58 protein-coding genes and 1 pseudogene (1 of these 59 cut by a window edge) are annotated in these 54,175 nt (G+C 68.0%); 31 read left to right on the top strand and 28 right to left on the bottom strand.

Annotated elements, in window-relative coordinates; all coding sequences use genetic code 11:
- Positions 1-603: the 5' portion of an LLM class flavin-dependent oxidoreductase gene (locus tag J0J01_RS13710; RefSeq protein ID WP_296381436.1), read on the bottom strand. It extends 465 nt beyond the left edge of the window; only the first 603 of its 1,068 coding nucleotides appear in the window; it begins with the start codon at positions 601-603; its stop codon lies off the left edge, out of view.
- A gap of 29 nt (positions 604-632) precedes the next feature.
- Between J0J01_RS13710 and J0J01_RS13705 the strand changes: the two genes are divergently transcribed.
- Positions 633-2,054, top strand: a complete 1,422-nt coding sequence (locus J0J01_RS13705) for an MATE family efflux transporter (protein WP_296381435.1) — start codon at positions 633-635, stop codon at positions 2,052-2,054.
- 1 nt (position 2,055) lies between these two features.
- On the opposite strand, the gene J0J01_RS13700 is transcribed toward J0J01_RS13705, so the two are convergent.
- The 3 genes from J0J01_RS13700 to J0J01_RS13690 form a co-directional block, all read right to left on the bottom strand.
- Entirely contained in the window at positions 2,056-3,060 is a 1,005-nt protein-coding gene (locus J0J01_RS13700) for a phosphotransferase (RefSeq protein ID WP_296381434.1), read from the bottom strand.
- A 10-nt stretch (positions 3,061-3,070) separates the two neighbouring features.
- Positions 3,071-3,253 carry a hypothetical protein gene (locus tag J0J01_RS13695; RefSeq protein WP_296381432.1) on the bottom strand — a complete coding sequence of 61 codons (183 nt, stop codon included), beginning with the start codon at positions 3,251-3,253 and terminating at the stop codon, positions 3,071-3,073.
- A 67-nt stretch (positions 3,254-3,320) separates the two neighbouring features.
- Positions 3,321-3,680 carry a GNAT family N-acetyltransferase gene (locus J0J01_RS13690; protein WP_296381430.1) on the bottom strand — a complete coding sequence of 120 codons (360 nt, stop codon included), beginning with the start codon at positions 3,678-3,680 and terminating at the stop codon, positions 3,321-3,323.
- Positions 3,681-3,865: 185 nt separating this feature from the next.
- Here J0J01_RS13690 and J0J01_RS13685 point away from each other — a divergent pair, with 185 nt between their 5' ends.
- Both J0J01_RS13685 and J0J01_RS13680 read left to right on the top strand, forming a co-directional pair.
- Complete coding sequence (locus J0J01_RS13685) at positions 3,866-4,498, top strand: TetR/AcrR family transcriptional regulator (protein WP_296381428.1); 633 nt, start codon at positions 3,866-3,868, stop codon at positions 4,496-4,498.
- 98 nt (positions 4,499-4,596) lie between these two features.
- Positions 4,597-5,061: a DUF2852 domain-containing protein gene (locus J0J01_RS13680; protein ID WP_296381427.1), complete on the top strand. Its 465-nt coding sequence runs from the start codon at positions 4,597-4,599 to the stop codon at positions 5,059-5,061.
- 65 nt (positions 5,062-5,126) lie between these two features.
- On the opposite strand, the gene J0J01_RS13675 is transcribed toward J0J01_RS13680, so the two are convergent.
- From J0J01_RS13675 to J0J01_RS13655, 5 genes are all read right to left on the bottom strand, one after another.
- Positions 5,127-5,468 carry a DUF1937 family protein gene (locus tag J0J01_RS13675; protein ID WP_296381426.1) on the bottom strand — a complete coding sequence of 114 codons (342 nt, stop codon included), beginning with the start codon at positions 5,466-5,468 and terminating at the stop codon, positions 5,127-5,129.
- Between the two features lie 19 nt (positions 5,469-5,487).
- Complete coding sequence (locus tag J0J01_RS13670; RefSeq protein WP_296381424.1) at positions 5,488-6,186, bottom strand: hypothetical protein; 699 nt, start codon at positions 6,184-6,186, stop codon at positions 5,488-5,490.
- A 191-nt stretch (positions 6,187-6,377) separates the two neighbouring features.
- Positions 6,378-7,364, bottom strand: coding sequence for a tripartite tricarboxylate transporter substrate binding protein (locus J0J01_RS13665; protein WP_296381422.1), 987 nt, complete (start codon positions 7,362-7,364; stop codon positions 6,378-6,380).
- 33 nt (positions 7,365-7,397) lie between these two features.
- Positions 7,398-8,378 carry a tripartite tricarboxylate transporter substrate binding protein gene (locus J0J01_RS13660; protein WP_296381420.1) on the bottom strand — a complete coding sequence of 327 codons (981 nt, stop codon included), beginning with the start codon at positions 8,376-8,378 and terminating at the stop codon, positions 7,398-7,400.
- Between the two features lie 51 nt (positions 8,379-8,429).
- On the bottom strand, positions 8,430-9,623 hold the full coding sequence (locus J0J01_RS13655; RefSeq protein ID WP_296381418.1) for a CoA transferase: 1,194 nt from the start codon (positions 9,621-9,623) through the stop codon (positions 8,430-8,432).
- A 163-nt stretch (positions 9,624-9,786) separates the two neighbouring features.
- Between J0J01_RS13655 and J0J01_RS13650 the strand changes: the two genes are divergently transcribed.
- The 7 genes from J0J01_RS13650 (at position 9,787) to J0J01_RS13620 (ending at position 16,218) form a co-directional block, all read left to right on the top strand.
- Entirely contained in the window at positions 9,787-10,131 is a 345-nt protein-coding gene (locus tag J0J01_RS13650) for a hypothetical protein (RefSeq protein WP_296381416.1), read from the top strand.
- 134 nt (positions 10,132-10,265) lie between these two features.
- Positions 10,266-10,568 carry a hypothetical protein gene (locus tag J0J01_RS13645; protein ID WP_296381415.1) on the top strand — a complete coding sequence of 101 codons (303 nt, stop codon included), beginning with the start codon at positions 10,266-10,268 and terminating at the stop codon, positions 10,566-10,568.
- 117 nt (positions 10,569-10,685) lie between these two features.
- A complete protein-coding gene (locus tag J0J01_RS13640) occupies positions 10,686-11,045 on the top strand; it encodes a hypothetical protein (RefSeq protein WP_296381413.1) in 360 nt (119 codons plus the stop codon).
- A gap of 181 nt (positions 11,046-11,226) precedes the next feature.
- On the top strand, positions 11,227-11,547 hold the full coding sequence (locus J0J01_RS13635; protein ID WP_296381411.1) for a hypothetical protein: 321 nt from the start codon (positions 11,227-11,229) through the stop codon (positions 11,545-11,547).
- Positions 11,548-11,793: 246 nt separating this feature from the next.
- The gene (gene leuA, locus J0J01_RS13630) at positions 11,794-13,464 is read left to right on the top strand and encodes a 2-isopropylmalate synthase (protein WP_296381738.1); all 1,671 of its coding nucleotides are present in this window, start codon (positions 11,794-11,796) and stop codon (positions 13,462-13,464) included.
- A 194-nt stretch (positions 13,465-13,658) separates the two neighbouring features.
- Complete coding sequence (locus J0J01_RS13625; RefSeq protein ID WP_296381409.1) at positions 13,659-15,005, top strand: metallopeptidase TldD-related protein; 1,347 nt, start codon at positions 13,659-13,661, stop codon at positions 15,003-15,005.
- A gap of 13 nt (positions 15,006-15,018) precedes the next feature.
- On the top strand, positions 15,019-16,218 hold the full coding sequence (locus tag J0J01_RS13620) for a lytic murein transglycosylase (RefSeq protein WP_296381408.1): 1,200 nt from the start codon (positions 15,019-15,021) through the stop codon (positions 16,216-16,218).
- Between the two features lie 18 nt (positions 16,219-16,236).
- On the opposite strand, the gene J0J01_RS13615 is transcribed toward J0J01_RS13620, so the two are convergent.
- Both J0J01_RS13615 and J0J01_RS13610 read right to left on the bottom strand, forming a co-directional pair.
- Positions 16,237-16,839 (bottom strand): hypothetical protein, encoded by a 603-nt coding sequence (locus tag J0J01_RS13615; RefSeq protein ID WP_296381406.1) that lies wholly within the window; start codon positions 16,837-16,839, stop codon positions 16,237-16,239.
- A 183-nt stretch (positions 16,840-17,022) separates the two neighbouring features.
- Positions 17,023-17,958, bottom strand: coding sequence for a diacylglycerol kinase family protein (locus J0J01_RS13610; RefSeq protein WP_296381405.1), 936 nt, complete (start codon positions 17,956-17,958; stop codon positions 17,023-17,025).
- A gap of 108 nt (positions 17,959-18,066) precedes the next feature.
- On the opposite strand from J0J01_RS13610, the gene J0J01_RS13605 reads away from it, so the two are divergent.
- The 6 genes from J0J01_RS13605 to J0J01_RS13580 are packed head-to-tail and all read left to right on the top strand — an operon-like array spanning position 18,067 to position 22,764.
- The gene (locus J0J01_RS13605) at positions 18,067-18,882 is read left to right on the top strand and encodes a UDP-2,3-diacylglucosamine diphosphatase (RefSeq protein ID WP_296381403.1); all 816 of its coding nucleotides are present in this window, start codon (positions 18,067-18,069) and stop codon (positions 18,880-18,882) included.
- A 7-nt stretch (positions 18,883-18,889) separates the two neighbouring features.
- Positions 18,890-19,945, top strand: coding sequence for a glycosyltransferase family 1 protein (locus J0J01_RS13600; protein ID WP_296381401.1), 1,056 nt, complete (start codon positions 18,890-18,892; stop codon positions 19,943-19,945).
- 6 nt (positions 19,946-19,951) lie between these two features.
- Complete coding sequence (locus J0J01_RS13595; protein WP_296381399.1) at positions 19,952-20,719, top strand: glycosyltransferase family 2 protein; 768 nt, start codon at positions 19,952-19,954, stop codon at positions 20,717-20,719.
- A 25-nt stretch (positions 20,720-20,744) separates the two neighbouring features.
- Positions 20,745-21,395, top strand: coding sequence for a hypothetical protein (locus J0J01_RS13590; RefSeq protein WP_296381397.1), 651 nt, complete (start codon positions 20,745-20,747; stop codon positions 21,393-21,395).
- A gap of 49 nt (positions 21,396-21,444) precedes the next feature.
- Positions 21,445-21,837: a VOC family protein gene (locus tag J0J01_RS13585; protein WP_296381395.1), complete on the top strand. Its 393-nt coding sequence runs from the start codon at positions 21,445-21,447 to the stop codon at positions 21,835-21,837.
- Positions 21,838-21,864: 27 nt separating this feature from the next.
- Entirely contained in the window at positions 21,865-22,764 is a 900-nt protein-coding gene (locus J0J01_RS13580) for a DMT family transporter (RefSeq protein WP_296381393.1), read from the top strand.
- Here the strand turns inward: J0J01_RS13580 and J0J01_RS13575 are convergent.
- Genes J0J01_RS13575 through xseA form a run of 3 tightly spaced genes read right to left on the bottom strand, consistent with a single transcriptional unit; the run spans position 22,752 to position 25,874 of the window.
- Entirely contained in the window at positions 22,752-23,600 is an 849-nt protein-coding gene (locus J0J01_RS13575; RefSeq protein WP_296381391.1) for a fumarylacetoacetate hydrolase family protein, read from the bottom strand. The two genes, J0J01_RS13580 and J0J01_RS13575, sit on opposite strands and share 13 nt — an antisense overlap.
- Positions 23,600-24,337, bottom strand: coding sequence for a ribonuclease activity regulator RraA (locus tag J0J01_RS13570; RefSeq protein ID WP_296381389.1), 738 nt, complete (start codon positions 24,335-24,337; stop codon positions 23,600-23,602). The genes J0J01_RS13575 and J0J01_RS13570 overlap by 1 nt, the downstream gene beginning before the upstream one ends.
- Positions 24,338-24,347: 10 nt before the next feature.
- Entirely contained in the window at positions 24,348-25,874 is a 1,527-nt protein-coding gene (gene xseA, locus J0J01_RS13565) for an exodeoxyribonuclease VII large subunit (RefSeq protein WP_296381387.1), read from the bottom strand.
- A 58-nt stretch (positions 25,875-25,932) separates the two neighbouring features.
- On the opposite strand from xseA, the gene purD reads away from it, so the two are divergent.
- Together purD and J0J01_RS13555 are read left to right on the top strand one after the other, a co-directional pair.
- A complete protein-coding gene (gene purD / locus J0J01_RS13560; protein ID WP_296381385.1) occupies positions 25,933-27,210 on the top strand; it encodes a phosphoribosylamine--glycine ligase in 1,278 nt (425 codons plus the stop codon).
- 32 nt (positions 27,211-27,242) lie between these two features.
- Positions 27,243-28,370, top strand: coding sequence for an MBL fold metallo-hydrolase (locus J0J01_RS13555; RefSeq protein ID WP_296381383.1), 1,128 nt, complete (start codon positions 27,243-27,245; stop codon positions 28,368-28,370).
- Positions 28,371-28,828: 458 nt separating this feature from the next.
- Here J0J01_RS13555 and J0J01_RS13550 read toward each other — a convergent pair whose 3' ends face one another.
- On the bottom strand, positions 28,829-29,275 hold the full coding sequence (locus tag J0J01_RS13550; RefSeq protein ID WP_296381381.1) for a GNAT family N-acetyltransferase: 447 nt from the start codon (positions 29,273-29,275) through the stop codon (positions 28,829-28,831).
- 78 nt (positions 29,276-29,353) lie between these two features.
- Here J0J01_RS13550 and J0J01_RS13545 point away from each other — a divergent pair, with 78 nt between their 5' ends.
- Genes J0J01_RS13545 through pncA form a run of 5 tightly spaced genes read left to right on the top strand, consistent with a single transcriptional unit; the run spans position 29,354 to position 35,046 of the window.
- Positions 29,354-31,711, top strand: coding sequence for an Orn/Lys/Arg decarboxylase N-terminal domain-containing protein (locus J0J01_RS13545; protein WP_296381379.1), 2,358 nt, complete (start codon positions 29,354-29,356; stop codon positions 31,709-31,711).
- A 10-nt stretch (positions 31,712-31,721) separates the two neighbouring features.
- The gene (locus J0J01_RS13540) at positions 31,722-32,285 is read left to right on the top strand and encodes a GNAT family N-acetyltransferase (RefSeq protein WP_296381376.1); all 564 of its coding nucleotides are present in this window, start codon (positions 31,722-31,724) and stop codon (positions 32,283-32,285) included.
- Positions 32,286-32,295: 10 nt separating this feature from the next.
- Positions 32,296-33,306 (top strand): tRNA preQ1(34) S-adenosylmethionine ribosyltransferase-isomerase QueA, encoded by a 1,011-nt coding sequence (queA, locus tag J0J01_RS13535; protein ID WP_296381374.1) that lies wholly within the window; start codon positions 32,296-32,298, stop codon positions 33,304-33,306.
- Between the two features lie 13 nt (positions 33,307-33,319).
- On the top strand, positions 33,320-34,456 hold the full coding sequence (tgt, locus tag J0J01_RS13530) for a tRNA guanosine(34) transglycosylase Tgt (protein WP_296381372.1): 1,137 nt from the start codon (positions 33,320-33,322) through the stop codon (positions 34,454-34,456).
- On the top strand, positions 34,438-35,046 hold the full coding sequence (pncA, locus tag J0J01_RS13525; protein WP_296381370.1) for a bifunctional nicotinamidase/pyrazinamidase: 609 nt from the start codon (positions 34,438-34,440) through the stop codon (positions 35,044-35,046). The genes tgt and pncA overlap by 19 nt, the downstream gene beginning before the upstream one ends.
- 4 nt (positions 35,047-35,050) lie before the next feature.
- On the opposite strand, the gene J0J01_RS13520 is transcribed toward pncA, so the two are convergent.
- From J0J01_RS13520 to J0J01_RS13505, 4 genes are all read right to left on the bottom strand, one after another.
- Entirely contained in the window at positions 35,051-36,121 is a 1,071-nt protein-coding gene (locus J0J01_RS13520; protein WP_296381369.1) for a DUF4892 domain-containing protein, read from the bottom strand.
- Positions 36,121-37,323 (bottom strand): 3-oxoadipyl-CoA thiolase, encoded by a 1,203-nt coding sequence (pcaF, locus tag J0J01_RS13515; protein ID WP_296381367.1) that lies wholly within the window; start codon positions 37,321-37,323, stop codon positions 36,121-36,123. The genes J0J01_RS13520 and pcaF overlap by 1 nt, the downstream gene beginning before the upstream one ends.
- 84 nt (positions 37,324-37,407) lie before the next feature.
- Complete coding sequence (locus tag J0J01_RS13510; RefSeq protein WP_296381366.1) at positions 37,408-38,067, bottom strand: class I SAM-dependent methyltransferase; 660 nt, start codon at positions 38,065-38,067, stop codon at positions 37,408-37,410.
- A gap of 3 nt (positions 38,068-38,070) precedes the next feature.
- A complete protein-coding gene (locus tag J0J01_RS13505; RefSeq protein ID WP_296381365.1) occupies positions 38,071-39,276 on the bottom strand; it encodes a DUF3419 family protein in 1,206 nt (401 codons plus the stop codon).
- Positions 39,277-39,377: 101 nt separating this feature from the next.
- Here J0J01_RS13505 and J0J01_RS13500 point away from each other — a divergent pair, with 101 nt between their 5' ends.
- The 4 genes from J0J01_RS13500 to J0J01_RS13485 are packed head-to-tail and all read left to right on the top strand — an operon-like array spanning position 39,378 to position 42,614.
- Positions 39,378-39,941 (top strand): methylated-DNA--[protein]-cysteine S-methyltransferase, encoded by a 564-nt coding sequence (locus J0J01_RS13500; protein ID WP_296381364.1) that lies wholly within the window; start codon positions 39,378-39,380, stop codon positions 39,939-39,941.
- Complete coding sequence (locus tag J0J01_RS13495; protein WP_296381363.1) at positions 39,934-40,566, top strand: DNA-3-methyladenine glycosylase; 633 nt, start codon at positions 39,934-39,936, stop codon at positions 40,564-40,566. Before J0J01_RS13500 ends, J0J01_RS13495 begins: the two co-directional genes overlap by 8 nt.
- Entirely contained in the window at positions 40,566-41,177 is a 612-nt protein-coding gene (locus J0J01_RS13490; RefSeq protein WP_296381362.1) for a glutathione S-transferase family protein, read from the top strand. The genes J0J01_RS13495 and J0J01_RS13490 overlap by 1 nt, the downstream gene beginning before the upstream one ends.
- A 42-nt stretch (positions 41,178-41,219) precedes the next feature.
- Positions 41,220-42,614 carry a malonyl-CoA decarboxylase family protein gene (locus tag J0J01_RS13485; protein ID WP_296381361.1) on the top strand — a complete coding sequence of 465 codons (1,395 nt, stop codon included), beginning with the start codon at positions 41,220-41,222 and terminating at the stop codon, positions 42,612-42,614.
- A 1-nt stretch (position 42,615) separates the two neighbouring features.
- Here J0J01_RS13485 and J0J01_RS13480 read toward each other — a convergent pair.
- From J0J01_RS13480 to J0J01_RS13465, 4 genes and pseudogenes are all read right to left on the bottom strand, one after another.
- Positions 42,616-43,590: pseudogene (locus J0J01_RS13480) on the bottom strand (patatin-like phospholipase family protein); the annotation flags it as partial.
- A gap of 152 nt (positions 43,591-43,742) precedes the next feature.
- On the bottom strand, positions 43,743-44,672 hold the full coding sequence (locus J0J01_RS13475; RefSeq protein ID WP_296381735.1) for an SMP-30/gluconolactonase/LRE family protein: 930 nt from the start codon (positions 44,670-44,672) through the stop codon (positions 43,743-43,745).
- Between the two features lie 29 nt (positions 44,673-44,701).
- Positions 44,702-45,484: an enoyl-CoA hydratase-related protein gene (locus J0J01_RS13470; protein ID WP_296381360.1), complete on the bottom strand. Its 783-nt coding sequence runs from the start codon at positions 45,482-45,484 to the stop codon at positions 44,702-44,704.
- A gap of 4 nt (positions 45,485-45,488) precedes the next feature.
- Positions 45,489-46,286 carry an enoyl-CoA hydratase-related protein gene (locus J0J01_RS13465; RefSeq protein WP_296381359.1) on the bottom strand — a complete coding sequence of 266 codons (798 nt, stop codon included), beginning with the start codon at positions 46,284-46,286 and terminating at the stop codon, positions 45,489-45,491.
- Positions 46,287-46,369: 83 nt separating this feature from the next.
- Here J0J01_RS13465 and J0J01_RS13460 point away from each other — a divergent pair, with 83 nt between their 5' ends.
- Positions 46,370-46,816, top strand: coding sequence for a flavodoxin domain-containing protein (locus tag J0J01_RS13460; protein WP_296381358.1), 447 nt, complete (start codon positions 46,370-46,372; stop codon positions 46,814-46,816).
- 182 nt (positions 46,817-46,998) lie between these two features.
- On the opposite strand, the gene J0J01_RS13455 is transcribed toward J0J01_RS13460, so the two are convergent.
- Together J0J01_RS13455 and J0J01_RS13450 are read right to left on the bottom strand one after the other, a co-directional pair.
- Positions 46,999-48,138 (bottom strand): helix-turn-helix transcriptional regulator, encoded by a 1,140-nt coding sequence (locus J0J01_RS13455; protein ID WP_296381356.1) that lies wholly within the window; start codon positions 48,136-48,138, stop codon positions 46,999-47,001.
- An 8-nt stretch (positions 48,139-48,146) separates the two neighbouring features.
- Positions 48,147-49,283 carry a helix-turn-helix transcriptional regulator gene (locus J0J01_RS13450; RefSeq protein ID WP_296381354.1) on the bottom strand — a complete coding sequence of 379 codons (1,137 nt, stop codon included), beginning with the start codon at positions 49,281-49,283 and terminating at the stop codon, positions 48,147-48,149.
- A 37-nt stretch (positions 49,284-49,320) separates the two neighbouring features.
- On the opposite strand from J0J01_RS13450, the gene J0J01_RS13445 reads away from it, so the two are divergent.
- Positions 49,321-49,482: a hypothetical protein gene (locus tag J0J01_RS13445; RefSeq protein WP_296381352.1), complete on the top strand. Its 162-nt coding sequence runs from the start codon at positions 49,321-49,323 to the stop codon at positions 49,480-49,482.
- Positions 49,483-49,493: 11 nt separating this feature from the next.
- Here the strand turns inward: J0J01_RS13445 and J0J01_RS13440 are convergent, their stop codons facing one another.
- The 3 genes from J0J01_RS13440 to J0J01_RS13430 form a co-directional block, all read right to left on the bottom strand.
- Positions 49,494-50,210, bottom strand: a complete 717-nt coding sequence (locus J0J01_RS13440; RefSeq protein ID WP_296381350.1) for a hypothetical protein — start codon at positions 50,208-50,210, stop codon at positions 49,494-49,496.
- Positions 50,203-51,006 (bottom strand): hypothetical protein, encoded by an 804-nt coding sequence (locus J0J01_RS13435; protein ID WP_296381349.1) that lies wholly within the window; start codon positions 51,004-51,006, stop codon positions 50,203-50,205. Before J0J01_RS13435 ends, J0J01_RS13440 begins: the two co-directional genes overlap by 8 nt.
- A gap of 145 nt (positions 51,007-51,151) precedes the next feature.
- A complete protein-coding gene (locus J0J01_RS13430; protein WP_296381348.1) occupies positions 51,152-52,408 on the bottom strand; it encodes a hypothetical protein in 1,257 nt (418 codons plus the stop codon).
- A 133-nt stretch (positions 52,409-52,541) separates the two neighbouring features.
- Here J0J01_RS13430 and J0J01_RS13425 point away from each other — a divergent pair, with 133 nt between their 5' ends.
- Together J0J01_RS13425 and J0J01_RS13420 are read left to right on the top strand one after the other, a co-directional pair.
- Positions 52,542-53,336: a hypothetical protein gene (locus J0J01_RS13425; protein WP_296381346.1), complete on the top strand. Its 795-nt coding sequence runs from the start codon at positions 52,542-52,544 to the stop codon at positions 53,334-53,336.
- A 5-nt stretch (positions 53,337-53,341) separates the two neighbouring features.
- Entirely contained in the window at positions 53,342-54,031 is a 690-nt protein-coding gene (locus J0J01_RS13420) for a hypothetical protein (protein WP_296381344.1), read from the top strand.
- Positions 54,032-54,175 lie beyond the last annotated feature (144 nt).

Genomic DNA, 54,175 nt, shown 5'->3' with positions numbered 1-54,175 from the left:
GCCCCATTGCAGGCGCTCGACGTCGGCGCCCAATGTGAACATCACGCGCTCGGCATGCAGCGCCGACATCGCGATCACCTTGGGGCCACTCGCCGCCACTTCCATCGGCACCTTGGCCCCCTCCGCGATCCAGGCGATGCGGCTGGCGGGCGGCGCGTCGTGCAGGTGCAGCTCCGACATCGGCGGCGCGAAGTCGACGGGAATGTCGATCTCCTCGAACGGCACTGACTCGCCGCGCAGATAGGCCTGGAGCTGCTTGAGGTAGCGCTCGAATTGCCTGAGCCGCGCCGGCGCGCGGCCGAGATGGGCCAACGCTGAATCGCCGCGGCCGATGCCGAGCACGGCGCGGCCGCCCGAGACGCGGTTGACCGAGGTGATCGCGGTCGCCGTCGCGGCGGCGTGGCGCGTCACCGAGTTGGTGACGCCCGTGCCGAGGCCGATTCTTTTCGTGGCGACCGCCGCGAGCGCCAGCGCGACATAGGGATCGCCCGACAGGTTCTGCGAATCGACCACCAGCAGGCCATCCCAGCCGGCCGCCTCGACCTCCTGCGCCATCCGTTGCGCACCACGCGCAGACGCGACCTGCGTGGTCCAAAGTTGCATGCAGAGTCCTCCCGGCCCATATCGTCGGCGTGGCACTCCCCAAAAACAAGCTCTTCGAGGGGCCGATCCTGCGTTCGCTGCTCGCGCTCGCGGTCCCGATCGTTGCGGCGAACGCGCTGCAGTCGGCCTATCAGCTGATCGACGCCTTCTGGGTCGGGCGGCTGGGCGGCGCGGCGGTCGCCGCGGTGTCGGTGAGTTTCCCGGCGATGTTCCTGACCTTCGCGATCGGCGGCGGCCTGTCGATGGCGGGCTCGACCCTGATCGCCCAGTATGTCGGCGCGCGCAACCCGCGCATGGTCGGCCATGTCGCCGGCCAGACCCTGCTGATGGTGGCGCTCGCCTCCATCGTGCTGGGGGCCATCGGCTTCTTCGGCGCGCCGGCGCTGCTGCGGCTGATGGGCGTGGCGCCCGACGTCTATCCCGGCGCGCTCGCCTTCATGCGCGTGTCGTTCGCCGGGACGATCTTCACCTTCACCTATTTCGTCTTCCAGTCGATCATGCGCGGCATCGGCCGGCCGAACCTGCCGGTCTATATCGCGCTCGGCACGGTGTTCCTGAACTTCGTGCTCGATCCGCTGCTCATCTTCGGCTGGGGGCCGGTGCCGGGTTTCGGCGTGATGGGCGCGGCGATGACCACCTTCGTCTCGCAGGCGATCGCCGCCGGCATCGGCATGGCGGTGCTGCACCTCGGCCTGCACGGCATCCATGTCCAGCGCCGCGACTTCATCCCCGACCTCACCTATGTGAAGCGCGCCTTCTTCCTGGGCTTCCCGGCCTCGATCGAGATGTCGGCGCGCGCCGGCGCGCTGATGGTGATGAGCTTCCTGATCACCAGCTTCGGCACCCTGGCGCTCGCCGCCTACGGCGTCAGCTCCAACGTGCTGCAGGTCGTCATGATCCCGGCGATGGGACTGTCGATGGCGATCTCGACCCTGGTCGGCCAGAACATCGGCGCCGGCAACATCGAGCGCGCGGCGGCGATCGGCCGGCTGGGCGGGCTGATCGGCTTCGTGGGCCTGGCGGCCTTCGGCCTGCTGGTCTTCCTGTTCCCGCGCACCATCGTCGCCTTCTTCGTGCCGAACGACGCGGCGGTGATCGAGGCCGGTGCGGAATTCCTGCGCATCGGCGCGCCGGCCTGGGGCTTCCTCGGCCTGCAGTTCGCGCTCACTGGCGTGCTGCGCGCCTCGGGCAACATGGTGGTGACCATGGTGCTGACCCTGGTGTCGCAATGGGTGCTGCAGTTCCCGATCGCCTATGTGCTGTCCAAGCACACCGCGCTCGACGTGCACGGTATCTGGTGGGCCTTCCCGATCACCAACGTCACGATCGCGCTGATCACGCTCTGCGTCTACGTCCAGGGCGACTGGAAGAAGAAGCGCCTGCTCGACGAGGAGGAGGTGCTGACCACCAAGGTCAGCGACGAGATCCTGACCGGCGAGCAGCGGCGTTAGACTAGAGGCGCACGCTGAGACCGCTGATCCGTTCGAACTCCCGCACCAGCCGCTTCACCGTGTGCGGCGCATTCCAGGGATTGCCGGCCGGCGGCCGCTCTCCGGCCGCGAAGATCAGCGCCGACAGGATGCGGATCGCCTCGTAGTACGGCAGGTTGCGCGTCGCAAGTGGTGCCGCCGCGCGGTAGAGGCTCATGTAGCGGCGCATCATCAGGCGCCGCGCCAGGTTCGTCGCGCCGCGCGCCCAGACGGGGATGCCGAGATCGACGTAGAATGCGATCGTGCGCAGGGCCGCCACGTCATAGGCCGGCTCGCCGATGACGACGTTGGCCCAATCGATCACCCCCGACAGCCGGTGGCCGTCCATCATGATGTTGAGCGGATGAAAATCGGCATGGCAGATCACCTCCGCCTGCACCGGCGCCGGGAAATGGCCGACCAGCCAGTCGGCGGCGGGCCGCAGCGCCGCGAGCCCGTCGCGCACGATGCGACGGTGCAGGCGCTCCACGTCGGCCTGCACGCCCATCACCGCCGGATCGACGCCCAGCGCCCGCGCGCTCTCCCGCACGGCTTCGCCGCTCACCCGATGGAGACGGACATGGAGCTCGGCGAGCTGGCGCGGCATCGCCAGGAACGCCAGCGGGCCGGCCTTGGCCAGGGCCGACCACATCGTCTCGCCGGGCAGACGCTCCATGACCAGGAACGGCAGGCCGAGCGGCGCCAGGTCGGTCTCGTGCAGCAGCACGCGCGGCGCGGGAAAATCCGCCTGCACCAGCGCCGCATGGACGGCGGCCTCGCGCAGCACGCGCGGCCCCTGATCGCTGCGCGTCATGACCCGCAGGATCAGCGGCCTCTCCCACGCGGCCGGCGCGCCGCTCAGCCGGAACGCCAGGATGGTCGTGTCGAAGCCGCCGCTCAGCGGCTTCGGCGCCTCGGCGAAGTCGACCCCCGTCCCCAGCCGCTCGCGCAGATGGCCGAGCAGGCGGTCGGAGAGCGTCGGTTCCATGGGCGCGACACTACAACGGATCGGAGGCCAGGCGTCCGAACAGCCGCGTGTCGTGGAAGACGTCGTGGAAATAGCCCTTCTGCCGCTGCACGCCCTCGAGCTGGAAGCGCGAATACTTGGTGAAGGAATTGAATCGGATGGCGCCGACGAAGGCGGCCGAGCGCGCGACGACGACGTTGGTGGAGCGTGTCACCTCTGGTCATCCTCGGCCAATTCGCGCAGCCGCAGGCGGGCTGTCGAAAGCTCAGGGAAGGCGTCCATCAATAGCGCATGGTGATCTTGTCGCTCGCTGTCGTCACCACCTTGAAGTCCAGCCGCTCGTAGAGCCGGCGCGCCGGGTTGTTGCTCAGCACCTCGAGGGTGAGGTCCTTGCGCTTGCGCTCGGCGCGCTCCTTCATCCAGGTGAGGAAGCTGGTGCCGAGGCCGCGGTTGCGCACCGCCGCCAGCACGAAGAGCTGCTTGAGCTGCACCGCGTGGCGCGTCTCCTCGACCTGCAGCCAGCCTGCGTCGGCGCCCTGCTGGCACAGGATCGACGTGCCGGAATCGCCGACCGCCTGCTCGACGAGCTTGCGCTGCGCCGCCTCGTTCCAGGGGCCGAAGGCTTCGGTCAGAGGCTTCATGGAATCGCGGTAGATCGGCCAACAGAAGTCGATGTCGGACCGGGCGGCAGGGCGAAGGTCGAAGGCAAGCGGCATGGGCCGCATCGGGCCACAAGGCTCGGCGCGACGCAACGCATCACGTCATGCCCCACGCCGTGGTGACGCTCGCTATTGCCGCCCGCCGCTTTAATGTAAACTCCCTTAACATGAGTTGGAAACGGCGCGCCCGCGAGGGTGCGTACCATCACGGCAATCTGCGCGAGGCGCTGATCCAGGCCGCCCGGGAGCTGATCAAGGAGAAGGGCCCGGCGGGCTTCACCTTCGCCGATGCCGCGCGCTCGGCCGGCGTGTCGCCGGCGGCGCCCTATCGCCACTTCCGCGATCGCGAGGCGCTGCTGGCCGACGTCGCGCGCGAGGGCTTCGGCCGCTTCGAGGCGATGCTGTCGACCGGCTGGAACGGCGGCAAGCCCGACCCGATCACCGCGTTCCACAATGTCGGCCGCGCCTATCTCGCCTTCGCCCGCGCCGAGCCCGCCTACTACGCGGCGATGTTCGAATCGGGCCTGCCGCCCGATCTCAACGCGGATTTGCGCGCGGCGGGCGACAAGGCCTTCGCGGTGCTGCGCACCGCGGCCGATGGGCTGGTGGCGCTGCTGCCGGCCGGCAGACGACCGCCGGCGATGATGATGAGCCTGCATGTCTGGTCGATGGCGCACGGCATCGCCTCGCTGTTCGGCCGTGGCGATTCCGGCCGCCGCGCCCTGCCGATGTCGGCCGAGGAGCTGCTCGAATCGGAGATGCTCATCTACCTGCAGGGCCTGGGTTTTCCCCAAAAGTAACGAAAAAGCAGGGGCCGCCCTTGACTCCCTGAGGCCGAATAGCCAATGTAAATGTCGTTAACATTAACATCGTTAACGACCGCCTAAGGAGAGGCCTCATGCACGCGGTGATGGACAGATTGGACGACCTGCCGAAGCCGGCACTGATCGCTTTGGTGGTGATCGGCTTCATCGTGTTCTGGCCGGTCGGGCTGGCTCTGCTTGTCTACATGATATGGAGTGGACGCATGTTCTGCGGAAGGCATGGCCGCTACGGCCGCTGGTACAATCCCGAGGAGCGCGAGGCCGTGCGCGAGGAATGGCGCGCCCGGCGCGAGGAATGGAGGGCGTGGAAGCGCCGCATGCGCGGCGCCCGCAATTCGTCGGGTAACGTCGCCTTCGACGAATATCGCGAGGAGACGCTGCGCAAGCTCGACGAGGAGCAGCGCGAGTTCCGCGACTACCTCGACCGGCTGCGCTCGGCCAAGGACCGCGCCGAGTTCGACCAGTTCATGAACGAACGCCGCAACCGCCCGCCGGCCCCGCCGTCACCCAGCGAGCCCCCGCCCCCGCCGGCCGCGTAAGCACCTCGCTCTCTACGAAGCACCGCCCGCGATGGTCGCCGTCGCGGGCGATGTCGTTTTGGGAATCACGGCGGCGGTACTTCGGAAAGCGCCCGATAGACCGGCTTGCCTGCCGCCTCGAACAGGTCCACCTCGTCATCGGCACCGCGCGAGGGGCCGCCGATCCGCAGGCAGGTATCGCATCGCTCGACCAGCGCCAACGACACCGGCGCCATCAGTTCCTCGTAGGCAGCCGCCGTGTTGCCAGCAGCCTCGATCATCGGCAGGGCCATGTTGACGCCGATCACCGGCACATGGCCGGCGCGATGCAATGCCACCGCGGCCTCGTTCAGAACGCGCAGATTGGCGGTCTGCTGCTCGAGGCTCGCACCACCAGCCCGGTACGGCCCGGCAATCATGATCCACATCTTTGCCCCTCGTATCGCACTAATAGTCCAGCTTCATCGGCAGCCGATGGTCGACCGCCTGCTTCGCAAGGCCGCTCATCACGGCGAGCGCGTGGCGGGCGCAGACCTCGAGCGAGGTGCCGGGCGGGCGGCGGCGGGTCAGTGCCACCAGCTCGCCGGCATCGAGCTTCCAGGTCGCGGCGTTGAGCTCGTCGAGCTGGCGGGCGAGCGTCGCCGCCGAGCCGACGATGATGCGGCGGCCGTCGACATCCTCGCCCTCGAAGGTGAAGTCGAAGGCGAGCGGCAGCCACAATTCGACATTGCGTACGAGATGGGAGTAGCGCGAGCGGAAGCCCTCGGCATTGCTGCGCACCAGCGCCGGATCGTCGTCCCATTCCTCCGGCAGGGTGCCGGGCCGGCGCAGCGCCGGCTGCTCGGCATAGGCCGCCCACAGCACCAGCGAGCCGAAGCCGTCCCAGCCCGGCCGGCCGGTGAACCACGGCGCCTCGTCCGCCTCGGGCCAGTCGATGGGCCCGGCAAGATGCGGCTGCAGGGCGCGGCCCAGGCCCTCGCGCCAGGCGAGCACTGCGTTGCGGATGCGCTCGCGATCCGTCCTCGGATCGCCCGCACCCGCCGGGCTGCGCGTTCCCCTGCCGCGCGACGCGATGCCGTCTGCGATGCTCTGCCAATCCCCTGCGTAGTACCGTGTCAGTGAGCCGACGTAGACGTCCAATGCCATCGAGCCGCGGTCCCCAGAATCCTGTTTCGCGGGATCGGAAGGTTTGCCACTGGGAGTTGCTGTAGCATCTCGACATATCGCGTGAAAAGAACCGCGTGGAATTATCGCCGGTGCACCATCTGGCTGCATCGGCCCGATTAAATTACACGCATGTCGTGTGCAGCTTGATTGGCCGGCGGAGGCCCAGCGGCTTATTGCGGCTCGAGGTTGAGCCCCTTCACCAGCTCGATCCAGATCGGCCCTTCCTCGGCGAGGTATTTCTGGAAATAGACCTGGTCCTGCGCAGCCATGTCGATGCCGAAGATGTCGAGGATTTTGGCGATGCGCTCGGACTTGCCGAGCTGAACCATCATGTCGGAGAGCTTGTTCACGATCTCCTTCGGCATCGCCGCCGGACCGACCAGGGCGATGCAGCCGCGCACCTGGAAGGCGACATCGGAGACGCCCTGCTCGAGGAACGTCGGCACGTCGGCGAGCTTCTTCATGCGCACCTTGGTCGGCACGGCGACCGGCTTGCCGGCGCCGGTCTGCAGCACGCTCGCCGCCGCGGCATAGCTGCCGCTGCCGCCCTGCACCGCGCCCGAGGCCACGTCCTGCCACATCAGCGACTCGCCGCGGTAGTGCACCGCCTCCATGTTCAGCCCGAAATGGCGGTTGAGCGCCGCCACCGCGCAGTGGCTGTAGGAGCCGGCGCCGTAGGTGCCGAGCGAAACCTTGTTGTTGCGGGCGTAGTCGGCGAACGCCGCGAGGTTCGCTGCGGTCACGTTCTTGCTCAGGATGGTCGGCAGGTGCCCCGCATCCATCCACGAGATCGGCACGAAGTCCTTGTCGGGATCGTAGGGCAGCTTCTTGAACAGCACCTTGTTCATGATCAGCGTGGTCGAGATCGTCCACATCAGCGTGTAGCCGTCCGGCGGCGCCTGCTTGACCTGCTCGGCCGCGATCGCGCCCGAAGCGCCGGCCTTGTTCTCGACCACCACCGGCTGGCCGGTCAGCTGCGAGATGCCCTCGCCGTAGGCGCGCGCGAAGATGTCGGTCAGCCCGCCCACCGGATAGCCGCAGATGATGCGGATCGGTTTGCTCGGCCACGCCTGGGCGATGGCCGGCGCGGATAGCGTTGCAGCCGCGGCAACCGCGCCGTAGCGCAGCACGTCGCGCCGCGAGGGGCGAACAATCATTGAAACTCCTCCCTTACGTTTCTTTTGTCCCGGTCATGTCGGTTCGATGTTCAGGCCCTTGATGACCTCGAGCACCACCGGTCCTTCTTCATCGAGGACCTTCTTGAAATAGGCGCGGTCGCGCGCGCCTTCGTCGATACCGAACTGGTCGTTGATCTTGAGCACCCGCTCGGTCTTGCCGCCCTCGACCATGAGGTCGCTGAGCTTCTTCACGATCTCTTCCGGCGTACCGGCCGGCGCCGCGCAACCGACCCAGCCGCGCACCTGGAACGCCTTGTCGGTGAAGCCCTGCTCGTAGAAGGTCGGCACGTCGGGCAGCTTCTTCATGCGCTCGAGCGTCGGCACCGCGATCACCTTGACCGAGCCCTGCTGCAGGAACGGCAGTTGCGAGGCGTAGCTGCCGGTCGCGGTCTGCACGTTGCCCGCCGCCACGTCCTGCCACATCGCACCTTCGCCGCGATAGTGGACGGGCTCGAGCTTGAAGCCGTGGCTCTTGTTGAGCGTCTCGGCAACGACATGCGCGAACGATCCGGCGCCGTAGGTCGCGGCCGAGACCTTGCGGTCCCTGGACCAGGCGGCGAACTCCTTGATGTCCTTGGCCGGGATGTCCTTGTTGACCGCGGTCGGCAGGTGGCCGGTGTTGAACCAAGCGACCAGCGAGAAGTCCTTGTCCGGATCGTAGGGCAGCTTTTTGAACAGCACCTTGTTCTGGACCATCGTGGTCGAGTTGGTGAACATCAGCGTGTAGCCGTCAGGGGCCGCGTTCTTCACCAGCTCGGCGCCGATCGCGCCGGCCGCGCCCGTCTTGTTCTCGACCACCACCGACTGGCCGAGCTTCTGCGCGACGAACTCCCCGTAGGCACGGGAGAAGATGTCGGTCAGGCCGCCCGGCGGATAGGTGCAGACGATCTTGATCGGCTTGTTGGGCCAGGCCTGGGCGATTGCCGGTGCCGGCAGCAGGGCCGCGGCCGCGCCGAGACGCAGGACATCGCGCCGTTTCGGACGGATGAGCATCGTTGCCTCCCTAGCCTCATCGAGGCGGGCAACGACGCTGTACTCAATGCTTTACGCTGTTTTGGTCGCGCCCGATTTGAGCATGGCATCGATTTCAGCCCGGGTGAAGCCCGCTTCGCCCAGCACCTCGACGCTGTGCTCGCCGAGCCGCGGCTGCAGCCGGGTGACCTCGGCCGGCGTCTTGCTGAAGCGCGGCGCGATGCCCGGCATGCGCAGCTTGCCCTCGCTCGGATGCTCGACCTCCTGCCAGTAGCCGGTGGCGTTGAGCTGCGGGTCCTTGAACAGATCGTCGAGCGTGTTGACCGGCCCGTGCGGCACGTTGGAGTTCTTGAGCAGCTCGACCCATTCGGCGTTGGTGCGCTGGGCACACAGCCCGGCCAGCGTCGCGTAATACTGCTCGACGTTCTTGAGGCGATTGGCCATGCCCTGGAAGCGCGGATCCTTCGCGAGGTCGTCGCGGCCGACCAGGGTGCAGAACTCCTTCCAGTGGCCGTCGGTGTAGGGCAGCAGCGCGAAGTAGCCGTCCTTCGACGGATAGGGCCGCCGCTCCTTGTTGAGCACGCGCTTGTAGCCCGCGGTGTCGAGCGCCGGCTTGAAGGTCTCGCCGTAGAGATGCTCGACCATCACGAACGAGACCAGCGTCTCGAACATCGGCACCTCGACCGACTGGCCCTTGCCGGTGCGCTCGCGCGCGAACAGCGCCGCGAGCAGCGCCGAGACGACGCCGTTGGAGCTCGTCTTGTCGGCAACGATGGTCGGCAGGAAGCGCGGCTGGCCCGCGACCACGCTCTGCAGCGAGGCAAGCCCCGAGCCCGCCTGGATGATGTCGTCGTACGCCGCCTTCGGCCCCATCGGACCGGCGGCGCGATAGCCGTAGGTCGCGAGATAGACCAGGCGCGGGTTGATCTTCTCGAACTTCTCGTACTCCACGCCCAGGCGCCTGGCCGGATCGGGCCGGTAGTTGTGCATGAAGACGTCGGCGGTCTCGGCCAGCTTGAACAGCGCCTTGCGGCCGGCATCCTGCTTGAGGTCGAGCACGATCGAGCGCTTGGAGCGGTTGCAGCCGAGATAGAACGCCGCCATGCCGGGATTGCGCGCCGGCCCCAGCACGCGCGTGGTATCGCCTTCGGGCGGCTCGATCTTGATCACGTCGGCGCCGAGGTCGCCCAGCTGCTGCGCGGCCCACGGCCCGAGCACGACCGTCGTGCAATCGAGAATCCTCACACCGGCAAGCGGACCCGCCATCGCATTTCCTCCACGCGCTTTCGCGGCATCTTAGCCGTCACCGGGCCGGGCGCGAAACATGGCGACAAGCGGCTGCGAAATTCCCCGCCGATGTCGCAATCGATACCGACCTATGGGCTGCGGAAAGCGTTACATCGATCGCAGGTTCACAGGAGGTCGTGCCATGCGCACCAATTTGAAGAGCCGGTTGGGTCGGGCGTCGGCGGCCATCGCCGTCGGCCTCGCGGCCCTGATGGGCGTGGCGTCGACCGCCGATGCCCAGAGCTGGAACGGCAGCTGGGTTCCCTACAACGGCTACAACAGCCCCCAGTATCCCTACTACCAGCGCTCGCAGAATCCCGGCTGGACGTGGGGCGAACGCTATGGCGCGCCGCCCGCCAACACGTATTACTCGGGCCAGGGCTACTACCCGCAGCAGCAGGGCTACTACGCTCGGCAGCAGCGTTTCTACGGCTCCAATCCCAATCCGCAGGCGCTTGGTCAGATCATGGGGCTGTTCAACCGCTAGACTAGACCCGGCCAATGCGAAATAGGGCGACAACCGGCTGCGAAAACCCCGCCGATGTCGCATTCGCGGCCGGTCCGATGGGCCGCCCGGAACGTTAAACCGATCCACGGACTTCACTTCAAAGGAGATGTGCCATGCGCACCGACTTGAAGAGCCGGTTGGGTCGAGCCTCGGCGGCGATCGCCGTCGGTATCGTCGCCCTGACCGGCGCCGCAGCGACCGCCGACGCTCACGACTGGCAATACGACAACTGGCGGCATCATCATCGCTGGAACAATGGCTGGGCCGTGAACAACGGCTACTATCCCTATTACCAGCGCCCTTATTACTACCGCTCGTGGGATCGCGGCTGGACGTGGCGTGAGCGCGACCGCGCGGTGCCCTACGGCTACTACTACGCGCCGCCGGTCCAGACGTACGGTCTGATGGTCCGCTAAACCTGACTTGCCTGAAACATGGCGACAACAGGCTGCGAAATCCCCACAGAAATCACATTCGATACCGATCTAACAGATCGTGAGATCGTTATCAGATGGCTTTGAAAGGAGGTTGCAATGCGCAGCATCTTGAAGAGTCGATGGACGATGGGCGCAGTGGCCGCGGCAGCCGCGACGCTGGGTCTGGTCGCCACCACTACCGGCGCAGAGGCGGCCTATTGCGCGCACTGGCGCCACGGCTACTGCGTGGATTGGCGCAATAGTGGCTACACCTACGATCCTGGCCCGGCTGCGGCGCTCAACGCCTTTGCCGGTATCATGGGCGCCGCGGTAGCGGCTTCGCAGCCGCGCTACTACTACCCGCCGCCAGCGTACGGCTACTACGCGCCGCCACCGCCGGCTTACCGGTACTACGCGCCGCCGCCGGCTTACGGCTACTACGGACCGGAGCCGGGCTACGGCCTCATGATCCGCTAACGGCGGGATCGTCGATCTTCGGGGCGCGCCACGGAAACGTGGCGCGCCTTTTTTGTCACAACGATGCGCCGGCGAAATACGGCGGAACCCGTTCCCACATTTCTCGACAATGCCGCATTTGGCCGGAGATGAATCGGCAGGGTGCTCGCGTACCTCATGATGTCAGCGGAGGTACAAGCCCATGCGTCTCTCTTCTCTCCTCGGCGCCGCCCTCGGCACCGGCCTTCTGGTCCTCACCCTCTCCAGCGGCGCCAATGCCTGGGACGGCTACCGCGATCACGATCGCGATCACGATCACTGGCGTTATGACCACCACCGCTACGAGCACGAGTACTGGCGCCACGAGCGGCCCGTCGTGGTCCGCGAAGTGGTCCGCGAGCGGCCGGTGGTCGTCCAGCGCGCGCCGGTCTACATGGCGCCGCAGCCGATGTACGTGCAGCCGATGCCGTACAACCAGGGCCCGTCCGGCCTGAACCTGAACTTCAACATCCCCCTCAACTGAACACCTTCCGGCGATGGGGCGGCGCAAGCCGCCCTATTCCGCACCGGACCCGCGGCGGGTTGACGGCGCCCCGCAAATCGCTAATCTGCGCGCCGCAATGCTGCGACTGCCGACGCTTCGACTTATTCGCTGACCCGCCTCCCGAACCCCAGAAATTGGGGCGCCGGGAACGCCGCGGGTCGCTCAGTCGTCCGTCTCATTCTTCCGAAAAGTCGCAGGCTTCCAATGTCCGTTCAAAAACCCATGATGCCCACCGCGGGCGAGAAGTACGTTCCGTTCAAGCCGATCGAGATCAAGGATCGGCAGTGGCCCAACGCCGTCATCGCCAAGCCGCCGATCTGGTGCGCCGTCGACCTCCGTGACGGCAACCAGGCCCTCATCGAGCCGATGGACTCCGATCGCAAGACCCGGATGTTCAGGCTGCTCTGCGACATGGGCTTCAAGGAGATCGAGGTCGGCTTCCCGGCCGCGTCGGAGACCGACTTCGATTTCGTGCGCGAGCTGATCGAGAAGAAGATGATCCCGGACGACGTCACCATCCAGGTGCTGACGCAGTCGCGCCCCGAGCTGATCGAGCGCACCTTCGAGGCCTGCCGCGGCGCCAGGCGGGCGATCGTCCATCTCTACAACTCGACCTCGACGCTGCAGCGCCGCGTGGTGTTCAACACCGACTTCGCCGGCATCATCGACATCGCCGTGTCGGGCGCCAAGCTGGTCAAGCAATTGGCCGACGCCGATCCCAGCACCGAATGGGTCTTCGAGTATTCGCCGGAGAGCTTCACCGGCACCGAGCTCGAGTTCGCGCGCGACATCTGCGCCGCGGTCTGCGACGTCTACAGGCCGACGCCGCAGAAGAAGGTCATCATCAACCTGCCGGCGACGGTCGAGATGGCCTCGGCCAACATCTATGCCGACCAGATCGAATGGTGCCATCGCAACTTCAAGTACCGCGATTCGATGATCCTCTCGCTGCACCCACACAACGACCGCGGCACCGGCGTGGCGGCGGCGGAACTGGGCTACATGGCGGGCGCCGACCGCATCGAAGGCTGCCTGTTCGGCAACGGCGAGCGCACCGGCAACGTCGATCTCGTGACCCTGGGCCTCAACATGTACACCCAGGGCATCGATCCGGAGATCGACTACTCGAACATCAACGAGATCCGCCAGACCGTCGAGTACTGCAACCAGTTGCCCGTCCATCCCCGCCACCCGTACGGCGGCGACCTGGTGTTCACCGCCTTCTCGGGCAGCCACCAGGATGCGATCAACAAGGGCTTCAAGGCGCTGCAGACCCAGAACAGCAAGGTCTGGGAAGTCCCCTACCTGCCGATCGACCCGGCCGATCTCGGGCGGTCATACGAAGCGATCATCCGCATCAACAGCCAGTCGGGCAAAGGCGGCATCGCCTACATCCTGAAGAACGACTACGGCATCGACATGCCGCGCCTTCTCCAGGTCGAGTTCTCCAAGGTGATCCAGCAGATCGCCGACGAGACCGGCAAGGAGATCCAGCCGGCGTTGATCTGGGACACCTTCCGCAAGGAATATCTCGAGAACACGACGCCGTTCGCCTTCGAGGGCCACACCACCCTGCCGCAGCCCGGCCATCCCGAGCTCCGCCTGATCGACGCCGAGATCACGGTCGACGGCAAGCCGCGCAAGGTCAGCGGCCACGGCAACGGCCCGATCGCGGCCTATGTCGAGGCCCTTGCGAAGGATTGCGGCATCAAGATCCGGGTGCGCGATTACCACCAGCACGCCACCGGCGCCGGCGAGGATGCCCAGGCGGTGAGCTACATCGAGGCCGAAACCGCTGGAGGCAAGGTTCTCTGGGGCGTCGGCATGGACTCCAACATCGTCACCGCCTCGCTCAAGGCGGTGACCTGCGCCGCCAACCGGGCGGCCGCGATATAGTCGCGTGAACGCGACATAGTCGATACAACTCGACACACGATCGAGGTAGTCGGCTGCTAAGCAGGGTGCGCGCTCGGCGCCGTCGACGACGTCATCCGCGAGACCCGCGAGGGCATCCGGTTCGCCGCCGGCTGATCGCCCGCCCGATCCGGCGCCGCTCGACGGCCATGCCCGCAACCGCGTAAAAGGCGGGCATGGCCACCAAGAAAAAGCCCGCTCCCCCGTCCGGCGTCGACGCCAACCTGCTCGCCGACCTCATGAAATGGGCGAAGGCTGCAGGCGCCGATTCGGCCGAAGCCTTCTACCTCCACGGCGAATCGCTGTCGGTGGCGCAGCGGCTCGGCAAGCGCGAGAAGCTCGAGGGCAGCGAAGGCCGCGACCTGCGCCTGCGCGCTTTCATCGGCCAGCGCTCGGCCTCGGTCTCTTCGACCGATTTCGCGCCGAAGGCGCTCCGCAGCCTGGTCGAGCGCGCCGTCGACATGGCCCGCGCGGTCCCGGAGGACCCCCATGCCGGCATTGCGCCGGCCGAGCTGCTGGCCACCGCCTGGGCCGACCTCGATCTCGACGACAGGCGCCGCCCGCCATCGGCCAAGACGCTGCTGGCGCTCGCCGCCGAGGCCGAGGACGCGGCGCGGGCCGTGAAGGGCGTCACCAACTCCGAGGGCGCCGAGGCGAGCTGGAGCCGCTCGACCATGATGCTGGTCACCAGCAACGGCTTCAGCGGCGGCTACCGCCGCGGCGGCTATTCGCTGTCCTGCGCGGTGCTGGCCGGCGAAGGCACCGGCATGGAGCGCGACTATGAATGGTCTTCGGCCGTCCATTTCGACGACCTGATGGCGGCCGCCAAGGTCGGCCGCAACGCCGGCCGCTTCGCCGTCGAGCGGCTCAATCCGAAGAAGGTCGCCAACGGTCGGGTGCCGGTGGTCTACGACCGGCGCCTGTCGGGCAGCATGCTCGGCCACCTCGCCGGCGCCATCAACGGCCGCGGCGTGGCCCGCGGCACGTCCTTCCTCAAGGACAGGATGGGCCAGCAGATCTTCGCCAAGGGCATCCGCATCATCGACAACCCGCATCGCAAGCGCGGGCTGGGCAGCCGGCCGTTCGACGGCGAGGGCCTGCCGACCAAGCGCCGCGCCGTGATCGACGACGGCGTGCTGACGACCTGGCTGCTCGATCTCGCCTCGGCGCGGCAGCTCAACCTGGCGCCGACCGGCAACGGCTCGCACGGCTCGCCATCCAACTTCTATCTCGAGAAGGGCAAGCTTTCGCCCGACGAGCTGATCGCCGACATCAAGAGCGGCCTCTACATCACCGACCTGATCGGCATGGGCGTCAACGGCGTGACCGGCGACTACAGCCGCGGCGCCTCGGGCTTCTGGATCGAGAACGGCAAGAAGGCATGGCCGGTGAGCGGCCTCACCATCGCAGGCAATTTGAAGGACATGTTCCTCAAGATGACGCCGGCCAGCGACCTGCAGTTCAAGAGCTCGACCAACGCGCCGACCGTGCGAATCGAAGGGATGACCATCGCCGGCTCGTGATAAAACAGGCGCCATGATCCCCCTCCCGACCATCCGCCTCCTCGCCGCAACGACGGCGATCGCCGCCGGCCCGGCCTTCGCGCAAAACGACTTCCAGGACTGCCTGCAGAACATCCGGGCCGACGCCCTGCGCCAGGGCGTGCCGGCCGGAACGATCGATACGGCGTTCCGCGGGCTGACGCCCGACCAGAAGGTGATCGACCTCGATTCGCGCCAGCCCGAGTTCTCGCTGACCTACGGCAAGTACATCGGCAACGCGATCACCGCCGACCGCATCGCCAAGGGCCAGCAGAAGCTCGCGCAATGGCGCGGCCTGCTGAGCCAGATCGAGGGCGAGTACGGCGTGGCGCCGCAGTACCTCGTGGCCTTCTGGGGTGTCGAGACCAACTACGGCGGCTACATGGGCGACTTCTCGGCGCTGCGTTCGGTCGCGACCCTGGCCTGCATGACCAAGCGCACGGCGTTCTTCGCCAACGAGACCATCCAGGCGCTGAAGATCCTCGCCAACAATCACATGACCACGAAGGAGATGCGGGGCTCGTGGGCGGGCGCGATGGGCAACATGCAGTTCATGCCCTCGACCTTCACCAGGTGGGCGGTCGACCGCGACGGCAACGGCCGCATCGACATCTGGAACAGCATGCCCGACGCCTTCGCCTCGGCCGCGAATTTTCTGCGCGGCATCGGATTCAAGCCGGGTCTGCCGGCGGCCGACGAGGTCACGCTGCCGCAGAACTTCCCGCTCGAGCAGGCCGACACCACGGTCGAGAAGCCGGTGCGCACCTGGGCATCGATGGGCGTGAAGCGCGCCGGCGGCGCGGCTCTGCCGGCGAGCGACGAGCCGTCGTCGATCATCCTGCCGGCCGGCTGGCGCGGGCCCGCCTTCATCCTCTATCCCAATTTCAAGGCGGTGATGAACTGGAACCGCTCGACGCTCTATGCGCTGTCGGTCACCATCCTGGCGCAGCAGATCGCGGGCGGCCCGACGGTGATGCAGCCGGCGCCGGCCGACGACGAACCGCTGTCGCGCGACACCGTGATCGACATCCAGACGCGCCTCGCGCGGCTCGGCTTCTACACCGACGAGACCGACGGGCTGCTCGGCCCCAAGACGCGCTCGGCGGTGCGGCTGTTCCAGAAGCAGGCGGGCCTGCCCGCCGACGGCCATCCCACGCCGGAGATGGTGGCGCGGCTGCAGCGCGCGGTGCGCTGAGCCGCGCCTCTCCGATCCTCAGTTGATCGGAACGACCTCGAACGCGGTGCGCTCGGTGAAGATGCAGGTCACCATGTCGCCGGGCTTGAGCGCGGCGAGCGCGGCCTGGCCTTCCTTCGACTTGATCCACGGCGTCCTGTAGATCATACCGCCCTGGGGATCGACGACGTCCATCTTCTTGGCGGCGAGATCGGTGCGCACCACCATGCCCTGGACCTTCCAGAGCTTGACCTTGGTGCCGGTGTCGAGGATGCCCGGCGCCTGCGCCGGATCGGTCAGCATCGCCTGCGCCTTCTGGTCGACCTCGGGCGAGCTCTTGGCGACCAGCACGTCGACGATGCGGTAGTAGCGCATGTCGACGGTGACGCCTGGCCGCAGCCGCGGGAAGGTGTCGCCGGCCGACGACGCGCCCATGGTCGGCAGCACGCGATAGCCGAGCGTGTCGCGCTCGGGGCTCTCGAGCACGATCATGCGGGTCTTGGAATCGGCGGTCACGATGTCGCCGCGGATCGCGATCTCGTCTTCCCGGGTGAGATCAGCCGCGTTGGCGGCGGTTGCCAGGAGCGAGAAGGTCGCGACGCCGGCGAGCGCGATCATCGATCGCACAGAGGACTTGGGCATTGGATTCCCCACGAAGCGAGCTCGAGCAGGAGCACGGGGCATTCGGAGCTCTGCGACGCCGCCGGCCCGGCACCGTTTGGTGCCCCGGGGGGCACATCATTGTTTTCGCGCGGCGCGCGTCGTTGATTTCCGTCAAACGCGTAGCCAACGCGACATATGTGTCGTGCCGGTATCGGTGCGCGTCTACAGCGGTTGCAGCAGGCGCACCGCGCCGGACGACAGGCTGAACGACACCGGCAGCGTCATCGCGTCGTCGCCGTCGATCTGCACCGGCTGGCGGCGCGCCTCGCCGGCATCGTTCAGCACCGACACCCGGACGTCGCGTCCTGCGACCACGCGGTAGCCGCCGGCCTGCGCCAGGCGGCCGAGCAGCAGCGCCAGCCCGAAGCGCAGCGTGTGCAGCCGTCCCCAGCGCTCGAACAGGCAGACATGCAGCAGCGGGTCGCTGAGCAGCGCCTTGGGCGCCACGACGTACGGGCCGGCATAGTGGCGGCCGCGCGTCACGATCACCGACGCCGCCGCGTAGCGCGTGCCGTCGATCTCGACGGCGTAGCGCACCGGTCGGTACTTGCGCGTCTCGATCAGCGAGCGCCAGACATAGGCGGCCTTGCCGAACCGCCGCTTCAGCGACGTGCTGACGCCGGCCACCACCTTAGCGTCGAAGCCGGCGCCGGCCATCAGCGAGAAGCAGCGCGGGTCGCCACCGCTCTCCGAGGGCCCGCTCGCCTCGCCGGGCTGCACCAGCACGGCGCGGCCCGAGATGATGGTCTGGGCGATCGTGGCGGCGCGGGCATCGACGCCGAGCTCGTGCGCCAGCACGTTGGCGGTGCCGAGCGGCACGATGGCGAGCGGTGGTGCGGTTCCGCACCGCCGCGCCAGGCCGTTCACCACCTCGTTGATCGTGCCGTCGCCGCCGGCCACGGCGATCACGCCGTAGCGGCCGGCGTCGCAGGCCTCGGCCAGCCGCCGCGCATCGCCCACGGCGCCGGTATCGACCACGTCGACCGTCCAGCCCGACGACCGCACATGCTGCACCACGGCATCGACCAGCCGGCGGCGGCGGCGGCCCGCCGTCGGGTTGCGGATCACCAAAACAGCTCTCGGAGGTGTCGATGTCATCGAAGCGTCATTTACGATTCACCAGCGCGCAACGGCCGACATACACAATCCGCTGAGGTTCGTGCAATCGCGCACGACAGATTTTGTGTCGGTCGAGTTGTTATCCACATGACGGCCATCGAACGCCACCACACGGCCCGCCATCGCGCGATCTTCCTGTCGGACATCCATCTTGGCACGCGCGGCTGCCAAGCCGAGATGCTGCTCGATTTCCTGAAGAAGAACGAGTCCGAATATCTTTACCTGGTGGGCGACATCGTCGACGGCTGGCGGCTCAAGCGCTGGTGGTACTGGCCGCAGGCCCACAACGACGTCGTCCAGAAGATCCTGCGCAAGGCACGCAAGGGCACCACCGTTGTCTACGTCCCCGGCAACCACGACGAGGCGGCGCGGCAGTATTGCCAGCTCACCTTCGGCGACGTGGCTGTCGAGGAAGAGGCGATCCACGTCCAGCCCGACGGCAAGAAGCTGCTGGTGATCCACGGCGACCAGTTCGACGGCATCGTGCGCTACGCCAAGTGGCTCGCGATCCTGGGCGACTGGGCCTACAGCACGGCGCTGCGCATCAACACGACGTTCAACTGGGCCCGCCGCAAGCTCGGCCTCAGCTACTGGTCGCTATCGGCCTACCTCAAGCACAAGGTCAAGAACGCGGTCCAGTTCATCGCCAACTACGAGCAGGCGGTGGCCAGCGAAGCGCGCCGCCGCGGCGTCGACGGCGTGGTGTGCGGCCACATCCATCACGCCGAGATCCGCACCATCGACGGCGTGCTCTACTGCAACGACGGCGACTGGGTGGAGAGCTGCACCGCCCTGGTCGAGGACTTCGACGGCCGGCTCCGCATCGTGCGCTGGGCCGAGGAGACGGCGCGCGAGCAGTCGATGATGCGCCCCTACGTGCCGGCGCGGCTGGCGGCGGAGTAGCCTGGACTTGCGCGTCGCCATCGTTTCCGACGCCTGGCGTCCACAGATCAACGGCGTGGTCCATACGATTACGAAGGTCGTCGGCGCGCTGACCGGCCGCGGCCATCGCGTCGAGGTCTTCGGGCCGGAGCGCTTCACCACGGTCCCCTGCCCGACCTACCCGGAGATCCGGCTGGCGATCGGCCCGAAGGAAGCGATGCGGAAATTCCTCAAGGACTTCCGCCCCGACGCCATCCACATCATCACCGAAGGGCCGCTGGGCTGGGCCGGCCGGTCGATCTGCCTCAGCGAGGGCTGGCCGTACACCACCTCCTATCACACGCGCTTCCCCGAATACGTCCATGCCCGCTCCGGCATCCCGGTGAGCTGGACCTACGCGATCCTGCGCAAGTTCCACAAGCCCTCGTCCGGCATGCTGGTCGTGACCGAGAGCATCCGCGAGGAGCTGCGCAAGCGCGGCTTCCGCAACAAGCTCGTGCCATGGTCGCGCGGCATCGACCTCGACCTCTACCGTCCGGCGGCCGAGAAGCAGGACCTCGATCCGCGGCCGATCTGGATCTATGTCGGCCGCATCGCTGTCGAGAAGAACATCGAAGCCTTCCTCAAGCTCGACCTGCCAGGCACCAAGTGGGTGGTGGGCGGCGGCCCGCTGCTGGCGCCGCTGCGGCGCAAATACGCCGACGCCCGCTTCTTCGGCTCGGTCGATCACGAGGAGCTGGCCTTCCGCTACGCCCAGGCGGATTGCTTCGTGTTCCCCAGCCGCACCGACACTTTCGGCAACGTCATGGTCGAGGCGCTCGCCTCGGGCCTGCCGGTCGCGGCCTTCCCGGTGCCGGGGCCGGTCGACGTCATCACCGATCCGATCCTGGGCCGCCTGAACGAGGACCTGCGCACCGCCTGCCTGGAGGCGGTCACCTTGCCCGACCCGACGGCGCGGCACCGCCGGGCCGCGACCTATAGCTGGCAAACCTGCGCCGACCAGTTCTTCGCCAACCTGGCGCAGATCGAGGCGCACCGGAGCAAGCAAGCCGACACCAAGATTCCCCAAGAGGTGACGGCTTGATGCGCAATGCGTGACGGCGAGGCTCTCGAGCCAAAAGACATCTCCATCAGTTTCGTGGTGCCGGCCTTCAACGAGGAACGGCTGCTGCCGGCCACCCTGACGGCGATCCTCGCCGAGCTGCGCGGCGTGGGCTGCGCGGGCGAGGTCATCGTGGTCGACAACGCCAGCACCGACGCCACCGCAGCCGTCGCCCGGTCTTTCGTGGGCGTGCGTGTCGTCGACGAGCCGGTGAAGTCGCTCGCACGGGCACGGCAGGCGGGCTTCACCGCGGCGAGCGGCCGGCTGATCGCCAATATCGATGCCGACACCGTGCTGCCCGAAGGATGGCTCGACCGCGTGCTGGCAGAGTTCGCAGCCAATCCGCGGCTGGTCGCGCTGAGCGGCCCCTACGTCTACAGCGGCATCTCGCGCACCGGGGCCCTCGCGGTGCGCGGCTTCTACGTGATCGGCTACGGCTTCTACGTCCTCAACCGGTTCGTGTTTCGCGTCGGCTCGATGCTGCAGGGCGGCAACTTCATCGTGTCGCGCGACGCGCTGGCCCGGATCGGCGGCTACAGCAGCGATTTCGCCTTCTACGGCGAGGACACCGACGTCGCCTGCCGCCTGGCCGCCGTCGGCGACGTCAAGTTCACCTTCCGCCAATGGGCCCACTCGTCCGGCCGCCGCCTCGCCAAGGAGGGCATCGTGCGCATGGGCCTGCGCTACGCCCTCAACTTCATGTGGACGACCTTCTTCCGCCGGCCGTTCACCCAGACCTCGCAGGACATCCGCTAGACTATCGTCTAGGGTCGGCGTCGCCATGTTCCGCAAGAGTGCGTTGTGCGCCGCCTTGGCGCTACTGTGGTCGTTGCCTGCGGCCGCGGCGTCGATCACCTGGTCGGCGCCCGTGCGCATCACCACTGCCGAGGAAACGCTCGGCCTCGGGCGCGTCCAGGTTGCAGTGCATTTCAGCCCGCTGGCCGATATCGAGGTGAAGCTTGCCAACAAGGCAGTCGTGCGCTTCCAGCGGGCCCGCGCCCAGGTCGCCGAGTTGACTCAGGGCGGCGACCATCACGCGGGGCTGTTTGCGTTCAAGGGCTCGGGCAATGACGCCTTCGACCGGGTGCTGAGCGGCGGTGCCACCGAAGGCGGCGGCGACAGCTCGGGCACGCTGACCCTGCGCGGGCTCGTGCCGGGCAAGCGCTACGCCGTGCAGCTCTTCGCCATCGACATGCGCGGCCGCGACGGCTGCGGCGGCGACATCACCGACTGCCGCCAGCGCGCCGTCGATTTCGGCGACGGGCAGGGCCACTTCTCCAGGCGCGTCCTGGAAGGCAGCCCCTCCTACGTGCTCGGGACCTTCACCGCCGATACCCCGTCGCAGGCGATCATCGTGCGCGGCTGGCAGCTCAACGCCGAAGGCCGCGAGGCCTGGACCCTGAACGCCGTGGTGGTTTACGAGCGGCCATAGCCTTGAACCGGCCGGGCCAGGCGCCCAGATTCAGGATGAGGAGGCGACCATGGCCGAGCTCAACCATCTCATCGTTTGGTCGAAGGACAAGCATGCCTCGGCCAGGTTCCTGGCCGACATACTGGACGTGGCGGTCGGCGCCGAATGGGGACCGTTCATACCGATTCGCACCGGCAACGGCGTCACCATGGACTTCGTCGACGGCGAGAGCACGGTGCGCATGCAGCACTATGCCTTCCTCGTGACCGACGCGGAGTTCGACGCCGCGTTCGGCCGCATCCAGAAGGCCGGCCTCACCTACTGGGCCGATCCGCACAAGGACCGTCCCGGCGAGATCAACCGCCACTGGGGCGGCCGCGGCGTCTATTTCGACGACCCCAACGGCCATCTGCTCGAGCTGATCACCAAGCCCTACGGCGACCTCAAGGACATCAATCGCTGAGCGCAGGCACGCTGTTATGATGGCGCGATGTCTTCCCGCTTCGCGCTCGGCGCGCTCTGCATCATCGGCACCGTCATCCTGTGGTCGGGCTGGTATGTCGTCATCCGCCTCGGCCTGACCTCGAGCAGCCTCGACGTCCAGGACCTCGCCACGCTGCGCTTCGGCGTCGCCGGCTTCCTGCTGCTGCCCGTGCTGTGGAAGCGCGGCTTGGCGCTCGACCGCCTGGGCTGGCAGGGCCTCGTGGCGATCGCACTGGGCGGCGGCGCGCCGTTCGCGCTGCTGGTCGGCGCCGGCCTGGTCTATGCGCCGGTCTCGCATGCCAGCGCCATCACCCAGGGCATGGTGCCGCTCACCGTCGGCCTGGTGGCGGCGGTCGTGCTCAAGGAACGGCTGACGGCCGCACACCTGCTGGGCTTCGCGCTGATCGTCGCCGGCGCGCTGGTCATCGCCGGCGTCACCCTGGCGGCGCTGGCCAGCCGCGAGAGCATCGGCCACGCCTTCTTCGTCGCCGCCGCCTTCATCTGGGCGGGCTACACCGTGGCGCTGCGCAAGGCGCATCTCGAGGGCCTGCACGCGCCGGCGATCGCTGCGGTCGCGTCGCTGGTCCTGTACGTGCCGGTCTACCTGTTCTTTCGCGGCGACCGCCTGCTCGCCGCCCCCGTGCGCGACCTCGTGTTGCAGGGCGTCTGCCAGGGTGTGCTCGTCGCCGTGGTGTCGATGCTGCTCTACAGCCGCGGCGTGGCGCTGCTCGGGGCGACCAGTGCCGGCGCCTTCGTGGCCTTCGGGCCGGTCGCCGCAACCCTGCTGGCGATCGTCGTCCTGGGGGAGACGCCGCGCCTTACCGACCGGGCCGGCATCGCCATCATTACCCTGGGCGTCCTGCTGGCGAGCGGGACATTGCGGAACTGGCGGGCTCAGCCCACCTGATTGGTCAGCCGGCCGATGCCGTCGACCTCCATCGCGACGACATCGCCCTTCTTCAGGAACCTGGGCGGCTTGAAGCCGATGCCGACGCCCGCCGGCGTGCCGGTGGCGATGATGTCGCCCGGCAACAACGTCATGCCAGCCGATATCGTCTCGATCAGGGTCGGGATGTCGAAGATCAGGTCGGCGATCTTGGCGTTCTGGCGCAGCTCGCCATTGACCCAGCAGCGGATGCCGGCCGAAGCGAGATCGACCTCGTCGGCGGTCACTGCCCATGGGCCCATCGGCGCGAAGGTGTCCATCGACTTGCCGAGGAACCATTGCTTGTGGCGGCCCTGCAGGTCGCGCGCCGTCACGTCGTTGACGATGGTGTAGCCCCAGACATGCTTCAGAGCCTCGGCCTTCGAGATGCCGCGCCCGCCCGTGCCGACGATCACCGCCAGCTCGGCCTCGTAGTCGAGCTGGTCGCTGACGCCAGTCGGATAGCGGATCGGCTCGTCCGGCCCGATCACCGACTGCGGCACCTTGGTGAAGATGATCGGCGCCGTCGGGATCGCGTCCGCCGCACCGGTCGAGCTCGAGTCGAAGCCCGACGCCGAGAACTCCTTGGCGTGCTCGTGGTAGTTCTTGCCGACGCACATGATGTTGCGCAAAGGCAGCGGCACCGGTGCCTTGAGCTTCACCGCAGAGAGGGCGATCGCCTGCCCCTTCGGCTCGCCGCGCTGGCCGCGGAACAGATCGTTGATGTCGCCGACCGACACGGGCGTGACCATCTCGCCCGCCTTGTCGACCGCAGCGACGAAGGTCTTGCCCTGATACTCGACTGTCGCGAAACGCATTACTTGGGCCACTCCGCCGGCTCGCCGGCCTTGATCCAGGCCGCGTAGTCGGCCTTGGTCTGGTCGTTGGGTGGATAGACGCCCGGGATCTCGCGGCCCTGGCCGATGCGGATGGCGACGAACTTCTCCAGCCGCTCCTGCTCGAAGGAATCGCGCGCCACCTCGTCGGCAAGGTGCCGCGGCACCACGATGGCGCCGTCCTCGTCGGCCACGATCACGTCGCCGGGATAGACCGGCACGCCGCAGATGCCGACCGGCGTCTGCACCTCGACGGGATGCAGGTTGGCCATGCTGGGCGGCGCCGCGGCCGCGGTCGAATAGACCGGCCAGTCCATCTTGCCGATCACCGGCGTGTCGCGCATCGCGCCGTCGGAGAGCACGCCTGCCACACCGCGCACCTTGAGCCTGAGCGCCAGGATATCGCCCAGCGTGCCCGACCGCGTGTTGCCCTCGGTGGCGACCACCAGCACGTGGCCGGCCGGCGTCTCCTCGATCGCCTTGCGTTGCGCAGAAGGCGGATCGGCCGGCGTCGGCGGCTTGTCGAGATCCTCGCGGCCCGGAATGTAGCGCAGCGTGTAGGCCGGACCGACCAACCGCGTCGCCTTCGGGTTCAGCGGCTTGATGCCGCCGATCGCGCAGTTGCGGAAGCCGCGCTTCAGCATCTGCATCGAGATCGTGGCCGTGCTCGCATACAGGAAGTTCTTCACGGTCTCGGCCGAGAGCGCCGCCGTCGTCATGGTTTCCCCCTTACAACAAAGAGCCTTGATTACCGCCGCTGCTGCCGCTGCCCGGCTCGCGCTTGCGTGACGCCGGAGCGGGCCGTGCACCCGTGGTGCCGTCGCTCACCTTGGCGCGCACCTCGCCGTCGCCGAACTCGATGCCGATCGCGTCGCCGGCCTGGACATCGGCAGCCGACAGCACCGGATGGCCGTCCTGGTCGCGCACCAGCGCGAATCCGCGGTTCAGCACCGAATGGAACGAGTAGCTTTCGAGCAGCTTGCCCAACTGCTCGACCTGGCGCTGGCCGTGCAGCATCAGATCGTCCGAATGCCGCTTCAGCCGCTCGCCGAATTGCTCCAACCGGTCGAAGGCTCGCGCATATTTCTGCAAAGCGTCGGCCTTGAAGTGCCGCATCGCGCCGTCGAGCGCGCGGCCTTCGCTGGCGAGCAACTGCTCCTTGGCATTGATGACGGCGATCGGGCTGGTGAGCCGCGCCCGTTCGAGCTCGTGTCCGCGCCGCTCGACCAGCGCACGGGTGGCGAGGGCGAGCCGTTCGCCGCTGACATCGAGCCGCTGCTGGCGCTCCTCGATCAGCCGGCGCGGATCGCCGAGGCCGCGCGCCAGGCCCGCCAGCTCGGTCGCGGCCTCGCGCAGGGCGCGGTTCAGGCAGGCCATGGTGCGCTGGCCGTAGTCCAGCACCTCGGCGACCAGGTCGGCGCGCACCGGCACGGCCATCTCGGCCGCCGCGGTCGGCGTCGGCGCGCGGCGGTCGGAGGCGAAGTCGATCAGGGTCGTGTCGGTCTCGTGGCCGACCGCGGAGATCAGCGGGATGGTCGAGGCCGCGGCGGCGCGCACCACGACTTCCTCGTTGAAGGCCCACAGGTCCTCCAGGCTGCCGCCGCCGCGCGCCACGATCAGCACCTGCGGCCGCGGCACCGGGCCATCCTCGGGCAGCCGGTTGAATCCGGCGATCGCCGCCGCGACCTCGCCGGCTGCCCGCTCGCCCTGCACCGACACCGGCCAGACCAGCACGCGGCGCGGAAAGCGGTCGCTGAGGCGATGCAGGATGTCGCGGATCACCGCCCCGGACGGCGAGGTCACGACGCCGATCACCTCGGGCAGGAACGGCAGCGGCCGCTTGCGATCGAGATCGAACAGGCCCTCGGCGGCGAGCTTCTTGCGGCGGTCCTCGAGCAGCTTGAGCAGCGCGCCTTCCCCGGCCAGCTCCAGCCGGTCGATGATGATCTGGTAACGCGACGAGCCGGCATAGGTGGTGATCTTGCCGGTGGCGATCACCTCCATGCCTTCCTCGACCTTGATGCCGAGCCGCGGCAGCGTGGTCTTCCAGCACACCGCGTCGATCACGGCGTTCTCGTCCTTGAGCCGGAAATAGCAGTGGCCGGAGCGCGGGAAGCTGGGCTGGCTGATCTCGCCCCGCACCCGGACGCGCGGGAACGCGCCCTCGAGCTGGCGCTTCAGCGCGGACGACAGCTCGGAAACGGAGAATTCGGGGACGTTGCTTGGCGGTCCCGAAGGGGGTTCGAGGTTATCCATTGTTGAGGCAAGCCTAGCGGCTTGTATGACCCGCGCAAACTGTGGTCAAAGCCCTGACATGCGAATCCTGGTGGTGGGCGGCGGCGGCCGCGAGCACGCGCTCTGTTGGGCGATTTCCGCGTCCCCCCTGTGCACAAAATTATACTGCGCCCCCGGCAATGCCGGCATCGCCGAAGTGGCCGAATGCGTCGAGGTCGGGGCGGAGGACATCCCCGGCCAGGTGGCGCTGGCTGAGCGCCTGAAGATCGATTTCGTGGTGATCGGGCCGGACGCGCCGCTGGTCGCCGGCATGGCCGATGGCTTCACTGCCGCCGGCATCAAGGTGTTCGGCCCTTCCAAGGCGGCGGCCCAGCTCGAAGGCTCCAAGAGCTTCACCAAGGAACTCTGCCGCAGGCACCACATCCCAACCGCCGCCTACGAGCGCTTCACCGACGCCGCCAAGGCGGAGGCCTACATCAGGAAGCAAGGCGCGCCGATCGTGGTGAAGGCCGACGGCCTCGCCGCCGGCAAGGGCGTGATCGTGGCCGAGACGGTCGAGCAGGCGGTCGCCGCCGCGCGCGACATGCTGGAGGGCAACCGCTTCGGCGCTTCGGGCGCCTCGATCGTGGTCGAGGAGTTCATGGATGGCGAGGAGGTCAGCCTGTTCGCGCTCTCCGACGGCGAGCATGTCCTGCCGCTGGTCGGAGCGCAGGACCACAAGCGCGCCTTCGACAACGACAAGGGGCCCAATACCGGCGGCATGGGCGCCTACTCGCCCGTGCCGATCCTCGACCCGGCGATGTTCGACCGCTCGATGCGCGAGATCATCCTGCCGACGGTCAAGGCACTGAAGGAAGAAGGCACGCCGTTCAAAGGAGTGCTCTATGCCGGGCTGATGATCGGCAAGAACGGCCCGCGATTGGTCGAGTACAATTGCCGCTTCGGCGATCCCGAAGCCCAGGTGATGATGATGCGGCTGAAGTCCGACATCGTGCCGGCGCTGATCGCCTGTGCCGACGGCGGGCTGAAGCATTTCGACCTGCGCTGGACCGACGAGACCGCGCTGACGGTGATCCTCGCGACCAGGGGCTATCCCGACTCCTATCCCAAGGGCAGCGAAATCCGCGGGCTGGAGGCCGCGTCGAAGGTCCCCGGCGTGCAGATCTTCCACGCCGGCACCCGGGCCGACGGCAACCGCATCCTCGCCAATGGCGGGCGCGTGCTGAACGTGACGGCGATGGCGCCCACCGTGCAGGAAGCCCGCGCGCGGGCGTACCGCGCCGTGGACCTGATCGATTGGCCCGAGGGCTTTTGCCGACGCGATATCGCATGGCGGGCAGTCGGTTCGCAGAAGTGACAGGCTCGGGCGACCCGGCCTAGACTCCGGCCATGCCCGATTCACCCGACCTTTCGCAGCGCCTGCTGGCGCAACTGCGCTTTCCTAGCGGCGAGGTGCCGGAGCCCGGCACGATCAAGAACGTCGCGCCCGGCATCTACTGGCTGCGCATGCCGCTGCCCTTCCAGCTCAACCACATCAATCTGTGGCTGATCGACGAGAAGGACGGCTGGACGATCGTCGACACCGGCATCAACTCCGAGCCGACCCGCGAGCTGTGGGACAAGATCTTCGCCGAGCAGCTCGACGGCCGGCCAGTACGCCGGGTGATCGGCACCCACCTGCATCCCGACCATATCGGTTTGGCCGGCTGGCTGTGCGAGCGCTGGAACGCGCCGCTCTACATGACGCTGGGCGAGTACATGAGCGCCATCGCCGCGCGCAACGACTTCATCGAGAACGAGAGCGTGCGCGGCGCGCACCTCGCGCGCAACGGCGTGCCGGCCGACAAGATCGGGCTGTTCCACCGCCACAAGGGCGGCTACGCCAAGGGCGTGGTGCCGCTGCCCACCGCCTTCCAGCGGCTGATCCATGCCCATCCGATCACCATCGGCGGCCATCGCTGGGACGTCATCGTCGGCCGCGGCCATGCGCCCGAGCACGCCTCGCTGTGGTGCCCCGAGCTCAACGTGCTGATCGCGGGCGACCAGGTGCTGCCCAAGATCAGCACCAATGTCGGCGTGTGGCCCAATGAGCCATTGGCCGATGCGCTGACCTGGTTCCTCGACGGCTTCTCGCGCTTCCGCCGCCTGCCGGCCGACGCGCTGGTGCTGCCGAGCCACGGCTTCCCCTTCGTCGGCCTGCACACCCGCCTCGACCAGCTCGTGGCCCACCACGATGCCCGCCTCAACGACATGACGACGGCGATCGCCCGCCGCGGCGCCGAGGGTGCCACCGGCTGGGACATGGTGCCGGTGCTGTTCCCGCGCCATCTCGACAACAACCAGGTCGTCTTCGCCTTCGGCGAGACACTGGCTCATCTCCATTGCCTCGAGACCCGGGCCCGGGTGAAGCGCACGGTGGTCGGCGGGGTGCACCGCTTCGTCGCCCTGGTCGACCCGCTCGCCCAGCCGCCGGCCGACGATTCGGACACCGACGTGATGGATACCGGCGCGGCCTAGACCCGGATACCTCGCCCAATAATTTTCTTTTCGGGCCGGTTTAAATTTCCCGTGCGTCGAGCTCCGATTTGCAGGGAAAACGCGGCCGCGCGCCTCGACGGCCCGCATTTCGCGCTCGCGGGCGACGTCATTATGGGCAATGGAACGGTCGATTCGCCTGCGTTTGCTTAAGGATTCGCGCGTTCCATTGCCCATAATAGGTGTTCGGCGCGTCCTGAGGCAGGGTGGCGCGCATGATGATGCACTACGTCACGACCATTCCCGCATGGGCCGCCCGCTGCCTGAGCGCGGCCCTGCCGGGACTCTGGACAGAGCGTTTTTTCAGGGGCCCCCGGGGGTCGGTGGATTCGTGGACTCCGGGCCGAAAATGCCGATGGCATCGGCATCGGACCGGTCCACGCAAGTGTGGACTCTTGTGGACTCTCGTGGACTCCCGGCATCCCCGGCGGGCAGTCGCTCTAGCGCTGCCAGCGGTAGCGCACGTCGGGCATCTTCTCTTCGTTGTCCCGGCCGTCGGTGAAGCGGATCGCGCGGAACCCGTGCCGTTCGTAGAAGCGGCGGGCACCGGTGTTGGCCTGGAAGCACCACAATTCCAGCGCGGCGGCCGCGGCCTTGGCGCCGTCCAGCAGCAGGCTTCCGGCGCCCGCGCCGATGAACTCCGGATGGGTGTAGAGCAGGCGGAGCTCCTCGCCATCGCGGGCCAGGAACGAGGCGATGCGGCCCGCGTTCTCGGCCACCGTGACCTCGCATTCCTTCAGGACGACGTTGGCGATGAAGCCGCGGTCTTCCTCGACAGTGTGCAGTATCGGCAGGAAGGTGAGCAGCCGGAAGGACGGCGACAACACCGCCGCGATGGCGTCGGCATCGACCGCTGTTGCCCGCCGGCAGGTGAAGCGCGTTGTCATGTTGTAGTTTGAACCGGATCGGCCCGACGTAACAGCGCTGTCATGGAATGCGCCGACACCTCGGGCCAGGAGGCAGGCATGGATTATTTTCGGCGGTTCAACTTCCTGTTCGCGATGCCCAGCTTCGATGTCGACAACCTCGAAGGCGTGCGGCTGAACCAGATCGTGCAGGAGATCGAGCGGTCGGGCTTCGAGGTCGTCAAGGCGCGCAAGCTCGAGGACGCCGAGATCGCCGTCCAGACCGACGCCGCGATCGGCTGCATGGTGGTCGACTGGAGCCGCAAGGGCCTGGAGGGACGCGCCGCCGCGCTGATCAACCTGATGCGGCGCCGCGGCCTCGACCTGCCGGTCGTGCTGCTGATCCGCCGCCAGCGCTTCGAGGACATCCCGGTCGAGGTGCTCGACTTCATCGACGGCTACATCTTCCTGTCGGAGGAGACGCCGGCCTTCATCGCCCGCAACCTGATCAGCCGCCTCAAGAAGTACGCCGATACGCTCAAGACGCCGTTCTTCGGCACGCTGGTCGACTACGCCGAGGAGGGCAACCAGCTCTGGACCTGCCCCGGCCACAACGGCGGCATGTTCTACAATCGCAGCCCGATCGGCCGGGTGTTCGTCGAGCATCTCGGCGAGGCGGTGTTCCGCGACGATCTCGACAACTCCGTCCTGGATCTCGGTGATTTGCTGACCCACGAGGGCCCGGCCCTCGCCGCCCAGAAGGAAGCGGCCAAGATCTTCGGCGCCGAGAAGACCTACTTCGTGCTGAACGGCACCTCGACCTCCAACAAGGTGGCGCTGGGCGCCCTGGTCACCGACGGCGATCTCGTCCTGTTCGACCGCAACAACCACAAGGCGGCGCACCACGGCGCGCTGCTGATCAACGGCGGCATCCCGGTCTATATCCCGACCACGCGCAATGCCTGGGGCCTGATCGGCCCGATGCGCTGGGACGCGCTCGACGAGACCGCGTTGCGCGAGCGCATCAGGAGCCATCCGCTGGTCGAGGATCCCGAGCTGTGGCGCAAGCCCCGGCCGTTCCGCGTCGCCGTGATCGAGCAGTGCACCTACGACGGCAGCATCCACAGCGCCGAGATGATCCTGAAGCGGATCGGTCCCCTCTGCGACTACATCCTGTTCGACGAGGCCTGGGCGGGCTTCATGAAGTTCCATCCGATCTACGCCCAGCGCTTCTCGATGGGCCTCGCCAATCTCGGCCCCGAGGCGCCGGGCGTCATCGCCACCCAGTCGACCCACAAGCAGCTCGCGAGCTTCAGCCAGGCCTCGCAGATCCACATCAAGGACAGCCACATCAAGGGCCAGAAGCGCCATGTCGGGCATCGGCGCTTCAACGAGAGCTTCATGCAGTACGCCTCGACCTCGCCGTTCTATCCGCTGTTCGCCTCGCTCGACGTCGGGGCGCAGATGATGAAGGGCCGCTCGGGCGAGGTGCTGTGGGACGACACGATCCGGCTCGGCATCGAGCTGCGCAAGAAGATCCGCGCCATCCGCCGCGAGTTCGAGGAGCAGGAGTCGCGGCCCGAGCGCGGCTGGTTCTTCGAGCCGTTCGTGCCCGACCGCATCGCCATCCCCGACGCCGGCCGCGCCGGCGCAGTCCACGACGTGGCCTGGGAATCGGTCAGCACCGACCAGCTCGCCTCCGACCCGCGCTACTGGCAGCTCGCGCCCGACGCGCGCTGGCACGGCTTCGACGGCATGGAAGCGGGCTTCGCGATGACCGATCCCAACAAGCTCACGCTGCTGACGCCGGGCTTCGACCGCGCCACCGGCGCCTATGCCGAGCACGGCATCCCGGCGCCGGTGGTCGCGCAGTACCTGCGCGAGAACCGCATCGTGGCGGAGAAGAACGACCTCAACTCCCTGCTCTTCCTGCTGACCCCCGGCGTCGAGGCCAGCAAGGCCGGCACGCTGGTGAGCGGCCTGGTCGCCTTCAAGAAGCTGCACGACGACAACGCCCCGCTCGAGGAGGCCATCCCCGAGTTCTTCCGGCGCCGGCAGGGCCGCTACGCCGGCGTGCGCCTGCGCGACCTCTGCGCCAACATGCACAGGTTCTTCCGCGAGGCCAATGTCAGCGCCCTGCAGGCCCGGCAGTTCGCGGCCGAGCACCTGCCGGAGATCGCGATGTCGCCGCGCGACGCGGCCACCGCCCTGACGCGCAACGACGTCGACTACCTGCCGATCGACCGGATCGCCGGCCGCATCGCCACCACGCCGTTCGTGGTCTATCCGCCGGGCATCGCCACCATCGTGCCGGGCGAGCGGCTCACCGAGCGGGCACAGCCGATGATCGACTACCTGCTGATGTTCGAGAAGTGCTTCAACACCTTCCCGGGCTTCGATGTCGAGATCCAGGGCGTCTACCGCGAAACCGACGCGGACGGCCGCGTCCGGCTTTACACCTACATGGTCTCCGAATAAGTCGTCGGGGATGGAAGCCCTCCAGACCGACAGCCAACCGATCCTCGTCCGCCCGTCGCGCGACGGCGACGTCGACGCCATGCTGGCGATCTATCGCCATCACATCCGGCGCGGCATCGAGCCGGGCGTGATCGACACCGGCGCGCCCGAGCCGGACGATCTGCGCGAGCGGCGCAAGAACATGCGCACCCGCCGCCTGCCGCACGTCGTGGCGACCTCCAGCGATACGGTGGTGGGCTATGCCTATGCCGTGCTGTTCCGCAAGCGGCCGGCCTATCGCTACACCGCCAAGCATTCGATCTACATCCATCACGACCATATGGGCCGCGGCATCGGCCGGAAGCTACTGCAGGCGCTGGTCGATGCCTGCGCCGCCGCCGGCTACCGGCAGATGATCGGCTATGTCGATGCGGACAACACCGCGTCGCTGGCGCTGCACACCAATTTCGGCTTCGCCAGGGTCGCCTTCCTGCCCGGCGTCGCCTTTCGTCATGGCCGCTGGTCCGACACGGTCATGGTGCAACGCTCGATTGGCCCGGGATCGACCGAACCGCCGCCGTTCACGGGAAGCTGACGGCGCCTGAATGCGCGTCGACCTCTTCGACTTCGACCTCCCTCAGGACCTGATCGCCCAGCGGCCTGCGGCCCCGCGCGATTCGGCGCGCCTGCTCGACGTCGCGCCGGACGGCCTGCACGACCGCACGGTGCGCGACCTGCCCGGCCTGCTTCAGGCGGGCGACCTGCTGGTGTTCAACGACACCCGCGTGATCCCGGCCCGCCTGCTCGGCACGCGGGCGAGCGGCGGCAAGGTCGAGGCGCTGCTGATCCGCCGACAGGCGGCCGACCGCTGGCTCGCCTTCGCGAAGCCGGGCAAGCGCCTCAGGATCGGCGACGCCCTCACCTTCGATGCCCTCGCCGGCCGGGTCGCCGCCAAGCACGCCGACGGCTCGATCGACATTGCCTTCGACCGCAGCGGCGCCGAGCTGATGGCTGCGATCGAGACGGCCGGCGCCGTGCCGCTGCCACCCTATATCCGTGACGGCATCGCCGACGCCCGCGACCGCGCCGACTACCAGACACTGTTCGCCAGGATCGACGGCTCGGTCGCGGCACCCACTGCCGGCCTGCATTTCACACCCGAGCTGATGGCTGCCCTCGACGCCGCCGGCGTCCTCACCGCCAGCGTCACGCTGCATGTCGGCGCGGGCACCTTCCAGCCGGTGCGGGTCGACGACACCGACCAGCACGTCATGCACTCCGAATGGGGCGAGGTCCCGCAGGCCACCGCCGACGCCATCGCCTCGGCCAGGCGCGTGGTCAGCATCGGCACGACGGCGCTGCGCCTGCTGGAGAGCGTTGCTCGCGACGGACCGGTGCGCGCCTGGACCGGCGAGACCGACATCTTCATCACGCCGGGCTTCCGGTTCCGCGCGGTCGACGTCCTGCTGACCAACTTCCACCTGCCGCGCTCGACTTTGTTCATGCTGGTTTCGGCCTTCGCCGGGCTGGCCCGCATGAAGGCGGCCTACGCCCATGCCGTGGCGGAGCGATACCGCTTCTATTCCTACGGCGATTGTTGTCTGTTGCAGCGATGAGGCTTGTGTATCGATGAGCCTGGGCTTCGACCTTCTCGGCACCGACGGAACAGCCCGCCGCGGCCGGCTCACGACCGCGCACGGCACGGTCGAGACGCCGGCCTTCATGCCGGTCGGCACGGCGGGCACGGTCAAGGCGATGCTGCCGCAGTCGGTCGCCGAGACCGGCGCCGAGATCGTGCTGGGCAACACCTTCCACCTGATGCTGCGGCCCGGCGCCGAACGGGTCGCGGCGCTGGGCGGCCTGCACAAGTTCATGAACTGGCCCAAGCCGATCCTGACCGATTCAGGCGGCTTCCAGGTGATGTCGCTCAAGGAGCTGCGCAAGCTCGACAAGGACGGCGTCACCTTCCGTTCGCCGGTCGACGGCAGCCAGCACCGCCTGACGCCCGAGCGCTCGATCGAGATCCAGCATCTGCTCGATGCCAACATCACCATGTCGTTCGACGAATGCACGACCTGGCCGGTCGAGGAGCCCGCCGCCGCCGAGTCGATGCGGCTCTCGATGGTGTGGGCCGAGCGCGGCCGCCGCGCCTTCAAGGACCGGCCGGGCTACGGCCTGTTCGGCATCGTGCAGGGCAGCGTCTATCCGGCGCTGCGGGCCGAGAGCTGCAAGCGCCTGACCGACATCGGCTTCGACGGCTATGCGATCGGCGGGCTCGCGGTCGGCGAAGGCCAGGCGATGATGTTCCAGACCCTCGACACGACGCTGCCGCAGCTTCCCGCCGACCGGCCGCGCTACCTGATGGGCGTCGGCCGGCCGGCCGACATCGTCGGCGCGGTGAAGCGCGGCATCGACATGTTCGACTGCGTGATGCCGACCCGCGCCGGCCGCACCGCGCAGGCCTTCACCCGCCGCGGCGAGCTCAACCTGCGCAACGCCCGCCATCGCGACGATCCGCGGCCGATCGACGAAAAGTGCAGCTGCCCGGCCTGCCGCAACCACAGCCGCGCCTATCTCCATCACCTGATCCGCGCCGAGGAGATCCTCGGCGCCATGCTGCTGACCTGGCACAATCTCCAGTACTATCAGGACGTCATGCGCGGCCTGCGCAGCGCCATCGAAAGCCGGTCGCTCGAGTCCTGGATCGCCGGCTTCGAGGCCGAGCAGGCCCGAGGGGACATTCCGCCATGCCCAACGAAGCCCTGATCGTCGTCGACATGCAGAACGACTTCTGCGAGGGCGGCGCGCTGGCGGTGCCCGGCGGCAACGCGATCGTGCCGCGGGTCAACCAGCTCATCGCCCAGGCCGACCATGTCGTGCTGACCCAGGACTGGCATCCGCCGGGGCACGCCTCGTTCGCCTCGTCGTGGGACGGCGCCGAGCCGTTCAGCATGCGCGACTTCCCGTACGGGCCGCAGACGATGTGGCCGACGCATTGCGTGCAGGGCACCAGGGGCGCCGGGTTCCATCCCGATCTCGAAGCGACCAAGGCCGAGATGATCGTGCGCAAGGGCTTCCATCGCGGCGTCGATTCCTACTCGGCATTCCGGGAGAACGACCGCATGACGCGCACCGGCCTCGACGGCTACCTCAAGGCGCGCGGCATCACCAAGGTCGTGCTGTGCGGGCTGGCGCTCGACTTCTGCGTCGCCTGGTCGGCGCTCGATGCCAAGCGGGCCGGCTTCGACGTCACGGTCGCCGTCGATGCCACAGCCGCCATCGACCTCGACGGCAGCCGCGCCAAGATGCTCCACGAGATGCGCCAGGCGGGCGTCAAGCTCACTCCGTCATCCTGAGGGGTTACTGTCGAACCAGCTCGACCCGCCGGTTCTTGGCCTGTCCGTCCTCGGTGTCGTTGGGGGCGAGCGGGCTGAGCGGGCCGACGCCCTTTGACACCAACCGGTCGGCGGCGATGCCGAAGCGGGTCGCCAGCGCCTTGGCGACGGCGTCGGCGCGGCGTTGCGACAGGTCGGTGTTGTAAACGAGCGTGCCCTTGTTGTCGGTGTGGCCGACGATGAAGACCTTCAGCCCGGCGCTCGACTTCAGCAGGTTCGCCATCTCGGCGAGCTGCTTGTCGGACTCCGGCTTGATGTCGGCCTTGTCGAAGTCGAACAGGATGCCGTAGAGCGCCACCCGGCCGTCCTTGCCCAGCGCGCCGCCGATCTGCTCGGCCGACACGAAGGCCAGGTTCTGCTGCATCGCCTTGGTCTCGAGCACGTCGAGCATCGCCAGCACGCGGCCCTTGAGCGCCGACGAGACGTTGCCCATCGAGCCGCCGGTCTGGGTCGCGGCATAGAGCGAGACATAGACCTCGCCGCCGTTGGCTGCCGCGAACTGGCCGACCCATAGCCGCTGGTCGGCGGCGGGATCGACGTACTCCAGCACGTTGCCGGTGAGGTCGCGGCGGGCGCGGCTGTAGGCGCTGCCCTCGGGCTTCAGCGCGCGCGGCACGCCGTGCAGCTTGTGGAAGTCCTCGCCGCACTCGGTCTTGCTGCATTGGAACAGCGTCTTGGCGCCCTTCCCCTCCAGCTCGTTGGTGTAGTTGCGCACGACCTCGAGCGTCGAGCGGCCCTCGGGAATGACGTAGACGGTGCGGGTCAGCCGGCCCTCGACGGTCTGCGCCTTGGTGTAGCGCAGCTTCTTGTCAGGATCGGTCTGGTAGGACGAGCCGGTCGCGGGCCCGAGCGGCAGGCTGAGCTCGTCGAAGTCCTTCTTCGTCTGGGCGAGGATGAAGGAGCCGGCATAGCGCGGCAGAAGCTGGTCGCCCGAGCCGGGCGCGTTGCTGGTGAGTTCCCTGGCGAACTGCGGTTCGACCTGCGCCTGCGCTGCCGAGGCCAAGAGAGCGACGGCGGCGATCAGCAGCAGCCGCATCAGACGCGCTCGAGCGCCAGCGCGATGCCCTGGCCGACACCGATGCACATGGTGCAGAAGGCGCGCTTGCCGCCGGTCGCCTCGAGCTGGTTGAGGGCGGTGATCATCAGCCGGCCGCCCGAGGCGCCCAGCGGATGGCCCAGCGCGATCGCGCCGCCGTTGGGGTTCACGTTCTCGGCGTCGTCGGCGAGGCCGAGCTGGCGCAGCACCGCGAGCGCCTGGGCGGCGAAGGCCTCGTTGAGCTCGATGGTGTCGAAGTCCTTGACCGTCATGCCGAGCTTGGCGAGCAGCTTCTGGGTCGCCGGCACCGGGCCGATGCCCATCACGCGCGGCGGCACGCCGGCCGAAACGGTGCCGAGGATGCGCGCGCGCGGGGTGAGGCCATTGGCCTTCGCGGCGGCTTCCGAGGCGATGATCATGGCGCAGGCGCCGTCGTTGATGCCCGAGGAGTTGCCCGCGGTCACCGAGCCGCCTTCGCGGAATGCGGCGGCCAGCTTGGAGAGCGCCTCCATCGTGGTGTCGCCGCGCGGATGCTCGTCCTTGTCGATGACGGTCTCGGCCTTGCGGGTCTTGACCGTGACCGCGACGATCTCCTTGTCGAAGAAGCCCTTGTCCTGGGCGGCCTTGCAGCGGCGCTGGCTGCGATAGGCGAAGGCGTCCTGGTCGGTGCGGCTGATCTGGTGCTCGGTCGCGACGTTCTCGGCAGTCTGGCCCATCGGGTCGACGCCGTAGACGGCCTTCATCTTGGGGTTGACGAAGCGCCAGCCCAGCACGGTGTCCTCGAGCTTCATGCCGCGGTCGAACGGCCCCTCGGGCTTGCCCATGACGTAGGGCGAGCGGGTCATGCCCTCGACGCCGCCGGCGATGATCATGTCGGCCTCGCCGAGCTTCACGGCGCGGGCGGCGTGGCCTGCCGCTTCGAGGCCGGAACCGCACAGGCGGTTGACCGTGGCGCCCGCGACCTCGACCGGCAGGCCGGCCAGCAGGCCCGCCATGCGCGCGACGTTGCGGTTGTCCTCGCCGGCCTGGTTGACGCAGCCATAGATCACGTCGTCGACCGCGCCCCAATCGACGCCGCCGTTGCGCGTCATCAGCGCCTTGATCGGATGGGCGGCAAGGTCATCGACGCGGACGGCCGACAGGCCGCCGTTGTAGCGGCCGACAGGGGTGCGGATGGCGTCGCAAATGAAGGCTTCGGTCATCTCGGGGAACTCCGGCGGAACCAACGGTATCGTCCGGCGTACCACCGGCCGCCGACGCTGCCAATGGGCCGCCGGCCCGAGCGATCAACCAGCGAGACGGCGGCAGATGGCGTATTGCGCGTAGCCCCTGAACGGCCGCTCGAAGATCGTGAGCGCGCCGGTGTGCAGGCCGAGCAGGGTCAGCTCGGCCTCCAAATCGTCACGCGGTGTGACGTGAAACATCCGCAGCCATTCGCGCAAGGCCTGGCGGAACCAGCCCGGCAGGCGCTCCTGGGCGCCGAAATCGACGACATGCAGCTCGCCGCCCGGCGCCAGCCAGGTGAGCGAGCGCGCCAGCACCGCCTGCCAGCCCGGGATCATCGACAGGCTGTAGGAGATGAAGATGCGCGAGAAACCCGGCACGCCGAACAGCAGTGCCGGGTCGAACGAGGTGGCGTCGGCGCGAGCGAGGCGGATGTCGGCCCCCAGGCCCTCGCGCTCGACCAGGCGGCGCGCGGTCCCGAGCATCTCCGAGGAGACGTCGATGCCGAAGAAATGAACGTCGCGATAGGTGCGGGCGGCGACGATCAGGTTGCGGGCGGTGCCGCAGCCGACCTCCAGGACGCGGCTGCCGGCCGGCGGGTCGAGGCGGCGGATCAGCCGGTCGCGACCGAGCAGATAGTATTTTCGGGTGGCATCGTAGACATGACGCTGGCGACGATAGAGGCGATCCATCAGCTCGTCCGACGCAGCGAAGTCCGTCATCTCTCAGCCTCCGAAGACGTAGAGGTGGAAGCCGCCGTAGATCGCCGAGCGGTCGCGCGAGCCCAGCGCCTGCGACTGCTCGGCCTCGTAGTGCCAGCGATCGAGGATCTCCGGCGCGACCCGGCCCGGCAGCAGCGACGGCTCGGCGGCGGTGCGGAAGATCACGCGCGCGCCCGGCCGCGCGGTGCGGGTGATCTCGCGCCACAGCGCATTGAGCTGGGCATCGGTCATCCAGTCCTGGGCGTCGAGCAGGACGTAGCGGTCGCGCGAGCCGTCGGCGCAGTTTGCGAGATACTCGGTCACCGAGCGGTTCAGCACCTCGACCCGGTCGACGCGCGCACGCAGGGAGTCGAAGTGCTCGCGCCGCAGGTAGGGCGGCAGCGGACCCGAGGCGTTCTCGGCATAGGAGCGGCCGAACGCCTGCCAGGCGAAGTAGTTGTCGTCGAGGCTGAAGCCGCAGGCCAGCCGCTCCAGCCGCTGGCGCAGGACATGGCGCATGTCGCCGTCGCCGGCCAGCGCCTCGTATTGCGCCGGCGGGATGCCGAGGCCGTAGAGCGACAGCCGGTTGGCGGTGGCCCAGCGCACGGCGCGCTTGTCGAACAAGGGAGCCAGGGTGGTCTCGAAGAACGCGCGCTGCTCCTCGAGCGTGCGGGCGCTCAAGAGCTCCTTGAGGTCGACGCCGTAGGCGCGGCAGATCGCATGGGTCAGGCCGATGAACGAGCCCAGCACGCCATGGGCATAGGCGTTGCGGGCGAAGATCGAGATGCGCCGGCGGCCGAGCTGCTGGATGCTGCGGCCCTCCCAGTAGAGGCGGCTCTGCGAATCGAGATGCGGCGCGATCAGCCGGTCGTAGGCTTCGACATTGGCCTCGTCGTCGGCGGCGCCGAAGAAGCGGTAGAAGGTCGCCCAGGACGGCAGGCGGCTGGCCGACACCAGCTTCAGCCGGTTGAGCGCGACATGGGCGCGGCTGAGATCGACGGCGGTGATGCGCGCCGGATCGCCAGTGAGATAGGACAGGACGTTGCAACCGCCCGAGGCGATCGCCACGATATGGCTGTCGGGTTGCAGCGCCAGCGCCTGGAGATCGACCTCCGGGTCTTCCCAGATCTGGGTGTAGACCAGGCCGCGGAACAGCCGTTCGAACAGCCCCTCCAGGAGCCCTTCCCGGCTCAGCGCCCGGTGGCGACGAACGGCCTGCTTGAGCCGCAAATTGTTCTCAGCCCGCGGATAGACCAATCCTGGGACTCCAAATTACAACAATCCTCCCAACATAGGGGGTGTCAGTGCCAGTTTGATGACAAGGTATCGACATGAGCACCTCGTTCAGTCTGTTCGACACGCCGATCGGCACCTGCAGTCTGGTCTGGATCGGCGACAAGATCGTGGGCTTGCGGCTGCCCGAGGCGAGCGCCGACGCCACCCGCTCCCGCATCACGCGGCGTTGGCCCGGCGCCGAGGAACAGGCGCCGCCACCCGCTGCGATGCAGGCGACGATCGACCGCGTGCTGCGGCTGCTCGCCGGCGAGAAGGTCGATCTCAGCGACGCGCCGCTCGACTTCGGCGACTCGCCGGATTTCCACAAGCGCGCCTATGCAATCGCGCGCACCATCCCGCCCGGCCGGACCATGACCTACGGCGAGATCGCCAAGCGCCTCGGCGAGCCGCACGAAGCGCGCGAGGTCGGCCAGGCGATGGGCAAGAACCCGATCGCCATCCTGATGCCCTGCCATCGCGTGCTGGGTGCCGACGGCAAGATGGGTGGCTTCTCGGCCAACGGCGGCGTCGCCACCAAGCGGCGCATCCTGGAGATCGAGGGCGCGGCCGCGCTCGGCGCCGGTCCCCTGTTCGCGGGCCTCGACCAGCGTCGTGGCTGAGTTCGGCTTCGACCCGAGGAAGGCGGTCCGTCATCTGAAGGCCGCCGATCCGGCGCTGGCCGCGGTGATCGCCGCGGTCGGCCCGTTCGCGATGGAGCTCAAGACTTCGCGCAGCCTGTTCGGCGCGCTCGCCGAGGCGATCGTCTACCAGCAGCTCTCGAACAAGGCGGCGGCCACGATCTACGGCCGCGTCGAGGCGCTGTTCCCGCGCGCCAAGGACGGCTTCACGCCAAGTCATATCCTGAAGGCGACCGACGACGCTTTGCGCGGCTGCGGCCTGTCGCGCGCCAAGGTGCTGGCCGTACAGGACCTCGCCCGCCGCGTCCACGGCAAGGAGCTGCCGACCCTCGACGAGGCGCACGCCCTCGACGACGCCGCGCTGATCGAGCGGCTGGTCACCGTGCGCGGCATCGGCCGCTGGAGCGCGGAGATGTTCCTGATGTTCCGACTCGGCCGGCCGGACGTGCTGCCGCTCGACGACTACAGCCTGCGTAAGGCCTATGCGAAGGCGTTCGGCAAACGCGCCCTGCCCTCGCCTCAGGCGCTGGAGAAGCATGGCGAGACGTGGCGCCCCTATCGTACCGTCGCGAGCTGGTACCTGTGGCGAACCCTGGAGCAGAAGTGATGACCCTTGATTTCTACTATGCCTCCGGATCCCCTTATGCTTGGCGCGTCTGGCTGGCGCTGACGCACAAGGGCATCGCCTTCGACTGGAAGCTGCTGTCGTTCGACGCCGGCGATCTCGAGAAGCCCGCCTTCCGATCGATCAACCCACGACAGAAGGTGCCGGCGATCGTCGATGACGGCTTCGCGCTCTACGAATCGGCAGCGATCCTCGAGTACTTCGAGGACAAGCAGCCCGAGCCGCGCCTGTTCTCCGCCGACATCAAGGAGCGCGCGACCCAGCGCCGCCTGGTCCGCGAGGCCGACAACTACTTCGCCGAAGCGATGGAGCACCTGCTCGAAGCGGTGATGGAGAAGAAGCCGGCCGATCCCGCGGCGATGCACAAGGAGATCGCGAGCTGGGAATCCGCCCTCACCGGCGATTTCCTCGCCGGCCCGATGTCGGCAGCCGACTTCACGCTTTATCCGATGGCCGCCTTGCTGGAACGCGTGGCCGTGCGCAATCCGCAGGCACTGCCGGCCGACCTGATCCCGCCGCGACTCGCTGCATGGATGGCGCGAATGGCAGCGCTCGACATCGTGCAGAAAACCCGGCCGCCGCACTGGAAATAGTCGCCACTGCAGTGCCATGAGCGCCATGACATAATCGGCGTCATGGCTCTCCCCTTCTCCAACACTGCCGGCCGCACCATCGAGCGGCTGCGCACCGCCTTCATCGAGACCGCGCGCGGCGCCCGCGAGGCGGTCGGTGCGCCCTTGCGTCCCGACCTGCCCGACGACGACATCCCGCGGCTCCGGAACCGCATCGACGCCTGCCTCGAAGGCAAGGGCGGCGAGACCGCACGACGCGCCCGCGCCGCCGAGCTGGGGCAGGCCTACCTCTCGCTGTCGCCGGCCGGCCGCCGGAAGTTCCTGCTGACGCTGGCCAACGAGTACGGGCTGTCGCGCGAGGCGGCGATGGCCGAGGTCGAGCGCTGGCGCACGACCAAGGCGCCGCCGCGGGAGCTGGCGCGCTGGCTCGAGCCGCCGGCGATCCGGCTGCTGCGCGAGTTCGTCGGCGTGCCGCAGGGCGTGAAGTTCGTGGTCGACCTGCGTGCCGAGCTGCTGACGCTCGGAAAAACCGATGCTGCCGCGCGCACCCTGAGCGACGACCTGCGGCCCCTGCTCGGCGCCTGGTTCGATGTCGGCTTCCTCGACCTGGTGCGGATCGACTGGCGCGCCTCGGCGGCGCTGCTCGAGAAGCTGGTCGCCTACGAGGCGGTGCATGCCATCCGCTCGTGGCGCGACCTCAAGAACCGGCTGGATTCGGACCGGCGCTGCTTCGCCTTCTTCCATCCGCGCATGCCGGACGAGCCGCTGATCTTCGTCGAGGTGGCACTGGTCGACGGCATGGCGGGCAACGTGCAGCGCCTGCTCGACGCCAAGGCGGAGACCAGCGATGCCAAGCACGCCAACACGGCGATCTTCTACTCGATCTCCAACTGCCAGCAGGGGCTGGCCGGCATCAGCTTCGGCAACTTCCTGATCAAGCGGGTGGCCGAGCAGCTGGCGCGCGACCTGCCCAACATCCGCGACTTCGCCACCCTGTCGCCGATTCCGGGCCTGCGCCGCCACATCGACGAGCGGCTGAAGACCGAGGGCGACGAAGCGCTCACCCAGGGCGAGATCGCCTCGCTGGTGCCGGTGACCGACAAGGCCACAGGCGCCGCCGCGGTGCGCCAGCTACTCGACCGCCCGGTATGGTGGGAGGTGCCGGCGATCGACAAGGCGCTGCGCCCGATCCTGACCCGCATGGCGGCGCGCTACCTCACCGGCACCGACGCGCGCGGCCGTGCATTGGATCGCGTCGCCCACTTCCATCTCGGCAACGGCGCCATCGTCGAGCGGCTGAACTGGCTCGGCGACACCAGCGGCAACGGCCTCAAGCAGTCCTACGGCATGATGGTGAACTACCGCTACAAGCTCGGCGAGGTCGACGCCAACCACGCCGCCTACTCGACCGGCAAGGTCGTCGCCAGCCGCGACGTGCGCGCGGCGGCGCGGATCTAGCCTAGAAGCTGGAGGGCTGCGGCCAGGCAGATGCCGGCGGCAGGTCGCTGCGATACCAGCGGCGGATCGACTTGTCGGAGATGGCGTAACCCCAGTTGACCAGGGCGTTCCTCACCGGGTCGCCGTAGTCCGCGAGCCGCGTCGGCACGGCGGCCAGCTGCATCACGGTCGCCAAGGGGCAGTCGAGCCCACCCTGCTGGGCGTAGATCCCGGGATTGGTCGCGATCGACCAGTACGTGCCCTTCAGCTCCTTTGCGCCGTAGCGCCCGATCAGGTCTCGCCGACGCAGCGAGCGGACCTGGTTGTCGGTGATACCCAGCACGCGGTTAAGCTGCAGGTACCAGTTCCAATAGCTGGAGCCCGCCATGGCATGGGGAGCTCCGCCGTCGCTGACCAGCACGGTCGGCCAGCCGTCGAGAGGTTCGAGGCCATGATTGTCGTAGACGCCGCCGTCGGTGAGGACGGCGCGCTTGCGCACGTAGTCCGGCAAGGGTGGCGGCACGACGGCCTCGTCCTCCGGGGCGGGCCAGGGCTTCAGATCGTACTGGGTGAGATCGAGACGTGTCGGCGACAGGAACGGCGGAAAGCCCGACGACGCCGCGGCAGCACGCGCCAGCGAGAGCGCCGGATTGTCGATGCGGCCGACGCGCCAGTCCGCCATGTAGGGTCGCGAGAATCGCCACAGCGACCCCGTGGTGAGATTGGCCGAGCACAGGATGATGCGCGGCCCCACGTCATCCGCCGGCAGGTCCTGCAGCGTCGCGCCATGGAACAGCGCACGGTCGTAGTACCGGGCCATCGTGCTGGAGACGAGCCAGCCCTGCGTCACGAAGCCCATCGTTGCGCAGACCCGGTCCACGGTCACGCGGGAGAAGGCGAGGATCGGGTCGACGAAGACCTCGCGGAAATTGGCGGCGACCCCATCCGACCAGGTCAGGCGGGACCAGACGAGCCCCAGATAGGCTGCCGGGAGGGAGCCTCCCGATACGCGTCACCTGCTTCAGGAGCCCGAGCTCGTTCAGCCGGATCAATGCACCGGTGTGGAACAGGGCCGCCCGATAGCCCCCGCCCGAAAGGGCGAGAGCGATGCCGCTGCGGTCCTGGGTGATCTGCATCCCAGGGACAGATCTACTTGTTGAGGTAGTTCAGCTTCAGTCCGGGACGCGGCCATTCGAAGCTGACCAGCTTGCCGGTCATCGACAGGGTCGCGAACGCGGTACGCAAGTCCTTGCCGCCGAAGCAGACGTTGGTGACCATCGGGTCGGGCAGCTTGTACTGCGTCACCGACTGGCCGTCGGGCGAGATATCGGACACCGCGCCGGTGATCAGGGTGGCGACGCAGATGTGGCCGGCCGAATCGACGGCCAGCGAATCGAACATCTGGTAGCCGCCGAGACCGGCGATCACGCGGCCCTTCTCGCCGCGATAGGGGCCGTTGGCGTCCTTGATCACGCCCGGTGCGGAGAGCTCGAAGGCCCAGCAGCGCGCGGTCGGCGTCTCGACGACGTAGAGCGTCTTCTCGTCGGGCGACAGGCCGCAGCCGTTGGGTCGCTCGAGCGGGAACACCTTCTGCTCGATCTTCGAGCCGTCGGCCTTGGCGTAGTAGACGGCGCCACGATCGCTGTCGTGCTCGCGCGTCTTGCCGAGGTCGGTGAACCAGAAGCCACCGTCCTTGTCGAACACGATGTCGTTCGGCCCGTTGAGCTTCCGACCGTTGCACGAGTCGTACATCGTCTCGAACTTCCCGGTCTCGGGATCGACCACCTGGATCGAGCCGCCTTTGTAGTTCGCGGGCTGCGTGCCGGGGAACAGGCGACCGTCGGGCCGCTCGATCCAGTTGAAGCCGCCGTTATTGCAGACATAGATCTTGCCGTTCGGGCCCATCGCCGCGCCGTTGGGGCCGCCGCCCAGCTTGGCGATGATGTGCTGCTTGCCGTCGGGCATGACGCGGGTCAGCGTCTCGCGCGCGATCTCGACCAGGATCACCGAGCCGTCGGGCATCGCGATCGGGCCCTCCGGGAACTTGAGGCCCGAGGTGATCTCCCTGTTTGGCGTCATGCCTGGCGGCGTCGTCATCGTCGTTTCCCCTATTTGCCCTTGAAGTTGGCCTTGCGCTTGCCGAGGAACGCCTGGACGCCCTCGCGGAAATCCTCGCTGCGGCCGAGCTCGCGCTGGAAGTCGCGCTCGAGGTCGAGCTGTGCCGCGAGGTCGTTGCCGTTGGCGCGGTTCATCGCCTCCTTGATGCGGGCGAGCGACAGCGTCGGGCCGTCGGCGAGGCGCCGCGCCAGCTCGGTCGCCTTGGGCATCAGCTCGGCATCCTCGACGACGTCCCAGATCAGGCCCCAGTCCTTGGCCTGCTCGGCCTTGATCTGCGGCGCCAGCAGGGCGAGCGCGCGGGCCCGCTGCTCGCCGACCAGCCGCGGCAGGAACCAGGTGCTGCCGCCGTCGGGCAGCAGGCCGATGCGCGCAAAGGCCTGCAGGAACGAGGCGGACTTCGCCGCGATCGCGATGTCCGAGGCGAGCGCGAAGCTCATGCCGACGCCGGCCGCCACGCCGTTCACCGCCGCCACGATCGGCTTGGGCAGCCCGCGCATCGTGCGGATGACCGGATTGAAGAACTTGTCGAGCGCCGCGCCCGAATCGGCGTCGTTGGCGCGTTCGGGATCGGCGAGATCGGCGCCGGCGCAGAAGCCGCGGCCCTCGCCGGTCAGCAGAACGGCGCGCACCGAGGCGTCGGCGGCGATGTCCTCCCACGCCGACTTGATCTCGGCGATCATCTTGCGCGAGACCGCGTTCAGCTTCTCCGGCTGGCGGAGGGTCAAGGTCGCGAGCCCGTCCTGCTTGTCGAGGGAGATCTGGCTGTAGGTCATCGTCTCACTGTCCCTTGAATTGCGCCGGCCGCTTGGCGCGGAACGCCGCAACGCCCTCGCGGGCATCCGCGCTCTTGCCCAGCATGCGCTGGCTGTCGCGCTCGAGGTCGAGCTGCCGGTCGAGCGTGTTGGTGGCGGCCGCGTCGATCGCCTGCTTGATCGCGGCATAGGAGAGCGTCGGCCCCGAGGCGAGCCGACGGGCGAGCTTCGTCGCCTCATCCATCAGCGCGGCGTCGTCGACCACCTGCCAGATCATGCCCATGCGCTCCGCCTCCTCTGCGCTGAGCGAGCTGCCGAGCATGGCGAGCGCCCGGGCGCGCGCATCGCCCACCAGGTGCGGCAGGAACCAGGTGCCGCCGAGGTCGGGGATCAGCGAGATGCGCACGAAGGCCTGGTCGAAACGGGCCGAACGCGCGGCCAGGATGACGTCGCAGGCCAGCGCGAAGTTGGCGCCGCCGCCGGCCGCCACGCCGTTGATCGCGCCGACGATCGGCTTGGGCAGCGCCCGCATGGCGCGGATCATGGGATTGAAGATGCGGTCCATGTTGGCGCCGAGATCGGGCGGTGTCGCGGCCTTGGCATCGACGGTGCCGCCGCCGGCGAGATCGGCGCCGGCGCAGAAGCCGCGGCCGGTGCCGGTCAGCAGCACGGCGCGGATCGCCGGATCGTCCTGCGCGCGCGCGAGCTCGCGGTTCATCGCCTCGATCAGGGCGTTGTTCATGGCGTTCAGGCGCTGCGGGCGGTTGAGCGTCAGGGTGAGCACGCCCTCCGCGACGGCCGACAGGACCGGTGTTTCCTCCATGCCGGCAGACTGGCACGCCGCACCGGGCCTGCGCTATCCGGCCGCGTCGCAGGGCGGACGGCGGTTTCGTATGTCCGATGCGGATGGCGAGGATCCTGATCCTGGTCGGCACCGAATCGGGCAACGCCCAGATGGTGGCCGACGCGCTGAAGCCGGTGCTGGTCGCGGCCGGCCACAAGGTCGACGTCACAGACAAGGCGGCAACCGTCGCCGACCTGCAATCGCACGAGGTCTTCCTCGTGGTCTGCGCCACCCACGGTTCGGGCGACATCCCGACCAACATCCTGCCGCTCGCCGAGGCGCTGGAGCGCGGGCGGCCCGACCTCTCCGGCCATCGCTACGGCGTGGTCGCGCTCGGCGACATGACCTACCAGGACACCTTCTGCGGCGGCGGCAAGCAGCTCGACCGCGTGTTCGCGCTGTGCCGGGCGAAGAGGCTCGGCGAGCGGCTCGAGGTCGATGCCTCCTCCCAGCCGCTGCCCGACGAGGAGGCGCTGGCCTGGATCGAGAGCTGGAAGGGACTGGTCTAGCGCAGAGTCCGCGCAAAGCCCGCGAGTCCGCAGGAGCGCAGACCAGCTCCCCCCACCTATCCTGGGCATTGGAACGACAAAAGAATGCCCGAAAACCATGGGGTCGGAACCCCGTCCATCGCCCACAATGACCGCGCCAGCGCGAGGATTTCCACAGGCATGGGCCTCTGGGCACGCTCAATTCATGAACCGCCCCGGCGCGGTCGCGTCTTCTGCGACAGGCGCAGCAGCAGAGCCACCAGCTCGCTTTGCCGGTGCGCGCCGGTCTTGTCGAACACCGCCTTGAGATGGGCTCGCGCGGTCTCGTAGACGATGCCGAGCTCATCCGCCGCCTGCCTCGGCGACAGCCCGCCGGCGACCAGCGTGGCGATCCGCGATTCCGCCGGCGACAGGCCGAACGCCCGCGCCATCAGCGCCGACTCCGGCACGGGTTCGGCCTCCAGGTCGGTCAGCACGAGCAACGTCCGCGCCCCCAGGAAGGGCGTCCGCGCCGCGCCATCCACCGGCAGCACGCGCACGATCACCGGCCGCCGGCCCGATCGCTGCACGACGATGGAGGCGCAAGGCAAGGTCGACGTGTCGGGCGTGAGGCGCATGCGATCGACCAGGCCGGCAAGCGCAGCGCTCGCCTGCTTGTCGCGCACGACGAGCCTGTGGTTGCAAAGACGCATCTCGTTGTCGAACAGCCGTGCGGCCCCCGGATTGAAATCCAGCACGAAGCCCCGCCGGTCGAGCGCCAGCGCGGGCTGATGGACGAGCTCGAGCGCATTGGTCATGCCCGCCAATGCCACCCGACCCACCGCCTGCGAGAGCGTCGCCGCCTCGCTGAGCCGCCGCGAAAGCCGGCCGAAGATGCGCTTGTCTTCCTGCTCGTACGGACCGTCCCGCCAGGCCCGCTGAATCGAGAGGCCCCACAAGGAGGGGCCGGACCAGAAGCCAATGGCCGAGAACCAGCCCAGCCCCTTCGGGATCATCAGTTCGGCATAGAGGCCGAGGGATTTCATCTCCTCGGGCGTGACCAGGTCCTGGTCGATGATCGCCGTCTGGCCGCGCAGCAGCAGGGGAACGCCGCGGTCCGCCCGCACGTCGCGCTGGTGCCAACCCTCCGCGAAGTAGTTCTTGCGCAAAAAGTCATCGAGGCCCGACGTGCGCGGGACATCGGACGTCCGCACGTCGCTTTGCAGCAGCACCGCGCCGGTGGCCCCCGCCGCGGCGCTGATCTCTTCCATGATCTCGGGCCAAATCGCAGGATCGACTGCCGCGTCGCTCAACCTGGCGTTCGCGCGCTTCAGTCGTGCCCGGTCGATCCTGTCCCCGCCCATGACCGTCCTCAGACCCCGCGGCGCGGCCGCATCTTGTGCGAGAGCCGCAGCAGCAGCGCCACCAGCTCGCTCTGCCGGTGCGTGCCGGTCTTGTCGAACACCGCCTTGAGATGGGCGCGTGCGGTCTCGTAGACGATGCCGAGTTCGTCCGCTGCCTGTCGCGGCGACAGCCCGCCGGCGACCAGCGTGGCGATCCGCGATTCTGCCGGCGACAGGCCGAAGGCCCGCGCCATCAGCGCCGAGTCCGGCACAGGCTCGGTCTCGAGGTCGCTCAGCACGAGCAGCGCACGCGCGCCCAGGAAGGGCGTGCGCGCTGCGCCGTCCACCGGCAGCACGCGCACGATCACCGGCCGCTTGCCCGACCGCTGCACGACGATGGGCGCGCAGGGCAAGGTCGCCGTGTCGGGAATGAGTCGCATGCGGTCGACGAACGCAGCCAGCGCAGCACTTGCCTGCTTGTCGCGCACGACGAGTCTGTGGTTGCACAGACGTATCTCGCCATCGAACAGCCGTTCGGCCGCCGGATTGAGATGCAGCACGAAGCCCCGCCGGTCGAGCGCCAGCGCGGGCTGATGGACGAGCTGGAGTGCATTGGTCATGCCCGCCAATGCCACGCGACCCACCGCCTGCGAGAGCGTCGCCGCTTCGCTGAGCCGGCGCGAAAGCCGGCCGATGACGCGCCTGTCGTGCTCTTCATAGGGGCCGTCGCGCCAGGCCCGCTGAATCGAGAGGCCCCAATGGGCCGGCCCGGACTGGAACCCGATCGCGACGAACCAACCCAACCCGAAGGGCAGGAGCGATTCGGCGTAGAGGCCGAGGGATTTCATCTCCTCCGGCGTGACCAGGTCCTGATCGATGATCGCCGTCTGGCCCCGCAGCAGCAAAGGGACGCCGCGATCGGCGCGCACGTCGCGCTTGTGCCAGCCATCGGCGAAGTAGCTCTTGCGGAAATAGTCATCGACGCCCGGCGTGCGCGGGACATCGGACGTCCGCGCGTCGCTTTGCAGTAGCGCTGCACCGACGCCGCCCGCTGCGGCGCTAATCTCTTCCATGATCTCGGGCCAGACCGCAGAATCAATCGCCGCGTCGCCCAACCTGGCGTTCGCGCGCTTCAGTCGTGCCCGGTCGATCTTGCCCCCGCCCATGATCGCCTAGGATGCCCCCGCCTCCAAGGTCGAGCATATGACCGCCGAGATCGGCGAATCAAGTTGCATCACCCAATTGGGTAATGTGGCATTGGCTATGATCGAGCGCGGCGGAGGAAGGCCGTCGCGCTCCCATTCATTCGACGTCGATCCTGATCATCTTGCCGTCGGGGCCGTCGATCACGGACGAACCCCGTGATGGATGGGCCCTCACGACGGATCGGAAAGCAGCCTGTTCACGTCCCGCTCCACGATCGCGCAGCCCGTTGCCCGCAGGCTTAACCTTTCCGAAGGGTGGAGCGCGTAACGATCATTGTTGCGGATGTCGGTGGTTTCCGCGAAATCCAGGACCTGGCACTTGTCGCCGGCAATGCGGATCTTCAGGCGCTTGCGGTAAGTTGTATCCACGCGGCGTGGACCCGTGAGCGAGTCCGACAAGGATATGTGCGCCTCGAGCTCGCCCGACATCTCCAGGACGTTGCCCTGAACGCTCATGCTGCTGGAGTAGACGACATCCCCGGGCGCGGACTCCACGACGCGGCCGTCGTCGAAGACTCTGCGAGATCCCGTGCACGGGATCCTGGCGCTGCTTTGGGGTCGGTTCGGGACAAAGAGGATGGACCACTTGCTCGGCCCCTGCTTCGTGACGCAACCGTTGCCCCTCAGACTGGGCGAGATCACGGTGTTGCCGATCACCACGAGATACTCGCTGGCCGCGTAGGTCGAGCCCTTGTCGGAACTGCCGGGATAGCTGTTCTCCGCTGTACCATCGATCTTGATCGCCTTGCCGTTGAGGCTGGAGAGATCGAACGGTTCGCTGGGTGCCGAAGGCGCCGTGGTTGCCACCGGCTGGCCGTCGGGCGTGCAGGCCACGGCCATCAACAGCAGGAACAGGGCGGCCGTGCGCGCGATGACACTCTCAGTCACAGACGAAGTCTCCATTGACGGATACGCATTTGGTCGTGGGCTTGGCCGCACCGGGAGCCGTCTTCCGCTGGTCTGCCAGGCCGGCAAACAGCTTCACCCGATAGGCCTCGATGCGGTCGGCGATGTCCGGACGGTAGGCTTCCGTGGCCAATGCCTTGGCCTTGAAGAACTCGGTGTAGGCCGCCGCCGTCTGCTTCTCCGCCGTCAAGGCCAGCGCCTCCTGCAGATGCAGCAGTGCATCCATGGCCTTCATGTCTTTCAGATATTCGTAGTCGCCGGAGCGCTCGTAAGCGCGCTTGAAGTAGTCGAACGCCGTGCCGTAGTTGCCGGCCTGCGCGTAACTGCGGCCGTCTGCCGCGTAAACCTCGGCCTCCGCCTTGGTCTGCGCTTTCCTGGCCGCGTATTCAGCATCCCATTGCCTTTGACGTTCCTGCGCCTCGATCTCGGCCTGGCTCGGGCCGGACCTGCTGCCGAGGATGCCGACCAGCGCGCTCACCAGATCGAGGCCCGCGGCGCCCAGCGCCATGCCGGCGGCAATGCGCTGGTTCTGCACGGGATTGCCGGAGTAGGTGGACCGCGCGCTCGGCGTGCCGTTCGGCACGCATTTCCACGAGAGGCCTGCGCCGTCGTTCTCCGACCCGACATGCCGGCCCCCGCCGCAGTAGGGATCCGCCGCCGCCGGGCCTGCGGCTCCTGCCAGCAGGATGGCGACCACACCGGCTCCGGCCCCCTTCATTGCCAGCCCGATGGCCTGCCGTCGTCGGTCGATGAGGGCCGCTATGGCACGTCGCGTCATTTGATCTCCCCCGCTCGCAATCCCCCTCAGCGCATTCTACGGGGACCGCAGCGGCCGCACATTACCCAATTGGGTAAGCGCCGCTGGTAAGCCGAGCCGCACGATCCTCGCCACCGAGGCAGCAGGTCCTGATTCAGCAAGCTGGTCAGGGCTGGCGCGTCAGGGTGCCGGTGAGGACACGTCCGTCGGCCAGCGAGCGCTTCAGCGATAGGCTTTGGCCCTGCAAGGCGATCTCGTTGAGGGGCGGCGCGCTATTTTGCGGCTTCAGACGATCACCCTCGATTCTGGCCGCATATCGTATCGAGACCATGTTGAACTCGCGGTTCGGGCCGGCGTCCAAGGCGTAGATGTAGCTCGCAGTGTCGCCATTCACCTGGTCGACGACGATGAGCGCCTGCTGGTTGATCTGATCCAGCTTGCCCTGCCAGCGGCCGAGGAAGCGCGCCGGGCCGCCGCCCGGCGGCGGCACCATCAAGCCAGCGGGCAGCAGGAACGTCGGCAGGCTGGCCGGCGGCGGGCAACGCACCTCGCCTGCCGGCGCCTGAGCCGGATCCATGAAATTCCTGATGCAATCGCCGAACCAGGCGTCGAACTGCGGCGTCGTCCCCGCGCCATGGCCGTTGACCGGCAAGCCCTCGCCGAACAGCACGAATGGCCGGCCCGTGCCTTGCAGCACCTGTCGCGCCTTGGGCCAGATCGGGTCGCCATCGCGATTGGGGTGGTATTTGTCGTTGGGCGGGAACGCCAGGACAATGCGGCCATTCTTCTGCGCCGCCAGTGTGTCGAGGATCTGCTTGTCGAGCACGGGGTAGGTCCCGCTCGTGCTGCTGCTGCCACCGGTCGGGGCATCCGACCCGTGGCCCGGCGCGGTGGCCAGCACGCCATGGAAGAGTCCGGGGGCGCGCGCATTGGCCTCGACCGCGATCGCCCCGCCGAACGATTGGCCGGCGGCGATCAGACGCTGGTAGCCCTGCGCTTTCGCCTGCTGGGCTCGCGCGATCAGCTCGTCGACATGCTTGGTGCCGGCGGTCCAGCAGTTCAGAAGAGTGCCGGAGGAATTGCGGCAGCTCTCGTAGAGATTGTTGCGGTTGAGCTTGACGACATCCCAGCCGTCGCGCACCAGCCGCGCGACCACCGGCGGCACCGGAAACTGGTATTGCGGAAGATCGCGATTCACGCCGTGGTTCAGGAGGATCAATCCCTTGGCCACGGCCGGCCCCTTCATGGGCTGATCGCAGAAGCCGTATTCCAGCCAGTAGGATCGCCCGTCGGGCTTCTGCCCGCAGGCCAGCGCAGGGTCGCCGCCGGGCGGCACGGGCAGCTTGTCCTGAGCGGACGCCGCGAACGACACAACCACGAGCGCGACGCCCGATGCCCACGCCCAGAACCGCTTGCCAGCCATATGCGCTCCCTGCCCCACAGAGGTGAAGCGCTACTGTGCCGCCGCAGCCGACAGAGCACATTACCCAATTGGGTAATGTGTGGCGGCTGCGATCTCCGTAGGATGCGTCCAAGGGAATCTCGGGGGAGATCAGATGACACGACGAACAACAGCGATGTTCGTCGACCGGCGACGGTTGGCTATCGGCTTGGCAGCGAAGGGCGCCGGCGCCGGTCTGTTCGCCCTCGTGCTGGCGGGAGCCGCCGGCCCGGCGGCGGCCGATTCCTACTGCGGCGCGGGCCGCCATGTCGGCGCGGAGAATGACGGCGCGGGCATGTCGTGGCGCTGCGTGCCGGACGGCGCCGCCCGGTCGCTGCCGAGCGGCTCCTACGGTGGTGGTGGTGGTGGCGGCAGCGGCGCGGCTGCCGGCGTCGGGGCCGCCGCTGCGGGATTGGAGGGCCTGGCTGCCCTCCTCTCGATCGCGAGCATGCTGGGATCGCGGATTTCCGCACCTGATGCGAACGGGCCGGTTGTCCACGACGTTGACCGGGCGAAAGCCGACGCCAGGAGCCGCGACCTGAATCGCCAAGCGATCTCTGCCATGCAGGCTGGCCGATTCGATCTCGCCGCCGAGCTCTTCAACGACGCCGCTGTCGCAGCCTGGGACGAAGAAGCCAAACGAGCCAACGAGCGCAACGCCCAAATTGCAGATGCGGAGCGCATGCTTGTTCAGGGATATATCTGGGAGCAGAAGGGAGACTCGGCGAAGGCGAGCCAGTTCTACCTTCGCGGCAAGCAGGCGGCAGACGCCGCCGGCTCGGGAGATCTGGCAGGCAAGCTCTCTGCCTACAACGATCGGCTCATGGCACGGGCAGGTGGGGCCAAGAGCGGCGTGAAAGACACACACACGACCTGCGTCCCCATCAACGGTCAAGTATTCTGTAGGTGATCCCGATGCGCTCCTATTTCTGGCCGCTCCTCGGCATCGTCGTCTCCGGCTGTGTGGCAAGCGGCGATGGAACGACACCGTCAACAGCTTCAACGCAGCCGGCCGAACGCCAAGGCCCGCAGGTTGTGAAACGCGAAGCGGTTGACTGGGGACCGCTCAATTCCCTTGCCGCCATTCAGCTCGCAAGCCTGAGCTTTTCCGACGACGCTTCCACCAACTCCGCTGGCAGCGCGAGACTGCTGGTCTTTCCACAGCAGGAATTCATCACTCTTCCTATGGAGGACTCGGGAAATTGTCGGTTTCGGGGACAGCTGCAGAATTTCTCCTTCGTCGCGTCGCCCGGCGCGGAGGTATCGGATCAAGTGACATGCACGGCTCGGGGGATTTTTCGCTATCGCGTATCGGTGAGCTACACGACGACGACGACGTTCGCGGCCGACACGCTCACGATCGACGCCAAAGCGCGCATCCATACCGAATGGTATAGTGACGACGATCGGATTGTTGACCGCGAAGACGTCGCAAAGGAACTGCACGGCTCCATCCGGATCACGGGAACGAACTGTCACGTGATCGCGTGGCGCGACGTCTCTTCGGGCAACAAGCAGTACAGGCAGGAGCCCTCCAAGCATATTCGCAAGACACACGAAGCGACCGCCAGCACGACGTGTCGTGTGGAGCGAGCCGGCAGCTAGCCTGCATTTCTCACCGAGAGGTAGATTGGCAGGCGGCGCGAGAGCGGTATGCGGAGGTTGAGCAGGCGTGCCGAAGGCGTCTGTCGGAAGCTGGTTTTGGCCGTGCGCCGTTGGCCGCGGGATGGCGGTGCGGAGGGCAATCGC

It is taken from the genome of Reyranella sp., assembly GCF_017305915.1.
Taxonomy (GTDB): Bacteria; Pseudomonadota; Alphaproteobacteria; order Reyranellales; family Reyranellaceae; genus Reyranella.
The sequence above is the reverse complement of the archived record's forward strand: the minus strand, read 5'-3'. Positions and strand labels throughout refer to the sequence as shown.

Excerpts from the sequence above, each read along its gene's own strand:
- pncA (WP_296381370.1), top strand. The coding sequence starts at position 34,438 with ATGCCCAACGAAGCCCTGATCGTCGTCGACATGCAGAACGACTTCTGC.
- J0J01_RS13685 (WP_296381428.1), top strand. The coding sequence starts at position 3,866 with ATGAGTTGGAAACGGCGCGCCCGCGAGGGTGCGTACCATCACGGCAAT.
- J0J01_RS13430 (WP_296381348.1), bottom strand. The coding sequence starts at position 52,408 with ATGGCTGGCAAGCGGTTCTGGGCGTGGGCATCGGGCGTCGCGCTCGTG.
- J0J01_RS13640 (WP_296381413.1), top strand. The coding sequence starts at position 10,686 with ATGCGCAGCATCTTGAAGAGTCGATGGACGATGGGCGCAGTGGCCGCG.
- J0J01_RS13500 (WP_296381364.1), top strand. The coding sequence starts at position 39,378 with ATGAGCACCTCGTTCAGTCTGTTCGACACGCCGATCGGCACCTGCAGT.
- J0J01_RS13425 (WP_296381346.1), top strand. The coding sequence starts at position 52,542 with ATGACACGACGAACAACAGCGATGTTCGTCGACCGGCGACGGTTGGCT.
- J0J01_RS13650 (WP_296381416.1), top strand. The coding sequence starts at position 9,787 with ATGCGCACCAATTTGAAGAGCCGGTTGGGTCGGGCGTCGGCGGCCATC.
- J0J01_RS13595 (WP_296381399.1), top strand. The coding sequence starts at position 19,952 with ATGCGTGACGGCGAGGCTCTCGAGCCAAAAGACATCTCCATCAGTTTC.
- J0J01_RS13475 (WP_296381735.1), bottom strand. The coding sequence starts at position 44,672 with ATGACGCCAAACAGGGAGATCACCTCGGGCCTCAAGTTCCCGGAGGGC.
- J0J01_RS13690 (WP_296381430.1), bottom strand. The coding sequence starts at position 3,680 with ATGAAGCCTCTGACCGAAGCCTTCGGCCCCTGGAACGAGGCGGCGCAG.
- J0J01_RS13670 (WP_296381424.1), bottom strand. The coding sequence starts at position 6,186 with ATGGCATTGGACGTCTACGTCGGCTCACTGACACGGTACTACGCAGGG.
- queA (WP_296381374.1), top strand. The coding sequence starts at position 32,296 with ATGCGCGTCGACCTCTTCGACTTCGACCTCCCTCAGGACCTGATCGCC.
- J0J01_RS13485 (WP_296381361.1), top strand. The coding sequence starts at position 41,220 with ATGGCTCTCCCCTTCTCCAACACTGCCGGCCGCACCATCGAGCGGCTG.
- leuA (WP_296381738.1), top strand. The coding sequence starts at position 11,794 with ATGCCCACCGCGGGCGAGAAGTACGTTCCGTTCAAGCCGATCGAGATC.
- J0J01_RS13550 (WP_296381381.1), bottom strand. The coding sequence starts at position 29,275 with ATGACAACGCGCTTCACCTGCCGGCGGGCAACAGCGGTCGATGCCGAC.
- J0J01_RS13680 (WP_296381427.1), top strand. The coding sequence starts at position 4,597 with ATGCACGCGGTGATGGACAGATTGGACGACCTGCCGAAGCCGGCACTG.
- J0J01_RS13540 (WP_296381376.1), top strand. The coding sequence starts at position 31,722 with ATGGAAGCCCTCCAGACCGACAGCCAACCGATCCTCGTCCGCCCGTCG.
- J0J01_RS13490 (WP_296381362.1), top strand. The coding sequence starts at position 40,566 with ATGACCCTTGATTTCTACTATGCCTCCGGATCCCCTTATGCTTGGCGC.
- J0J01_RS13585 (WP_296381395.1), top strand. The coding sequence starts at position 21,445 with ATGGCCGAGCTCAACCATCTCATCGTTTGGTCGAAGGACAAGCATGCC.
- J0J01_RS13575 (WP_296381391.1), bottom strand. The coding sequence starts at position 23,600 with ATGCGTTTCGCGACAGTCGAGTATCAGGGCAAGACCTTCGTCGCTGCG.
- purD (WP_296381385.1), top strand. The coding sequence starts at position 25,933 with ATGCGAATCCTGGTGGTGGGCGGCGGCGGCCGCGAGCACGCGCTCTGT.
- xseA (WP_296381387.1), bottom strand. The coding sequence starts at position 25,874 with ATGGATAACCTCGAACCCCCTTCGGGACCGCCAAGCAACGTCCCCGAA.
- J0J01_RS13445 (WP_296381352.1), top strand. The coding sequence starts at position 49,321 with ATGACCGCCGAGATCGGCGAATCAAGTTGCATCACCCAATTGGGTAAT.
- J0J01_RS13655 (WP_296381418.1), bottom strand. The coding sequence starts at position 9,623 with ATGGCGGGTCCGCTTGCCGGTGTGAGGATTCTCGATTGCACGACGGTC.
- J0J01_RS13420 (WP_296381344.1), top strand. The coding sequence starts at position 53,342 with ATGCGCTCCTATTTCTGGCCGCTCCTCGGCATCGTCGTCTCCGGCTGT.
- J0J01_RS13700 (WP_296381434.1), bottom strand. The coding sequence starts at position 3,060 with ATGGAACCGACGCTCTCCGACCGCCTGCTCGGCCATCTGCGCGAGCGG.
- J0J01_RS13555 (WP_296381383.1), top strand. The coding sequence starts at position 27,243 with ATGCCCGATTCACCCGACCTTTCGCAGCGCCTGCTGGCGCAACTGCGC.
- J0J01_RS13545 (WP_296381379.1), top strand. The coding sequence starts at position 29,354 with ATGGATTATTTTCGGCGGTTCAACTTCCTGTTCGCGATGCCCAGCTTC.
- pcaF (WP_296381367.1), bottom strand. The coding sequence starts at position 37,323 with ATGACCGAAGCCTTCATTTGCGACGCCATCCGCACCCCTGTCGGCCGC.
- J0J01_RS13660 (WP_296381420.1), bottom strand. The coding sequence starts at position 8,378 with ATGCTCATCCGTCCGAAACGGCGCGATGTCCTGCGTCTCGGCGCGGCC.
- J0J01_RS13625 (WP_296381409.1), top strand. The coding sequence starts at position 13,659 with ATGGCCACCAAGAAAAAGCCCGCTCCCCCGTCCGGCGTCGACGCCAAC.
- J0J01_RS13620 (WP_296381408.1), top strand. The coding sequence starts at position 15,019 with ATGATCCCCCTCCCGACCATCCGCCTCCTCGCCGCAACGACGGCGATC.
- J0J01_RS13580 (WP_296381393.1), top strand. The coding sequence starts at position 21,865 with ATGTCTTCCCGCTTCGCGCTCGGCGCGCTCTGCATCATCGGCACCGTC.
- J0J01_RS13435 (WP_296381349.1), bottom strand. The coding sequence starts at position 51,006 with ATGACGCGACGTGCCATAGCGGCCCTCATCGACCGACGACGGCAGGCC.
- J0J01_RS13465 (WP_296381359.1), bottom strand. The coding sequence starts at position 46,286 with ATGGAGGAAACACCGGTCCTGTCGGCCGTCGCGGAGGGCGTGCTCACC.
- J0J01_RS13675 (WP_296381426.1), bottom strand. The coding sequence starts at position 5,468 with ATGTGGATCATGATTGCCGGGCCGTACCGGGCTGGTGGTGCGAGCCTC.
- J0J01_RS13510 (WP_296381366.1), bottom strand. The coding sequence starts at position 38,067 with ATGACGGACTTCGCTGCGTCGGACGAGCTGATGGATCGCCTCTATCGT.
- J0J01_RS13605 (WP_296381403.1), top strand. The coding sequence starts at position 18,067 with ATGACGGCCATCGAACGCCACCACACGGCCCGCCATCGCGCGATCTTC.
- J0J01_RS13665 (WP_296381422.1), bottom strand. The coding sequence starts at position 7,364 with ATGATTGTTCGCCCCTCGCGGCGCGACGTGCTGCGCTACGGCGCGGTT.
- J0J01_RS13590 (WP_296381397.1), top strand. The coding sequence starts at position 20,745 with ATGTTCCGCAAGAGTGCGTTGTGCGCCGCCTTGGCGCTACTGTGGTCG.
- J0J01_RS13570 (WP_296381389.1), bottom strand. The coding sequence starts at position 24,337 with ATGACGACGGCGGCGCTCTCGGCCGAGACCGTGAAGAACTTCCTGTAT.
- J0J01_RS13450 (WP_296381354.1), bottom strand. The coding sequence starts at position 49,283 with ATGGGCGGGGGCAAGATCGACCGGGCACGACTGAAGCGCGCGAACGCC.
- J0J01_RS13610 (WP_296381405.1), bottom strand. The coding sequence starts at position 17,958 with ATGACATCGACACCTCCGAGAGCTGTTTTGGTGATCCGCAACCCGACG.
- tgt (WP_296381372.1), top strand. The coding sequence starts at position 33,320 with ATGAGCCTGGGCTTCGACCTTCTCGGCACCGACGGAACAGCCCGCCGC.
- J0J01_RS13645 (WP_296381415.1), top strand. The coding sequence starts at position 10,266 with ATGCGCACCGACTTGAAGAGCCGGTTGGGTCGAGCCTCGGCGGCGATC.
- J0J01_RS13635 (WP_296381411.1), top strand. The coding sequence starts at position 11,227 with ATGCGTCTCTCTTCTCTCCTCGGCGCCGCCCTCGGCACCGGCCTTCTG.
- J0J01_RS13460 (WP_296381358.1), top strand. The coding sequence starts at position 46,370 with ATGGCGAGGATCCTGATCCTGGTCGGCACCGAATCGGGCAACGCCCAG.
- J0J01_RS13615 (WP_296381406.1), bottom strand. The coding sequence starts at position 16,839 with ATGCCCAAGTCCTCTGTGCGATCGATGATCGCGCTCGCCGGCGTCGCG.
- J0J01_RS13470 (WP_296381360.1), bottom strand. The coding sequence starts at position 45,484 with ATGACCTACAGCCAGATCTCCCTCGACAAGCAGGACGGGCTCGCGACC.
- J0J01_RS13520 (WP_296381369.1), bottom strand. The coding sequence starts at position 36,121 with ATGCGGCTGCTGCTGATCGCCGCCGTCGCTCTCTTGGCCTCGGCAGCG.
- J0J01_RS13455 (WP_296381356.1), bottom strand. The coding sequence starts at position 48,138 with ATGGGCGGGGACAGGATCGACCGGGCACGACTGAAGCGCGCGAACGCC.